General features: G+C 42.8%; 66 protein-coding genes, 1 other RNA gene and 1 riboswitch (1 of these 68 cut by a window edge). Of the genes, 18 read left to right on the top strand and 49 right to left on the bottom strand.

Annotated features, from left to right (window positions below; all coding sequences use genetic code 11):
* On the top strand, window positions 1-86 hold the 3' portion of the coding sequence (locus tag M3180_RS19155) for a hypothetical protein (RefSeq protein ID WP_251670496.1). Its footprint begins 55 nt before the window's first position; the window shows 86 of its 141 coding nt (coding positions 56-141); the start codon falls outside the window, past its left edge; the stop codon is at window positions 84-86.
* Between the two features lie 66 nt (window positions 87-152).
* On the opposite strand, the gene M3180_RS19150 is transcribed toward M3180_RS19155, so the two are convergent.
* From M3180_RS19150 to M3180_RS19140, 3 genes are all read right to left on the bottom strand, one after another.
* Window positions 153-344, bottom strand: coding sequence for a hypothetical protein (locus tag M3180_RS19150; protein WP_251670494.1), 192 nt, complete (start codon window positions 342-344; stop codon window positions 153-155).
* A 115-nt stretch (window positions 345-459) separates the two neighbouring features.
* A complete protein-coding gene (locus M3180_RS19145; protein WP_251670492.1) occupies window positions 460-699 on the bottom strand; it encodes a ferredoxin in 240 nt (79 codons plus the stop codon).
* Between the two features lie 113 nt (window positions 700-812).
* Window positions 813-2093, bottom strand: coding sequence for a DNA polymerase IV (locus M3180_RS19140; protein ID WP_251670491.1), 1281 nt, complete (start codon window positions 2091-2093; stop codon window positions 813-815).
* Window positions 2094-2339: 246 nt separating this feature from the next.
* Between M3180_RS19140 and cimA the strand changes: the two genes are divergently transcribed.
* Window positions 2340-3959 (top strand): citramalate synthase, encoded by a 1620-nt coding sequence (gene cimA / locus M3180_RS19135; RefSeq protein ID WP_251670489.1) that lies wholly within the window; start codon window positions 2340-2342, stop codon window positions 3957-3959.
* Between the two features lie 111 nt (window positions 3960-4070).
* Here cimA and M3180_RS19130 read toward each other — a convergent pair whose 3' ends face one another.
* Window positions 4071-4628: a TlpA family protein disulfide reductase gene (locus M3180_RS19130; protein WP_251670487.1), complete on the bottom strand. Its 558-nt coding sequence runs from the start codon at window positions 4626-4628 to the stop codon at window positions 4071-4073.
* Window positions 4629-4807: 179 nt separating this feature from the next.
* On the opposite strand from M3180_RS19130, the gene M3180_RS19125 reads away from it, so the two are divergent.
* Window positions 4808-5245, top strand: a complete 438-nt coding sequence (locus tag M3180_RS19125; RefSeq protein ID WP_349774497.1) for a M67 family metallopeptidase — start codon at window positions 4808-4810, stop codon at window positions 5243-5245.
* Here the strand turns inward: M3180_RS19125 and M3180_RS19120 are convergent.
* The 3 genes from M3180_RS19120 to M3180_RS19110 all read right to left on the bottom strand — a co-directional run bounded on the left by M3180_RS19120 (window position 5231) and on the right by M3180_RS19110 (window position 8519).
* Entirely contained in the window at window positions 5231-5971 is a 741-nt protein-coding gene (locus M3180_RS19120) for an exonuclease domain-containing protein (protein ID WP_251670483.1), read from the bottom strand. The two genes, M3180_RS19125 and M3180_RS19120, sit on opposite strands and share 15 nt — an antisense overlap.
* A gap of 13 nt (window positions 5972-5984) precedes the next feature.
* The gene (locus tag M3180_RS19115) at window positions 5985-7091 is read right to left on the bottom strand and encodes a DUF294 nucleotidyltransferase-like domain-containing protein (protein ID WP_251670481.1); all 1107 of its coding nucleotides are present in this window, start codon (window positions 7089-7091) and stop codon (window positions 5985-5987) included.
* 75 nt (window positions 7092-7166) lie between these two features.
* On the bottom strand, window positions 7167-8519 hold the full coding sequence (locus M3180_RS19110) for an ammonium transporter (RefSeq protein WP_251670479.1): 1353 nt from the start codon (window positions 8517-8519) through the stop codon (window positions 7167-7169).
* A gap of 271 nt (window positions 8520-8790) precedes the next feature.
* Between M3180_RS19110 and M3180_RS19105 the strand changes: the two genes are divergently transcribed.
* Entirely contained in the window at window positions 8791-9231 is a 441-nt protein-coding gene (locus M3180_RS19105) for a MerR family transcriptional regulator (RefSeq protein ID WP_251670477.1), read from the top strand.
* Between the two features lie 75 nt (window positions 9232-9306).
* A complete protein-coding gene (locus M3180_RS19100) occupies window positions 9307-9975 on the top strand; it encodes a zinc metallopeptidase (RefSeq protein ID WP_251670469.1) in 669 nt (222 codons plus the stop codon).
* Between the two features lie 48 nt (window positions 9976-10023).
* Here the strand turns inward: M3180_RS19100 and gltC are convergent, their stop codons facing one another.
* Both gltC and M3180_RS19090 read right to left on the bottom strand, forming a co-directional pair.
* The gene (gene gltC / locus M3180_RS19095) at window positions 10024-10923 is read right to left on the bottom strand and encodes a glutamate biosynthesis transcriptional regulator GltC (protein WP_251670467.1); all 900 of its coding nucleotides are present in this window, start codon (window positions 10921-10923) and stop codon (window positions 10024-10026) included.
* Between the two features lie 28 nt (window positions 10924-10951).
* Window positions 10952-11584 carry a rhomboid family intramembrane serine protease gene (locus M3180_RS19090; protein WP_251670465.1) on the bottom strand — a complete coding sequence of 211 codons (633 nt, stop codon included), beginning with the start codon at window positions 11582-11584 and terminating at the stop codon, window positions 10952-10954.
* Between the two features lie 87 nt (window positions 11585-11671).
* Here M3180_RS19090 and tpx point away from each other — a divergent pair, with 87 nt between their 5' ends.
* Window positions 11672-12190 carry a thiol peroxidase gene (tpx, locus tag M3180_RS19085; protein ID WP_251670464.1) on the top strand — a complete coding sequence of 173 codons (519 nt, stop codon included), beginning with the start codon at window positions 11672-11674 and terminating at the stop codon, window positions 12188-12190.
* Between the two features lie 44 nt (window positions 12191-12234).
* On the opposite strand, the gene M3180_RS19080 is transcribed toward tpx, so the two are convergent.
* The 3 genes from M3180_RS19080 to M3180_RS19070 form a co-directional block, all read right to left on the bottom strand.
* Entirely contained in the window at window positions 12235-12627 is a 393-nt protein-coding gene (locus M3180_RS19080) for a DUF1499 domain-containing protein (protein ID WP_251670455.1), read from the bottom strand.
* 107 nt (window positions 12628-12734) lie between these two features.
* Window positions 12735-12916, bottom strand: a non-coding RNA gene (gene ssrS, locus M3180_RS19075) — 6S RNA.
* Between the two features lie 51 nt (window positions 12917-12967).
* Window positions 12968-13777, bottom strand: coding sequence for a YesL family protein (locus M3180_RS19070; RefSeq protein ID WP_251670453.1), 810 nt, complete (start codon window positions 13775-13777; stop codon window positions 12968-12970).
* Between the two features lie 144 nt (window positions 13778-13921).
* Here M3180_RS19070 and M3180_RS19065 point away from each other — a divergent pair, with 144 nt between their 5' ends.
* A complete protein-coding gene (locus M3180_RS19065; RefSeq protein ID WP_251670451.1) occupies window positions 13922-14047 on the top strand; it encodes a sporulation protein YjcZ in 126 nt (41 codons plus the stop codon).
* A gap of 78 nt (window positions 14048-14125) precedes the next feature.
* Here the strand turns inward: M3180_RS19065 and cshA are convergent, their stop codons facing one another.
* A complete protein-coding gene (cshA, locus tag M3180_RS19060; RefSeq protein WP_251670449.1) occupies window positions 14126-15679 on the bottom strand; it encodes a degradosome RNA helicase CshA in 1554 nt (517 codons plus the stop codon).
* Between the two features lie 150 nt (window positions 15680-15829).
* On the opposite strand from cshA, the gene M3180_RS19055 reads away from it, so the two are divergent.
* Together M3180_RS19055 and M3180_RS19050 are read left to right on the top strand one after the other, a co-directional pair.
* Complete coding sequence (locus tag M3180_RS19055; RefSeq protein ID WP_432806960.1) at window positions 15830-16675, top strand: YitT family protein; 846 nt, start codon at window positions 15830-15832, stop codon at window positions 16673-16675.
* A gap of 132 nt (window positions 16676-16807) precedes the next feature.
* Entirely contained in the window at window positions 16808-16996 is a 189-nt protein-coding gene (locus M3180_RS19050) for a hypothetical protein (protein WP_432806959.1), read from the top strand.
* 134 nt (window positions 16997-17130) lie between these two features.
* Here the strand turns inward: M3180_RS19050 and pfkA are convergent, their stop codons facing one another.
* The 3 genes from pfkA to M3180_RS19035 form a co-directional block, all read right to left on the bottom strand.
* Window positions 17131-18099, bottom strand: a complete 969-nt coding sequence (gene pfkA, locus M3180_RS19045) for a 6-phosphofructokinase (RefSeq protein WP_251670445.1) — start codon at window positions 18097-18099, stop codon at window positions 17131-17133.
* A gap of 36 nt (window positions 18100-18135) precedes the next feature.
* Window positions 18136-19215, bottom strand: coding sequence for a tetraprenyl-beta-curcumene synthase family protein (locus tag M3180_RS19040; protein WP_251670443.1), 1080 nt, complete (start codon window positions 19213-19215; stop codon window positions 18136-18138).
* A 258-nt stretch (window positions 19216-19473) separates the two neighbouring features.
* Entirely contained in the window at window positions 19474-19671 is a 198-nt protein-coding gene (locus M3180_RS19035; RefSeq protein ID WP_251670441.1) for a cold shock domain-containing protein, read from the bottom strand.
* A 389-nt stretch (window positions 19672-20060) separates the two neighbouring features.
* On the opposite strand from M3180_RS19035, the gene M3180_RS19030 reads away from it, so the two are divergent.
* The 3 genes from M3180_RS19030 to pepF all read left to right on the top strand — a co-directional run bounded on the left by M3180_RS19030 (window position 20061) and on the right by pepF (window position 22514).
* Window positions 20061-20294, top strand: coding sequence for a hypothetical protein (locus M3180_RS19030; protein WP_251670439.1), 234 nt, complete (start codon window positions 20061-20063; stop codon window positions 20292-20294).
* 43 nt (window positions 20295-20337) lie between these two features.
* Entirely contained in the window at window positions 20338-20517 is a 180-nt protein-coding gene (locus M3180_RS19025; protein ID WP_251670438.1) for a hypothetical protein, read from the top strand.
* 206 nt (window positions 20518-20723) lie between these two features.
* On the top strand, window positions 20724-22514 hold the full coding sequence (pepF, locus tag M3180_RS19020; RefSeq protein ID WP_251670436.1) for an oligoendopeptidase F: 1791 nt from the start codon (window positions 20724-20726) through the stop codon (window positions 22512-22514).
* 263 nt (window positions 22515-22777) lie between these two features.
* Here pepF and M3180_RS19015 read toward each other — a convergent pair whose 3' ends face one another.
* The 5 genes from M3180_RS19015 to hemE form a co-directional block, all read right to left on the bottom strand.
* Window positions 22778-23599, bottom strand: a complete 822-nt coding sequence (locus tag M3180_RS19015; RefSeq protein ID WP_251670434.1) for a DUF92 domain-containing protein — start codon at window positions 23597-23599, stop codon at window positions 22778-22780.
* Between the two features lie 49 nt (window positions 23600-23648).
* On the bottom strand, window positions 23649-25034 hold the full coding sequence (locus tag M3180_RS19010; RefSeq protein ID WP_251670432.1) for a CapA family protein: 1386 nt from the start codon (window positions 25032-25034) through the stop codon (window positions 23649-23651).
* A 227-nt stretch (window positions 25035-25261) separates the two neighbouring features.
* Window positions 25262-26689 carry a protoporphyrinogen oxidase gene (gene hemY, locus M3180_RS19005; RefSeq protein ID WP_251670430.1) on the bottom strand — a complete coding sequence of 476 codons (1428 nt, stop codon included), beginning with the start codon at window positions 26687-26689 and terminating at the stop codon, window positions 25262-25264.
* A gap of 4 nt (window positions 26690-26693) precedes the next feature.
* Window positions 26694-27638, bottom strand: a complete 945-nt coding sequence (gene hemH / locus M3180_RS19000) for a ferrochelatase (protein ID WP_251670428.1) — start codon at window positions 27636-27638, stop codon at window positions 26694-26696.
* The gene (hemE, locus tag M3180_RS18995; protein WP_251670426.1) at window positions 27638-28702 is read right to left on the bottom strand and encodes a uroporphyrinogen decarboxylase; all 1065 of its coding nucleotides are present in this window, start codon (window positions 28700-28702) and stop codon (window positions 27638-27640) included. Before hemE ends, hemH begins: the two co-directional genes overlap by 1 nt.
* A gap of 159 nt (window positions 28703-28861) precedes the next feature.
* Between hemE and M3180_RS18990 the strand changes: the two genes are divergently transcribed.
* A complete protein-coding gene (locus M3180_RS18990) occupies window positions 28862-30088 on the top strand; it encodes an MFS transporter (protein WP_251670424.1) in 1227 nt (408 codons plus the stop codon).
* Window positions 30089-30207: 119 nt separating this feature from the next.
* On the opposite strand, the gene M3180_RS18985 is transcribed toward M3180_RS18990, so the two are convergent.
* A complete protein-coding gene (locus M3180_RS18985; protein ID WP_251670422.1) occupies window positions 30208-30837 on the bottom strand; it encodes an O-methyltransferase in 630 nt (209 codons plus the stop codon).
* Between the two features lie 194 nt (window positions 30838-31031).
* On the opposite strand from M3180_RS18985, the gene M3180_RS18980 reads away from it, so the two are divergent.
* Window positions 31032-32171 (top strand): THUMP domain-containing class I SAM-dependent RNA methyltransferase, encoded by a 1140-nt coding sequence (locus M3180_RS18980; RefSeq protein ID WP_251670421.1) that lies wholly within the window; start codon window positions 31032-31034, stop codon window positions 32169-32171.
* 121 nt (window positions 32172-32292) lie between these two features.
* Here M3180_RS18980 and M3180_RS18975 read toward each other — a convergent pair whose 3' ends face one another.
* From M3180_RS18975 to M3180_RS18895, 18 genes are all read right to left on the bottom strand, one after another.
* Entirely contained in the window at window positions 32293-33672 is a 1380-nt protein-coding gene (locus tag M3180_RS18975) for a PDZ domain-containing protein (protein ID WP_251670419.1), read from the bottom strand.
* A 57-nt stretch (window positions 33673-33729) separates the two neighbouring features.
* Window positions 33730-33957 carry a YuzB family protein gene (locus M3180_RS18970; protein WP_251670417.1) on the bottom strand — a complete coding sequence of 76 codons (228 nt, stop codon included), beginning with the start codon at window positions 33955-33957 and terminating at the stop codon, window positions 33730-33732.
* Window positions 33958-33992: 35 nt separating this feature from the next.
* The gene (locus tag M3180_RS18965; protein WP_251670415.1) at window positions 33993-34295 is read right to left on the bottom strand and encodes an iron-sulfur cluster assembly accessory protein; all 303 of its coding nucleotides are present in this window, start codon (window positions 34293-34295) and stop codon (window positions 33993-33995) included.
* 31 nt (window positions 34296-34326) lie between these two features.
* Window positions 34327-34566 (bottom strand): hypothetical protein, encoded by a 240-nt coding sequence (locus M3180_RS18960; protein WP_251670413.1) that lies wholly within the window; start codon window positions 34564-34566, stop codon window positions 34327-34329.
* A 172-nt stretch (window positions 34567-34738) separates the two neighbouring features.
* Entirely contained in the window at window positions 34739-35569 is an 831-nt protein-coding gene (gene racE, locus M3180_RS18955; RefSeq protein WP_251670411.1) for a glutamate racemase, read from the bottom strand.
* A gap of 88 nt (window positions 35570-35657) precedes the next feature.
* Window positions 35658-36146: a YtxH domain-containing protein gene (locus M3180_RS18950; RefSeq protein WP_251670409.1), complete on the bottom strand. Its 489-nt coding sequence runs from the start codon at window positions 36144-36146 to the stop codon at window positions 35658-35660.
* A gap of 16 nt (window positions 36147-36162) precedes the next feature.
* Window positions 36163-36594, bottom strand: coding sequence for a DUF948 domain-containing protein (locus M3180_RS18945; RefSeq protein WP_251670407.1), 432 nt, complete (start codon window positions 36592-36594; stop codon window positions 36163-36165).
* Window positions 36595-36740: 146 nt separating this feature from the next.
* The gene (locus M3180_RS18940; protein WP_251670405.1) at window positions 36741-37373 is read right to left on the bottom strand and encodes a helix-turn-helix transcriptional regulator; all 633 of its coding nucleotides are present in this window, start codon (window positions 37371-37373) and stop codon (window positions 36741-36743) included.
* A 17-nt stretch (window positions 37374-37390) separates the two neighbouring features.
* Window positions 37391-37813, bottom strand: a complete 423-nt coding sequence (locus tag M3180_RS18935) for a DUF86 domain-containing protein (protein ID WP_251670403.1) — start codon at window positions 37811-37813, stop codon at window positions 37391-37393.
* Between the two features lie 25 nt (window positions 37814-37838).
* Window positions 37839-37973: a hypothetical protein gene (locus M3180_RS22805; protein WP_285855803.1), complete on the bottom strand. Its 135-nt coding sequence runs from the start codon at window positions 37971-37973 to the stop codon at window positions 37839-37841.
* 14 nt (window positions 37974-37987) lie between these two features.
* Window positions 37988-38275 carry a Dabb family protein gene (locus tag M3180_RS18930; RefSeq protein WP_251670401.1) on the bottom strand — a complete coding sequence of 96 codons (288 nt, stop codon included), beginning with the start codon at window positions 38273-38275 and terminating at the stop codon, window positions 37988-37990.
* Between the two features lie 174 nt (window positions 38276-38449).
* Window positions 38450-38839, bottom strand: coding sequence for a cupredoxin domain-containing protein (locus tag M3180_RS18925; protein WP_251670399.1), 390 nt, complete (start codon window positions 38837-38839; stop codon window positions 38450-38452).
* Between the two features lie 134 nt (window positions 38840-38973).
* Window positions 38974-39393 carry a YhjD family protein gene (locus M3180_RS18920; RefSeq protein WP_251670397.1) on the bottom strand — a complete coding sequence of 140 codons (420 nt, stop codon included), beginning with the start codon at window positions 39391-39393 and terminating at the stop codon, window positions 38974-38976.
* 701 nt (window positions 39394-40094) lie between these two features.
* On the bottom strand, window positions 40095-40592 hold the full coding sequence (gene queF, locus M3180_RS18915; RefSeq protein ID WP_251670395.1) for a preQ(1) synthase: 498 nt from the start codon (window positions 40590-40592) through the stop codon (window positions 40095-40097).
* A 38-nt stretch (window positions 40593-40630) separates the two neighbouring features.
* On the bottom strand, window positions 40631-41392 hold the full coding sequence (queE, locus tag M3180_RS18910) for a 7-carboxy-7-deazaguanine synthase QueE (protein ID WP_251670394.1): 762 nt from the start codon (window positions 41390-41392) through the stop codon (window positions 40631-40633).
* Window positions 41392-41850: a 6-carboxytetrahydropterin synthase QueD gene (queD, locus tag M3180_RS18905; protein ID WP_251670570.1), complete on the bottom strand. Its 459-nt coding sequence runs from the start codon at window positions 41848-41850 to the stop codon at window positions 41392-41394. Before queD ends, queE begins: the two co-directional genes overlap by 1 nt.
* Before the next feature lie 2 nt (window positions 41851-41852).
* The gene (gene queC / locus M3180_RS18900; RefSeq protein ID WP_251670568.1) at window positions 41853-42506 is read right to left on the bottom strand and encodes a 7-cyano-7-deazaguanine synthase QueC; all 654 of its coding nucleotides are present in this window, start codon (window positions 42504-42506) and stop codon (window positions 41853-41855) included.
* Window positions 42507-42661: 155 nt separating this feature from the next.
* A riboswitch (PreQ1 riboswitch) is annotated at window positions 42662-42705 on the bottom strand.
* Between the two features lie 48 nt (window positions 42706-42753).
* Window positions 42754-43320 (bottom strand): hypothetical protein, encoded by a 567-nt coding sequence (locus M3180_RS18895; protein WP_251670392.1) that lies wholly within the window; start codon window positions 43318-43320, stop codon window positions 42754-42756.
* A 241-nt stretch (window positions 43321-43561) separates the two neighbouring features.
* On the opposite strand from M3180_RS18895, the gene M3180_RS18890 reads away from it, so the two are divergent.
* On the top strand, window positions 43562-44488 hold the full coding sequence (locus M3180_RS18890; RefSeq protein WP_251670390.1) for a hypothetical protein: 927 nt from the start codon (window positions 43562-43564) through the stop codon (window positions 44486-44488).
* A 125-nt stretch (window positions 44489-44613) separates the two neighbouring features.
* Here M3180_RS18890 and M3180_RS18885 read toward each other — a convergent pair whose 3' ends face one another.
* Window positions 44614-47904: an OmpL47-type beta-barrel domain-containing protein gene (locus tag M3180_RS18885; RefSeq protein ID WP_432806958.1), complete on the bottom strand. Its 3291-nt coding sequence runs from the start codon at window positions 47902-47904 to the stop codon at window positions 44614-44616.
* A 286-nt stretch (window positions 47905-48190) separates the two neighbouring features.
* The gene (locus M3180_RS18880; protein WP_251670388.1) at window positions 48191-48598 is read right to left on the bottom strand and encodes a VOC family protein; all 408 of its coding nucleotides are present in this window, start codon (window positions 48596-48598) and stop codon (window positions 48191-48193) included.
* 243 nt (window positions 48599-48841) lie between these two features.
* On the opposite strand from M3180_RS18880, the gene M3180_RS18875 reads away from it, so the two are divergent.
* The 3 genes from M3180_RS18875 to M3180_RS18865 all read left to right on the top strand — a co-directional run bounded on the left by M3180_RS18875 (window position 48842) and on the right by M3180_RS18865 (window position 52439).
* Window positions 48842-49414 (top strand): TetR/AcrR family transcriptional regulator, encoded by a 573-nt coding sequence (locus tag M3180_RS18875; RefSeq protein WP_251670385.1) that lies wholly within the window; start codon window positions 48842-48844, stop codon window positions 49412-49414.
* A 2-nt stretch (window positions 49415-49416) separates the two neighbouring features.
* Window positions 49417-50460: a serine hydrolase domain-containing protein gene (locus M3180_RS18870; protein ID WP_251670384.1), complete on the top strand. Its 1044-nt coding sequence runs from the start codon at window positions 49417-49419 to the stop codon at window positions 50458-50460.
* 236 nt (window positions 50461-50696) lie between these two features.
* Window positions 50697-52439 (top strand): ABC transporter ATP-binding protein, encoded by a 1743-nt coding sequence (locus M3180_RS18865; protein WP_251670382.1) that lies wholly within the window; start codon window positions 50697-50699, stop codon window positions 52437-52439.
* 126 nt (window positions 52440-52565) lie between these two features.
* On the opposite strand, the gene M3180_RS18860 is transcribed toward M3180_RS18865, so the two are convergent.
* From M3180_RS18860 to M3180_RS18830, 7 genes are all read right to left on the bottom strand, one after another.
* Window positions 52566-52916, bottom strand: coding sequence for a DUF1048 domain-containing protein (locus M3180_RS18860; protein ID WP_251670373.1), 351 nt, complete (start codon window positions 52914-52916; stop codon window positions 52566-52568).
* A gap of 11 nt (window positions 52917-52927) precedes the next feature.
* Window positions 52928-53275 (bottom strand): DUF1048 domain-containing protein, encoded by a 348-nt coding sequence (locus tag M3180_RS18855; protein WP_251670371.1) that lies wholly within the window; start codon window positions 53273-53275, stop codon window positions 52928-52930.
* 2 nt (window positions 53276-53277) lie between these two features.
* Entirely contained in the window at window positions 53278-53604 is a 327-nt protein-coding gene (locus M3180_RS18850; protein WP_285855802.1) for a PadR family transcriptional regulator, read from the bottom strand.
* 228 nt (window positions 53605-53832) lie between these two features.
* Window positions 53833-54597 carry an ABC transporter permease gene (locus M3180_RS18845; RefSeq protein ID WP_251670369.1) on the bottom strand — a complete coding sequence of 255 codons (765 nt, stop codon included), beginning with the start codon at window positions 54595-54597 and terminating at the stop codon, window positions 53833-53835.
* Window positions 54590-55516 (bottom strand): ABC transporter ATP-binding protein, encoded by a 927-nt coding sequence (locus tag M3180_RS18840; protein WP_251670367.1) that lies wholly within the window; start codon window positions 55514-55516, stop codon window positions 54590-54592. The genes M3180_RS18845 and M3180_RS18840 overlap by 8 nt, the downstream gene beginning before the upstream one ends.
* 80 nt (window positions 55517-55596) lie before the next feature.
* Window positions 55597-56295, bottom strand: coding sequence for a response regulator transcription factor (locus tag M3180_RS18835; protein WP_251670365.1), 699 nt, complete (start codon window positions 56293-56295; stop codon window positions 55597-55599).
* Complete coding sequence (locus M3180_RS18830; RefSeq protein WP_251670363.1) at window positions 56288-57211, bottom strand: sensor histidine kinase; 924 nt, start codon at window positions 57209-57211, stop codon at window positions 56288-56290. Before M3180_RS18830 ends, M3180_RS18835 begins: the two co-directional genes overlap by 8 nt.
* Window positions 57212-57466: the final 255 nt, after the last annotated feature.

Below are 57466 nucleotides of genomic sequence, written 5' to 3'. Positions count from 1 at the left end.
TGAATAAAAAAGCGATATATTGGACAGCGGGCGTAGCTGGAGCTGTCATCGTCATCCTTGCTGCTCTCATTATTATCTTCTCATAATATTAAGCATAAGAAAGCTGCGTGATCAGCCCCTAACAAGAGACAGGTCATGCAGCTTTTTATAACTTATTCCTTTTTGTCATACCTGAATATAAAATTCGTTAACGTCCCGACAATAAAGCTTATAAACAAGGAAGCAACAATACTTAGAACAACAGGTCCAACTATACTTCCTACTCCACCAATGATGTTAAACAAACTAAGCCCAAGCATTATAATAAACGAAATGATGTAGTCTCGCTTGCGAAAATTGCTCAACGTACCACCTCCGATAATCAGGCATACTTCAGCTTACAATAATATCCAATATTTGTAAACAAAAAAACAGCATAGACGTAACATACGCAACATCTACACTGCCTCTTAAGCTTTATTATTCTTCGTTAAACGGTTCGTCCGAAATGTGGATAGAGTCTGTTGGACATCCGTCACAAGCATCCTGCATATCTTCGTACATATCTTCAGGGATTTCTGTAATCCCTCTATTGTTATCTCCATTAAAAATCACTTCGGCTAGCCCTTCATCATCATAGTCATAGATGTCTGGTGCAGTAGCCCCACATGCACCACATGCGATGCAAGTGTCTTTTTCTACCCATGTAAATTTAGCCAACGCTATTCCCTCCTAGTTCTATCACAACAAAAAAACATGTAACCATGAATTCTGTATATATACCAAAAGTTATTATATCACAAAATACAGGCGATTGTGTACTACGTACCAACTTATTCTAAATAATCCCGATCTAATTTTTCCAATGATGTTCCTCGTATTTTTTTATTACGAATCAGACTGGAAGGGTCATCGCTTAACATTCCAGCCGTTAGAACGGCATGTTCACCAAATTTATCTCTTAGCTGATCCATTACTTTAGTTAGTGCTTCCTTCTTAGGCTCTTCCTCATAATTAAATAAATCAAGCTGAATCGCTGCTTCATACTCAGCCTTTAGGTTCTGAAGCGTAACGCCTAACAATCTGACGGGCTCGCCGATCACCCAATGCTTTTCAAACAGCTGCTGAGCATGCTTATACACTTGTTCTAAATTATGCGTGGGGACAGGCATCGTATAAGAACGGGTAATTGTCGACATATCTGGCCTACGAATCGTAATTTGTACGGTCGAAGCAACTAATCGCTGACGCCTTAATCTGCGAGTTGTTTGATCGGACAGGTTTAGTAATACGCGATTTATATCGTCGATATTCGTTAGATCAACTGGTAAAGTTGTTGTATGTCCGATTGATTTACTTGCTTCTTGTTCAGATTTCACTTCGCTATCGTCGATTCCATTGGCAGCTGCCTTCATCCACCCACCTATCACCCCAAAGGACTTCAAAAGCAGCTGATCATCAGCGGCAGCAAGCTCTCCAATTGTGTTGATATGAAGCTTTTTAAGCTTCTCAGCCGTTTTCGCACCGATCCCGAAAAGCTCCTGACAAGGCTTATTCCACAGTAGCTTAGGAACATCTCTTTTTCGCAGAACCGTTATACCGTTAGGTTTTTTCATATCAGATGCCATTTTTGCCAGCAGCTTATTCGGTGCAATTCCAATAGAGCATGGCAATGAAAGCTCCTGAGCAATTCTCTGCTGAATTGTATGAGCAATATCTAATGGCGTGCCGAATATCTTAGACCCAGTTATATCGAGATAGCACTCATCAATGGAAACCTGCTCGATAACTGGTGTATATTGATAAGCAATTTTCATAAATTGCTTCGAGTATTGACGATATAGATCAAAATTAGGTGAGATAAAGATTAAATCAGGCGCAATTCTTTGAGCCTCTCTTACATTCATCCCCGTACGAATACCAAGCTTTCTCGCCTCGTAAGAGCATGTAACGATAATTCCTTTTCTTTTCTCCACGCTACCGGAAACAGCCGTTGCCTTTCCTTTATACTGCTGAGGATCATCAGCACTATGCACGGAACAGTAAAAGGCATTCATATCTATATGCAATATTACCCTTCCGTTCGAAGGATAGTAATCTTGAACGTTTGCCAAGCCGCTCACCTCGTCACCATTTGCAACAATTTATGTCTATACTTTGATGTCTCTTCATATAATTATAGCACAAATGTTCGTATGAACCTATCTCGTGCTATACTTGCATAATTCTCCTATGCATAATTCGTACATTGCTACGTATATTTTTACACGATGCTATCACTTTACAGTTATATAGTGATATAATAAACCAATAATGTTTGTTGTGTACTTGCTATCAGAGAAGGAGGCGTCATTTTTTTTATGTCATCGAACATCTTTATTTTTGACACTACGCTGCGTGACGGCACTCAAGGAGAAGGGATCAGCCTGTCCGCAGATGATAAATTAAAAATCGCCAAAAAGCTAGATCAATTAGGCGTTCACTATATTGAAGGCGGCAATCCAGGCAGTAACGGTAAAGATATCGAATTTTTCCAACGTGTAAAATCATTGAATCTAAACGCTAAGCTAACTGCATTCGGAAGCACACGTCGGAAAAATAGTGTTGCTGAGCACGATACGAGCCTCTTAAAAATTGTTGAATCAGGCGTTCCAGCAGCTACCCTTGTAGGTAAGGCATGGGATTTCCATGTACATATCGCTCTCCAAACGACGCTGGAAGAAAATTTAGCGATGATTCAAGATTCATTTGCATTTTTGAAGCGTAACGGAATTGAAGCGATGTACGATGCTGAGCATTTTTTTGACGGCTACAAAAACAATCCCCAGTACGCTCTTGCAGCCTTACATGCAGCCAAGCAAGGCGGTGCGGACTGGCTTGTATTATGTGATACGAATGGCGGTACTATGCCTAATGAAATTGCGGATATTGTACATCGCGTCAAGGAAGAACTGGACATGCCTATCGGCATTCATACACATAACGACTGTGAGCTTGCGGTTGCCAATACGCTAGCTGCTGTAAATGCGGGTGCAACACAAGTACAAGGAACGATTAACGGGTATGGCGAGCGTTGTGGTAACGCAAATCTATGCTCGATCATTCCTAACCTTCAATTAAAAATGAACCATTATGTTCTGCCACCAGAAAAACTAGCTATGCTGACGAATACCGCTCGCTACATTAGTGAGGTGGCTAACGTTCATATGCCAGTAGGGCAGCCTTATGTTGGAAATGCGGCATTTGCTCATAAAGGCGGCATCCATGTATCTGCCATCATGAAGGATTCTTCGACGTATGAGCATATTGTTCCTGAGCTGGTCGGTAATAAGCAGCGCGTGCTTGTATCTGAGCTTGCAGGACAAAGCAACATTATTTCAAAAGCTAGTGCACTTGGACTTAACGTGAATACGAATAACGAAAAAACGAAAAAAATTATGGATCATATTAAACAGCTAGAGCATGAAGGCTATCAGTTTGAAGCTGCAGACGCTTCACTAGAGCTTCTGCTTCGCAAAGCTTTCGGGGATTGGAAGCCGGCATTCCAGGTGGAATCCTATAAAGTCCATACGGAAAGCAAGCAGGATCAGATTATCTCTGAGGCTGTAGTAAAGATCAATATTGATGGCAAGCAAATTTATACGGTTGCTGAAGGAAATGGGCCAGTTAACGCACTTGACACTGCATTACGCAAGGCTTTAGCTCAGCATTATCCAGATATCGAGCATGTTTATCTTACTGACTATAAAGTACGTGTTATCGATGAAACAGATGCCACGGCCGCGAAGGTACGTGTGCTCGTTGAATCAACCGGTAAACAGCATAGCTGGAATACTGTCGGTCTGTCAGGCAACGTGATTGACGCAAGCTGGGATGCTATTGTGGACAGCCTACATTACGCTCTCCTCAGTTTGCAGAAGGTCAATATTGATGCACCTGCACAAGTTTCACAAGATTTTGTTGGATTAACGAACATTTAACTTTGTCGAGCAATACTTGCTTTTCTGCAAAATAATAAGGCGTGTATTACAGATTGCTGTTACCGACCATAGAGTCCGTACAGCTTCCGTGATACACGCCTTTAAACATATTTATAAATTTATTAGATGTGAGTCTATGATCTTTTCCCACTGCTCAAGCGTAATGACTCCATTGATTCTTTCTTTTATTACGCCCTCATCATCGATGATGAAGCTTGTAGGAAATGTATTCACGCGGTACAGCTTCGTAATATCGCCATCGCGATCAAACAGTACCTCGAAGGTGAAGCCAAAATCGTCTACAAATTTTCTCGCTTGTCTTTCATTATCTGTATCCGTCGCATTCACACCGAACATCGCAAGCTTATCCCCATACTTCTGATGCAGCTTCTGTAAATCCGGCGCCTCAAGTTCACAAGGACCACACCAGGAAGCCCAGAAATTGATGAGCTGAAGTTTGCCCTCTTGCTCTCCGCCAAAGCTAATTGGAACATCATTAAGATTAGGCAGCTCATTAGCAAATGAAAGCTCCCCTGCCTTCGGCTTAAACGTCTGCATGGCTATCGATTGTGCACTAGTTGAGGATTGCTTGCCTGATTGAACAAACTCGTAAATTGCAAATCCGCCAAGTAGTAATGCAATAACAAGAATAGAAGAAATCTTTTTCATAGTCTGCCCTTTCCTCTGTCTATACTATAGTTAATACTATCATGGAAGCGATAAGCGCTTCAAGCTTCGCTTCGAATCCGTATAGTATTAGTGTATGCAATCGTTAATTTTGCTATACTTGGCTAATAGAGGCCCCCTCTACTGTTCATCAATTCAGTTCTATATGAAGGGAGAGGACTATCATCAGTACGAGCAATAACAGAGTTTCATCCATTACGAAAAGCTGTACAAAGCGAATCATTGACTATTGTGCACAGCAGCTACCATACGAGGCCTGCGGCTTGCTGCTCGCTGCGACTGATAGCGACACGATTATAGATTTCCAGCCGATTGTCAATCGTCACGAAGCCGCTGAACAGGCCTTTCTGTTCGATGCTGAGCAGTGGGTGCATCATTATTTTTCGGCGATACAGTCCGGTCACCATGTCGTTGGCATCTTCCATTCCCATCCAGCGGAAGAAGCTAGTCCATCTCAAGCAGATATCGAAGGCTTTATCGATCACCAATTAATTTATGCGATTGTTAGTTTAAAACAAATAGACAGACCACAGCTTCAATTCTACCGCTTTGATCATGCGGCAAATCGATTCTGGGACTGTCCACTAATGCTGGCTTAAATATGCATACAAATCTCCTAGCGTATTGATGTTTGGTTTCTTCTCTTTAATTGCTTGGATATAGTTTAGCCACAGATGGGCAGTCATCCAAGCATCGGAGTACGCATGATGACGATTGTGAATAGGAATTTGGTGCCTTTGTAGTAAGGAATCCAGATCATATTGGGGCAAAGACGGCTCTAACCATTTAGCAAGCATCATCGTATCAATTACGCGGTGATTGAGGCTTGTTTTTGACGTTTTCCACAGCGCTTGATTAAGGAATTTTTTATCATGACCTGATGCATGAGCAACAAGCACCCGTTTGCCAACAAACTGCATAAATGCGCTGAGTACATCTATCAGCTCCTCTGCCTGTTGAGCCATTTCGTTCGTTATCCCTGTCAGCTCCGTTATCGTTGAAGGAATGGATCGTTTAGGGTTCACTAATGAATAAAAGCTCTCCTCTTCCCTAATACAACCATCTCTCACTGCAACTGCACCGAACGATATGATGGCATCGCCATTCGTTACACTAAAGCCTGTCGTTTCTAAATCAAAAACAACGATGTCAAGCTCAGTCAGCTTTTTATCCCAAGCGTTTGTCTTCTGCTGCAAACGGTTCAAGCTTCTTATTTGTGCCATCTGCTGAGCATGGTTAGCGCCTAGAACGGAAGCAATGGCGGGTGTAATTCCACCTAGCTTATACAAATTCCACATTTTCCCTATCCCGCTTGGTTCCTTCATCTATAGCACCATCCTACTTATATGCTGCAAATTTCATCAATACGAGCCTCTGCATCTTCTTCCCCAGCTTTAAATTATGCTTCAGTTTTCTTTTTTCTCTTTTATCTATTTTGCTCAGATATAGCTTGCTATTCCCTTTATATTGATTATTCTCGGTGTGAAAGCCCGCCATTAGCCTAAGTGCGAGTATTTGCAGAAAAGCATCACGATACGAGACGTAATCATTCTCTGTTATAATGCCTTGCTGATACAATTGCTCCAATCTGGATAGCGTTGACGTTTCTCGTATGTTTGCTCTCAATGCTAACCACCGGATTGAATTTACCATTGGAATATAGGCGCCATACTTTACATCAATGCTGCCGGCTGCCTCTCCGTATCGATCGGTAATAAATTGTCCTAGCATCCCTAGAAGCACTTTATGATGTAGTGTATTATCGATCATACGCTCAAGTATAGGAGGATGCTGAATAATCCCTTGTTCATAGCTCGCTCTAACACGTTCTTGCAGCAAGCTACTTCCAGCAATACAACGGCCATCTGCTACGATCAATAAATAGCGCACTGATTCCCAGCTGGCATCAGTAAACCAATGATTAAGCTGGTCGATCCATTCTGTCTCTGATTGGCACCATAAACGTTGATCACTTTGGACCTTACCTTCACAAGGTGGATAACCAAGCTCAGTCAGCATCGTTACGATTTTTTGAGCGAAAGCTAAAAAATACATCTTCACTTCATCAGCTGATTCATGATCTGCATAGATGAGTGCACTGTCTTGATCACTTGCGAGCGTTTGCTCACTTCGCCCAGCACTGCCAAGCAATAAGTAGCAATAAGAGACAGGAGGAGGACCGAGTCCTTCTCCTGTCATGCTGCGTTCTGCAATCTTAATGGTTCTAGAGATCAGCGCGTCGTGAAGTTCATTAATACAAGCGTTATATTGTGCAACGCTGCTGCTCTCACTCCATGTTTGCTCCGCTGGCTGTATTGCGTGCTGGAATCGATCTCTTATGCGCCGCAGCTGAAGGAGCTGATCAGCCTGTATAATATTATCTTTAAGCTCTGCATAGTAACCAGCATCCAACGCGATCGACTCCCAGCATATTTTAATGAACAACCTATATCTCTCTACTAACCGCAATACAATAACATAAGCTAAACATAATTAGAGGCAGAGATGACCACCGACAGCCTATACTTTTTCAGTCTTACTCATTTGTTCAGGGTATCCATAGACACCATGCTCTGATAGGTCAAGCCCGATAATTTCTTGCTCTTCAGTAACACGGAAGCCCATAATCGCCTTCATTACACCTAGTACGATAAAGGATGCAACGGCAACAAATACTCCTGCAAATACGACTGACTCGATTTGTACCCACAGTTGTTTGAAGCTTCCTGTGTCGATTAAGCCGCCTTGACCAACTCCAACTTTTTCTGCAAGCTCTTGTGTTGCGAAAATACCGTTAGCAAGCGTACCCCAAATCCCTGCCATACCATGAACGGAAAGCGCGTAAATTGGATCGTCAATTTTAAGCTTCTCGAACAGCTTCACACTGTAAAACACTAGCACGCCAGCAATTAGACCGATAACGACTGCAGCCCACGGATCAACAAATGCACAGGAAGCTGTAATAGCTACCAAACCAGCAAGCACACCATTCAACATTGTCGTAATATCTGCTTTACCTCCAACAATCCAAGAGATAAGCATTGCAGCAACCCCACCAGCACCAGCCGCAAGCATCGTAGTAAAGCCTACGTAAGCAAAAAATCCATCATCAATCGCAACCGTCGAGCCTGCGTTAAATCCAAACCAACCAACCCATAGCAGTAGCACGGATAAAGCAGTATATACTTGGTTATGTCCTAAAATTTCATTAGGTGATCCATCTTTGTTAAATTTACCGATACGAGGCTTAAGAAGGATCGTAGCAACGAGCGCTGCTACTGCACCTGATAAATGTACAACGGTAGAGCCTGCAAAATCTTGCGCACCATGATCAGCTAACCAGCCGCCACCCCAAATCCAATGTGCAACGATCGGGTAAATAAAGGAAACATAAAACAATGTAAATACGATATAAGAGCCGAGCTTAGCTCTTTCAGCAAAACCTCCCCAAGCAATGGATAATGAGATTGCTGCAAACGCTAATTGAAATAAGAAAAATACTGCAGCTGGGAAGCTCTCCCCTTCTAAAGCTGCCTTAGCCGGGTTAAAGAAAAACTCTCCCCATCCTATAAATGCATTTAGATCACTTGTACCAAATGCAATGCCATAGCCAATTGCCCAATATACTAACGCTGCTAATCCAACCGTCAGTAAAGTTTTACCAGCTACGTGACCTGCATTTTTCATACGTGTTGAACCAGCCTCTAATAAGATGAAGCCGCCTTGCATAAGTAGAACTAGAATAAATGCGAGCATAACCCATAATGAATCGAGACCCATCGTTAGCTTCGCCAGTTCTGCCTCTGACGCATAAGCTGCAAAAGGAAAAACCATTGAAAGCAGACCCAAAGCTAGTAATGTTTTCTTAACCATAATCACCACTCCAATTTTGTAAGGTATACTGACATCAAAAGAAAGATTTAATGTCATTATATCCGTGATGGCGACGGTATTGAATTGATTATTTGTATTTTAATTTGCATTCCAATGCATATCTTCCTATTCAATTGATAGCTTTCACTAAGCTGACATATAGTTCAATTGGCTAGTAACAAGGCGCTGAAATACCTATATACATATTTGACGAGCAACACTCTTTCCTATTAAAATAATAAAGATACGTTAGAAAGGACGGTGAACAATATTGACAGAGGCAACGCTTCTACGCATCGGAGAATTGGCCGAACGCGCGAATATAAGCTCACGGACGATTGATTATTATACCTCGATTGGACTGATCATGCCTGCAAAACGGTCAAAAGTTAATTATCGTCTATATAATGTTGAAACCTTAGAGCGATTAGAACGTATTGAATCATTAAAAAAAGACAAATATACGTTAGACGAGATTAAGAACATTTTGGAGCAATGGGATCATATCTCTCCGAAGAAAGAGATCAAGCAAAAGCTTTCTGAGCTGGAGAAACAGTTGCATGCCTTGCAACGTGAAGTGAAGGAGCTAGAACCTGTATTGGATCAGCTAAAGCCGAAGCAAGCGAAGCATCTTTATTCCCGTCTTCTCCCACAAACAGCCGCTTGTATGGAGGCATTAATGATCCTCATTAACAAAGGGTCAATTATATAGTTAACGTTCCCACTTACATGATCCTTGTACGATTTCTCGACTGCGTCTATTAACATCTTATGGAGGAATGTAAATATGATCTACATATTGTTAATTTTGGCTTTCGGATTGACAATTTGGGCACAGTTCAAAGTTAAAGGAACATTTAAGAAATGGTCCGACGTAGAGGCATCAAGCGGCTTAACGGGATATCAAGCTGCAAGAAGAATGCTGGACAACAATGGTCTACAGCATATCCCGATCGAACCAGTAGCAGGCGCTCTTACTGACCACTACGATCCAATCAATCGTGTTGTACGCTTATCAGAGCCTGTATATTATGAGCGTTCAATTAGCGCGATATCGGTTGCATGTCATGAAATCGGGCATGCGATTCAGCACAAGGAATCCTATCCATTCCTAGTAGCTCGTCATAAAATTTTCCCAATTGTAAATTTTGCATCGGGGATTGCACCGTTTCTTCTACTTGCCGGTTTCTTATTTAATATGTTTGGTCTTGCACAAATCGGTGTTATCTTCTTCGCTATCACCGTTCTATTCCAGCTCATTACACTGCCAGTTGAGTTCAATGCAAGTAATCGAGCAAGAGATTTAATGGTAGCTGAAGGCTTTATCCGCAGTGATGAAGAGCGCGGTGTTGCAAAAGTGCTTAACTCCGCAGCGTTGACTTATGTAGCTGCTGCACTGTTGTCTTTAATCGAGCTTATTCGATTCGTATTAATCCTTACACAAAATCGTGAATAATGAAAAGGCGAGTGTGAACATCAACATAGATGTTCACACTCGCCTTTATTATTGCTTTGTATACTTTGCAAAGTAATCTAATAAAAAATTGTAAAATACCTTTGCTACTAGCGGCAGCTTTTCATTCGTTCGATGGATGAGCCCGATATTTCTTGTAACGACAGGATCAACAACCTTAACAATCGAGATAGGAAGCGGCGATATATATTCAACAGCAAGCTTAGGAAGCAAGCTTACCCCCATTCCAGCCGCTACAAGCCCCCGAATCGTCTCGGTCTCTTCCCCCTCGAATGCAATATTCGGTTTAAACCCAGCCTGCTCACAAGCGTTAATAACAAGCGAACGCAGAGAGTACCCTTCACTAAACATAATGAACGGATCAGTCTTCAGCTCCTCTAGTCGAACCTGTTCCCTGCGGGCCAACGGATGATTACTAGGAAGAATTGCAAATAACTCCTCTGTAATAAGTACCTTACCTGTTACTTGCTCGATATCGTTCGGCACTGGTGAAATAAATGCAAGATCAATTTCTCCTTTAACCAGGTCACGAATTAATGAAGGGTACATCCCTTGTTTAAACCTAAAGCGAACATCAGGATTATGACTACGGAAGGCAGCCACAACCTGAGGAACGAGTGATATTCCGAGACTATGCGGAAACCCTAGGCGGATCTCGCCTTTTTCCGGGTCAAGAAATTCATGAATTTCCTGCACTGCACGCTCAAGATCCTTTAATATTTCATCGGCTCTGCGTAGAAATAGCTGACCAACTGGTGTTAACTGCAGGTTTCTTCCCTTTTGCACGAAAAGCTTTACTCCTAGCTCCTCTTCCAGCTGATGTATCTGCCTACTTACCGCTGATTGCGCGACATGAAGCTCTTCAGCAGCTTGCGTAACATGCTCTTTCTTCGCCACCTTTACAAAATAATAAAGCTGTCGCAGTTCCATATCATCAATTCTCTCCTACTCCTACTATTTATCTATTTTTTAGCTTGTTCATTTGCAGCTGATCAAAAAAACGGTACAGCATAAAGCCGGTAATAAATCCGCCAATATGACCCCATACATCAATCATCGGTGTGACGAAGGTTGTAATTAAGCTTATTACTAAAATAATATAGATCGTTCTAATCGATGCTGTATCTAATAGCTGCTTACGAAACATTGCAAGGAAGAAATATGCACCAAACACTCCGAAAATAGCTCCTGAAGCGCCCAGAGATAGATGATAGCCATCTCCTTGTATATTACTCATTACGGCTGAGAGAGCATTTCCCCCAATTCCGCACAGCAAGTAGAACCATACATAACGCCGACTTTTCATCACAAACTCGAGAGGTGGAGCAAATATAATCAGCATCATCATATTTTTAAATAAGTGACCGAAATCCGCATGCAGGAACACAGATGTGACGTAGCGCCACGGCTCTGTTAGTCCCATTGGATCAATGCCAGTGATAGCTACGAACATCCCAAAGCTGTAAGCTTTATTTCCCCAAGCAGGAATTAACGTAATTATAAAACAAACAATGCATAAAAATGCAATGGCAGCCGTAATCGGATAACTCCGTAAATACCCTTTAAAGCTTTCGTAACGTATGAAAATCATAGCATTACCTCCTCTTGTGATTGGACATCCCTAAATCGTAACGTTATAATATGTACGTAATGCATCTTATTTAAGGAGGTTTTTTTCATGACTCAAGAACGCACTGGTGTTGCTACTTTAAAGGGCAATCCGATTACATTAGTTGGTCCAGAATTAAACGTAGGAGATAAAGCTCCGGACTTCACCCTATGCAAATCATTGGGTGAATATGTATCGTTACAGGATTATGCAGGTAAAGTTAAGCTTATTAGTGTTATCCCTTCCATTGACACGGGTGTATGTGAAGCTCAAACCCGTAAATTCAATGAAGCTGCATCCAGCCTAGGAGACAATGTCGTCGTACTAACAGTTAGCGTCGACACACCTTTCGCTCAAGCTCGCTGGTGCGGTGCAGCCGGTGTAGATCGCGTCGTGATGCTGTCTGATTATAAGGACAACAACTTCGGCCTTTCCTACGGCGTATACATAAAGGAATTTGCACTGGATATGCGCTCTATTTTCATCCTAGATGAAAACAACGAAATAAAATACGTTGAGTACTTGTCAGAAATGTCTAACCATCCTAATTATGACGCTGCGATCGCAGCTGTTAAAGAGCTGGTATAACTGGAAACAAAGCGAGTGAAGGATAGCCCTTCCTCGCTTTTTCTTTAAACATTATTCAGCTTGTATGCAGAAAGCTTTTTGTCTAGCACGCGATAAATGTCTAATATAACTCGATAATTAGAGCCTAGATCTCCTAGAGAGCCTCTCGATGCCGAATAAATATCTACGGCGGATCTCAATGGATCCACACCAATGACAGAGACCGTAATATCCATCGTTCTTCCGAATATCGTCCGCTTTTCTAGAACGATCTCGCCAACGCTTTGTACCTCATGCAGAAGCTTATATCCTTGCATCTTCTTTAAAGTAGACACGACTTCCTCCCAAGCTTTATCTTTGGATAGCTTGTAGACGTGTGATTTTAATGCAGGATCCTTTGCCTTGTCCCCTGTTCCCTCAAAGCTTCGTATTAACCCAACTAAGGTGCGTTTTAACAACAGTGATCTCCCCCTCTGTGTCCTAACTCTCTACATGATAACATGATTCTATGTATGAAAAAAGAGCTTTCACCAGCTTGCACCGGTAATCGCTCTCGATCTACGTATGACAACCCGCATATGCCGTTCAGCTCAAAATGTTTCTGAACCCGCTCTCGCAGGTGGGTGTCCGCATTTATGCATTTGAAGTCCCTGTAGAAGGGCAGGTCAGCTGCATAAAGATTTGAACTCCCGTGAAACAGCCATTGGTTCAAAACAACGCTGAGCGTTACGTACATCGCAGGATGTAATGTCATTATAGACCGATTTAGGGCAAATGTAAACGAATTTGCCTCTGTAATTATTTGGTATCTTTATAATCTGACTTTACGAGATCCTCACGATCCATCTCCGCAGCAATTTCGACCTCTTCTTCTTCATTCTTCTTCATATCCTCGAGCTGCTGCTGCAGTTTAGTATAAATTAGATTAAAATTCCAGTAAGCAACAGCCGCGATCACGCTCCCAGTAAAGAAAGGAAGTAGCCATGTAAATTGAGTGAAGCTTAAAAACAATACAAACCCAACTAATATTGCTGTCGTAATCGAGCGTAACGGCTTACCAATGGTAATAAGCACTGAGTTTTTAATTAATTGGAACGTTTTCATATGATAATGTACGAGCATAGAGAAGAAATTAAGTAATGAAACTAAAGCAAGTACGATTAATCCAATGAAAATACCTGAAACAATTTGTCCGCTGCCGCTGTTTGCGAAGAAGTAATAATCGACAACAAGAACAATAATAAGAATCGTATAGATAATGCCACCGAGCATACTTTGCTTAAAGTTATCCTTATATCCCTTAAAGAAGGTTTTGAACATCGGTACATCACCTTCACCAGTAACCCACTTACGAGCAACAGAGAACATCGCAGCCGTTGAAGGGAAGAATGTGAATGGTGCTAAGACTCCTAAGGTTAAGCAAGCGGTCTGGATGAAGCTCAACATTTGATCTTCAGGCACTTGTCCATTTACAAGAGATATAAAGCTCATAAAGAAGAACACAAAGAACGGCGCGCCGCACAATATCCATAATAGATTAATGACCGATAGCCTCATTATCCACTCTGTAAGTCGGTAAATCCCACCCATAACACCTCTAGGTTCCATTGAATACGCCTCCATTTTCAAAAAAGTACAGAAGAGAAAATAGCCCAAAATCACATTATCTGGGTATTGGTCTAAACCAACGATAAGCTACAGCATAGTATATGGTATGTTCCCCAACAAGAAAACTTAAAGGAGGTTGCTAATATGGGCAACGCATCATACAACAACTGTGGATACGGTGGTAATTACGCTGCATGGGTTTTAGTACTATTCATTCTTCTAGTTATCATTGTTGCAACATTTGGCTTCGGTAACGGTTACGGTTACTAATACGTTAATCGATTGAACAAATAAGTAAATATGTAGAAAAAGTCCGTGTTGCCCGCAGGCAACACGGACTTTTCATGTTTACTCGCTTTTGGAGTAGGAGTTGGAACGAGGGCGTCTATCAGAGCGGCCTTCGTAGCTGCGTCCTTCACTTTTTTTCGAGTAGCTTCGACCGTTACCATCCCCACTTCCGCTGCGGTTGTTGCCGTAGCGACGATCACGCGAGCTATTGTTACCGCCGCGATAATTGCTGCCACCACCACCACGCTGGAATGGGCGTCCACTGGAACGTACATCAGGTCTGCGTTTTTTTGCACGAAGCGGCTCTTCAGGAGTAAGCTCAATTTCAACTTCCTTCTTATCACCTGTTAGCAGCTTCAATGATGCTGCAAGCAACTGAACTGAATCATATTGCTCAAGCATTTGAATAGCAAGTCCTTTATATTCAGCAAATTCACCATGTTCCACAATATCAATGATACGCTCAGCAGTAATGCGTTGTTTACCCTCGATAGCTTCAGTTAAGCTAGGCAACGGCTTACGCACCATGCGTTGACGTGTAATACGCTCGATAAAATGTAAATGGTCAATTTCACGAGGTGTAACAAATGACCATGCCTTACCTTCTTTACCTGCACGGCCAGTACGACCGATACGGTGTACGTAGCTTTCAGGATCCTGTGGAAGGTCAAAGTTGATAACATGTGTAACACCTGATACATCTAGTCCACGTGCAGCTACATCTGTAGCTACAAGAACATCGATGCTTCCGTCGCGGAATTTACGCATAACGGTATCTCGTTGATTCTGAGACAAATCACCATGCAAACCATCTGCACTATAGCCACGTTTTTGCAACGCTTCGCTCAGTTCATCAACACGACGCTTCGTGCGTCCAAAAATAATTGCAAGCTCTGGAGACTCCATATCAAGCAAACGGCTAAGTGCTTCGAACTTTTGACGTTCATGCACTTCGATGTAAGATTGCTCAATAGATGGTGCAGTAACCTGTTTAGGGATAACAGATACATGCGCAGGCTCTTTCAAGAACTGCTGTGCTAGGCGTTGAATGTTAGCTGGCATTGTTGCAGAGAACAACATCGTTTGGCGCTCTTCTGGAACCTGCTTCAAAATATTTTGAATATCTTCCATAAAGCCCATATCCAGCATTTCATCCGCTTCATCAAGTACAACAGTTTGTACATCTTCAAGACGAATCGTTTTACGATTAATGTGGTCTAGAAGACGTCCAGGTGTTCCAATAATAATTTGCGGCTTCTTTTTCAGTGCACGAATTTGACGGCCAATCTCTTGTCCACCATAAATTGGCAATGAACGAAGTCCTTTGTATCTCGTAAGCTTACCGATTTCTTCTGAAACTTGAATAGCCAGCTCACGTGTTGGAGTCATAATAAGCGCTACAATGCGCTCCTCGCTAACCGGGATTTTATTAATTAGCGGTATCCCGAACGCCGCAGTCTTACCCGTACCAGTTTGAGCTTGGCCAATCAAGTCTTGTCCAGTTAATGCAATCGGAATCGCTTTATCTTGTATCGGTGTAGATTCCTCAAAACCAAGCTCTGTAATTGCTTGCAACACCTTAGGTTCCAAGCCAAATTCAGCAAATGTTTTCAAACTTTTCTCATACTCCTTCTATTTTAAAGCCTCTAAAAAAACGTCTTACCTATTATACCACAGTTTTACATGTGAATACTAGCTAACGTTTATCATAATACTATAGTAATAATAAGCCGTCTTAATTATACATAGGAGTGATTAGTAAAAATGCGTAATCTTTTGCTCAGCAAAAAACAGATTGTTTTTCGCTTTATTATGATGACTGTCAGCTCCTTACTGCTAGCTTTTGGATTTAATATGCTGCTTGTACCGCTGCAGCTGTTAAGTGGTGGTATATCTGGTGTTGCGATGGTCATTGGTTACATTACAAAAAGCAATATTGGCTGGCTGTTCCTATTATTAAATTTACCAGTACTGATCTGGGGCTGGTTCGTATTAGGTAAGCAGATTGTCATTTGGAGTATATTTTCAGTAGCAACTTCAACACTGTTTATGCAATTAATACCGGTGTATCAGCTAGCACACGATGAGCTTCTAGGAGCAGTTTACGGTGGCATCGCGGTTGGCTTAGCTAGTGGTATTGCCCTTCGCTGCGGAGGATCGACTGGTGGATTCGATATTATTGCGTCGATCGTAACGTTAAAAAAAGATTTGCCGCTCGGTGTTATCCTTTCAACATTAAACGGTCTCGTTATTACACTACATATTTTATTCACTTGGGATTTTGAGCTTGCGATGTACTCCCTTGTATCCATCTTTGTCGCTGGGAAAATTATCGATGTCATTCACATTAAGCACTTAAAGGTAACCGTGTTTATTATTACGACGGAAACTGATGCCATGCTCAAACAGCTGTTGAACCACCCAAGAGGAATTACCATCATTAAAACCCGCGGAGCCTTTACGTCCAATGATCGAGATATGCTTATGACCGTTCGGACAAGATACGAGCTTGCAGGGCTAAAAAAAGAAATACAGAGCATTGACCAACACGCTTTTGTTAATATTGTTGAGACGGTCAGCGTCATCGGGCAATTTAGAAAACTTACATGAAAACTAAATGCGAAAATGTGTTATCTTTGTTCTTTTGTGGTATAATAAAAATGTTCCATAGCAACGTTGTAACGATGTTTTTTTCCTCTCTTTAACACTTTAAACTTTGGGATTGGGGTGTTGTTGATGGATATGGAAACAGTTAAACTTGCAACAATTGTTGAACGTCTAGCGCCTGAAATGTTTCATTTTTTAACGTCAGAGGAACTCGACACCAAAATTGTGCTTCGAGATGGAATAGAGCTTCTCGAGCCTTCTGATGCACTGGAAATCGTTCAATTCAGCATCTGTCGGGGACAGCTAGGAACAATACTGCATTAACAGGTAATCGGGTAATATCGCCTCACTTTAATATTTTTAAAGCCTTTGCCACGTGGCAAAGGCTTTTTATTATCCATCTATAAAAAAGAGATCGTGAAGCCGTTTATTGCCTCACCATCCCTCATTTTTATACTTTATTGAGATAAACGCAATGCCAGATTGTACATATCCATGTTGAATGGACGTTTCGTTGTCGTAACGACTTCAATATCTGTTGTCGTTAGCTCACCGTTCACAACACCGCAGCCTTTACCAGAATTACCTTCCATTAGCTGACGAACAGCGAAGTCGCCTAGTCTGCTTGCTAACACTCGATCCTGAGCTGTCGGCGTTCCACCACGTTGAATATGTCCAAGTACGGTAACACGCGCTTCGATACCGCTAAGCTCAGTAAGTTTATTAGCAACATCCTCGCCCTTACCTGCCCCTTCAGCAACGATAATAATACTATGACGCTTTCCTTTTTCGAAATTATGCTTCATACGGTCTGCAACTTCATTAATATCGTACGGTACTTCAGGCACGATAATCGTTTCTGCACCACTAGCTAGACCTGCATACAACGCTATATCTCCGCAGTGACGACCCATAACTTCGACGACTGACGTACGCTCATGGGAAGACATCGTATCACGAATTTTATTGATCGCATCAACTACGATGCCAACAGCTGTATCAAAGCCTATTGTAAAGTCAGTGTAAGGAATATCGTTATCAATCGTTCCTGGAATTCCCATCGTCTTGATGCCAAGCTTGCTCAGCTTGTTCGCTCCTTGATAAGAGCCATCTCCACCGATGACAACTAGACCGTCAATACCTCTCGCACGCAAGATGTTTGCACCCTTCTCTTGTCCTTCTGGCGTCGTAAACTCTTTACAACGAGCAGTTTGTAGAATTGTACCTCCGCGTTGAATAATATCACCAACACTGCGCAGATCCATTGGACGCAAGTCGTCATTCAATAAGCCTTGATATCCTCGTTGTACCCCATAAACCTCAATTCCATGGAAAATCGCACTACGTACTACCGCGCGAACAGCAGCATTCATCCCTTGAGAATCCCCACCGCTAGTTAATACTGCAATTTTTTTCACTGATGACATTGTTAGTTCCTCGCTTTCAAAATTTCAATATATATATTAAGCCTGCTGCTTTCGTATCCACATGCTATTCATTAAAAAAAACAAACGAGTTATCGGGCTTCTTTTCATCAATTGCTTAGAGACCTTACGTACATCAGACTGCTGCTGTACTTTAGGGTCAGATAAATATAAAGCTAATAATCCTTCAATGATTAAACGATGAAAACCAGATTCGGGAAGATGCTGTACATCCTCTCTTGCCCGATTCACAATCATAGCGATACGTTCTACAAGACTTGCTTCATCCTTGTAGTAGCTGCAGAAATTCAAATCACCACCAGCCTTATCTTCCGCCTGGTCAATTAAGTAATCAAGCAAAATATGTAAGGCACATACATGAGGGAAATAAATATTTTTAAATGCTTGCCCCTCTTGCTCAGTCAACTCAGGGTCAGTTGCGTTGAGAAACAACATAAACATACCAAGCGTTGATCCTGTTGCAGCAGCAAACTCATTCCATTGTAACTGAGGATACTTATTCTGGTGAAGCCTCCACCATGAAAGCAGTTTTTCCTCACGTTGATCCTTCGCAATATGCTTGTACACCTGCAAATCACAATATAATGATACAAGCTCATGAACATGAGGCTGCACCTTATCATATGCAGGAAGCTTTCTAATTTGTGTCTGACATTGCTGTACTAGACCGTGCAAATACCCGTTGTCATCTTTCTCCGTACGGTAAGCGTAATAATCCTGCAGCTTAGCTGTCGGATTAATGGCATCGAGCATAGACTGATGAAGCATACGAAAATCATCTGCATCAAGAGACGTACTTCGATCACACAAATTATCTAAATAATCACTAATCGTTTGCAGAGCGACAATTAGTGAAATTAACACTTCATGATATTGTAAATTAGCAGCAGCGTATACTCCACCGCCTTGGCAATGAAACTTCTTATCCCTAATACTGTTCAAAGCTTGCTGCCTTAATTCGGGATCCGGAATATGTTGTGCTTTTTCCTTCAACTTTGCCAACTCAGCATCTACACTTGGCAATACATACTTGTACACCCGATGCATTAGTCGGATAGCACCCGTCGGAGCCTGTTTGCTCCTTTTGGCTATGATCATATGAATGTACCTCCTGGATCGCAGTGACCATCCGTGCAGATGAATAGTGCAAATCTGATCTCAAATCATCTACAACCTAATGTAACATAATTTGCCCATAATAATCTAGCATTTAACTATTACAGTTTCATGATTTGTGTAAATCACCTTACTCTTCACTTCATAATATGTATAAAATTATACAAAAATCATTCACAAAAAAGAGGGCTTGTCTGCAACATCAGTGCAAACAAACCCTCTTTGGCTTAGCTCATTTATTTATAGCTTCTGAACATTCGCAGCTTGTGAACCACGATTACCTTCAGTAATGTCAAATTCAACTGACTGTCCTTCATCTAAAGACTTAAAGCCATCGCCAAGAATTGCAGAGAAATGTACGAAAACATCTTCACCATTTTCTGCTTGAATAAAACCATAACCTTTTTCTGCATTAAACCATTTTACTGTACCTTTCAAATTACACTACCTCCTAAAATTGACCACCGCCTAAGCAGTGAATACAAACATTATAAATTTAATTCAATTAAATTGCAATTTTTACAATTATTGAATATGTTTTATTATATGGGGCATTATTAATAATTATGCCTTTTAATTTAAATAATATTTTGCCAATCTTAGTTAATGTCACGATAGCCGCACAATTTCAGTTATATTCAACAACTGTTATGTTTATGCGCGCATTACATGCCAACTTTTCACATATAGGAAACAAATACGAGCCTACTTATTAATACTAATGAAATTATTACGAATGAAAAAATCTACTTGCTCGGTTGATTAGCGAATTAATTATAGCTATGATGGTACTATTAACCATAAACAATATAGAAAGTGTGATGAGTTTGTTCAAAAAACATGTGATTTATAAGCAGGATAAATACAATATGCTTACGGTGGAGGAGCAAGGAAAAACACTTGTTGTTCGACACATTTCAGATCAATGGGGAGAAGAAGGCTTCCAGTTTATAAGTCGTGCTGAGCTGCTTCATTGGGCTGACAACTTCTTTCGTAAAGAGGACTTCATTGGCCGTGAGGACGAGCTCGAGCAGATCATGAGTAATCTACGCAGCATTTAAAGGAAGTTTTGATTAGCTCGGTCTTAGTCTGGAGGTGATTCGTATGGACAGCACAATTAGCATTGTTTTTATTATCGTTGCATTTTGTTTAGGTGTAGTTCTTATTATGAAGAAGGATACGATACCTCCTCCGTTGAAGAAGTGGATGGCTATCTCTTCGATTGTGATGATTTTGTTCGCATTTTTCATAATCGTATATTCTTTATTCAGCCTAGGAACATAATCTAACGTATACAGACCAGCTTAAGAATGAACGAAGCACGCTTGGGGAAAGATAAATTGAAAACTTTCTCAAGAGGTGCAATGATGAACACGGCTGTAAAGAAATGGCTATGTCTTTTCCTGATAACCGCTCTCTCTAGCTCAGCTAACCTACATGCTGCAGCTGAGAAGCCGTATATCAAACAAAATGAAATAAGGAGGAATACGATGACTACTGTAAAAAAACGCGAGGAAATGGATACTCAATATCAATGGAAGCTGGAAGATATTTTTGCTACAGAAAAACAATGGGATGAAGAATTCGAAAAAGCTAAAGGCTTGATTCCTAAATTCGAGGCCTACAGAGGCAAGCTGAATTCAGCCCAAGAAGTGCTAAGCTGCTTCGAGCTGGAAGATGAGCTGTCTAAGCATTTAGAGCGACTTTATGTTTATGCCAACATGCGTTTGCATCAAAATATGGCTAATACCAAATATCAAGCTTTATCGGATAAAGCGCGCAAACTAAACGTTGATGCAAATGAGGCATTATCCTTTATTACTCCAGAAATTCTGTCCTTGTCTAATGAAGAACTGGACCGCTTAATTGCAGATCCATCCCTTAGCGACTATAAGCATGCTTTGACGGAAATGAAACGCTCCAAGGCGCATATTCTAACTCAAGCAGAAGAGGCTCTACTTGCTCAGGTTGGCAATATTAGCTCTGCACCGAGCAATGTGTTCAGCATGTTGAACAATGCTGATATGAAATTCCCGAAAGTAAAAAATGAGAACGGTGAGGAAGTCGAGCTTACGCACGGCACTTATATTCAATTCCTTGAAAGCAAAAACCGTGATGTACGTCGTGAAGCATTTCAAGCCGTTTATGCTACATACAAGAAGTTCAGCAACACACTTGGGGCTACATTTACAGCGAATATTAATAAGAACCTATTCTATACGAAGACTCGCAAGTACAATTCAGTGCTAGAAAATGCCCTTTACGGCGACAATGTGCCAACTGATGTTTACAATAACCTAATCGATACGATTCACGAGCATTTGCCGTTGATGTACCGTTACATGGAGCTTCGTAAAAAGCTGCTTGGCGTAGATGAGCTGCATATGTACGATTTATTTGCTCCACTTGTTGAAGAGTTCGACATGAATATTACATATGATCAGGCAAAGGACATCGTAACGGAAAGCTTGCAGCCACTAGGCGATGATTACCTAACCGTTTTAAAGCAAGGCTTTAATGATGGCTGGATTGACGTTTACGAGAACGAAGGCAAGCGCAGCGGTGCGTATAGCTGGGGAGCCTATGGAACGCATCCATATGTACTGCTCAACCATAAGGATAATCTGAATAGCATGTTCACATTGACGCATGAGATGGGTCATGCGCTGCATTCCTATTATTCTGACGAGGCTCAAAACTACCGCAATGCTCAGTACCCGATCTTCCTTGCTGAAGTTGCATCGACTCTGAACGAAGCATTGCTGATGGATTACTTGCTGAAAAAATCAACTGATCCGAAAGAAAAGCTTTATCTGTTGACGTATTATGCGGACCAATTCCGTACAACGGTGTTCCGTCAGACGATGTTCGCGGAGTTTGAGAAAATTGTTCATGAGCGTTCTGAGAAAGGTGAATCGTTAACACCTGAAGATTACAGTGAAATTTACTATAATCTGAATAAACTATATTACGGCGATGGTGTCGTTGTAGATGAGGATATTGCGATGGAATGGGCACGCATCCCTCATTTCTACACTAGCTTCTATGTGTACAAATACGCAACAGGCTTCTCTGCTGCAACTAGCTTCTCGAAGCAAATACTGGATGAAGGCGCTCCGGCTGTAGAACGCTATCTCAGCTTCTTAAAAAGCGGGGGCAGCGACTATCCAATAGATATTTTGAAGCGCGCAGGTGTGGATATGTCATCCCCTGAGCCAATTAAGCAAGCGATGAGCGTATTTGGAGAGCTTATTGAGCAGATGGAGCAATTAGTGAAGTAGCGAGCGCAGTTTTTAGCACATTCACGGTCGCTTCGATCATGGCGTGGCTTCAATTGCTGTTGATTCCACGCCGTGTATGCTGCAAGCCTTATCGTCATCAAAGTCGAAACTACAAAAACCGTCTCTTAGTAAATGGAAGGATGACCTAACCATTTACAAGGAGACGGTTTTTCTGTACATGGACCAATATATTTCACTTGAATATAAGCATTGCTCCATTTTCCTATAAGACATGTAGAGGTTCGCTCTACACCATAACCATACTAAGTCATGATCAGTATCGATAGTATGAAAGCAATCAGTCCGGCGATGATGCTCGATAGCATGTTCACTCGATCATTGTTTAACCAAGCAGCGCCCCGTATCGAGGTCGTTCTCTGCTTACAATGCGAGGTTCGTTCTGTTTCCTTGCCGCACACGACGCAGCGATACATCGCCTGCCACTTTGCACCAAGCCATGAATCTGCAATAGAGCCTAGTAATCCTGTCAGCGCTCCAATCCAAATGGCATGCAGTAAGGACGAATCCATAATATAAGCAGTTATACCAATCAGCAATCCACCTGCTGTAGATGCCGCTAATCCAAGAGCTGTCACTCCACCACTTGTTCCAGGTTGAACAGGTTTAAGCGTTATGACCGAGCGTGGCTGACGTTTGCTTAATGCACCAATCTCGGTTGCCCACGTATCTGCTGTGACAGCTGCCATTACACCAACATAGGCTAGCAGCAGACCTTGCAGCTCCGTCGCAGCATAGACTACGCATAGCAAGAGACCGACTCCACCGTTCGCCCATACCTGACCTGCATCACGCTGACTTCCCTTCTCGTACAATTGTTCCGCATTCTGCTTCGCTTTAGAAGACTTTCGCCATTTGGACCAAAAGCTTGAGCTTATGAAAAATACGATGAGTAATGTAAACCAGATTGGCTCTCCGAAAAGTATGAAGCTCGTTCCCATGACGATAGCTGACATCATCCCTGACTGTGACAATGACCTTGCGCGGTATGCTGCATATCCCATCAGGCCGCTTCCTACTAAACCTATTAGCAGCCGCAGCCACCATTCTGATACAATTGCAACCATTCTTTACTGCCTCTTTTCTATATTGGCCACTGCAATACTACATGATTGGCTATTGCGAAGCCGATAAATTACCTCTCTCGTCAATTCTAACATCGAACGAAACCTCTTCTAAGAAATCAAACAGCTGCTGGGATGCCTCGCCTTCAATCGGTGTCGGCTGAGCGTTAACAATTTTCATCGGTGCGAATTGCGCCTCACACTCTGCTTGTGCATTGCAGGTTGCCGTCAACACTCCTGTTTCAGCTTGCCTGCCTTTAGGATGTGCTGCAAATACAAAGTTACCTAATGAATAAGCAATCCACTTTCCGTTATACTGCTCAAAGCCTTGCAGTACGTGCGGGTGACTGCCAATCACTAGATCTGCCCCTGCATCAATATATCTTCTTGCCAAATCCAACTGATATGGCTCAGGAGAATCAGAGCGTTCAATCCCCCAATGTACGAGCACAACAGTAATATGCGCTTCATCCTCTATCTCTTCTATTGCTTGCAGCGTTTGTTCTGGTGCATAGGACTCTGCTAAGCCTGCCTGATAAGGCGTTGCCTTCCAAGTCGTGACGGGAAGCACCCTACTCGTTCCAACAAACGCAACCTTTATACCATTAGACTCCTTGATGACGGGGGCATAGGCTTCTTCTGCATTATTGCCCGCTCCTACATGCGCAATACCGTATTCATCTAGATACTTTCTCGTATCCAGCATACCGTCAATCCCATGATCCAGCGTATGATTGTTGGCAAGTGACACGACATCGATGCCAGCATGAACGAGTCCAGTTAATGCTTCTGGCTTTCCTCTAAATATATACGTCTTGTCCTCAGCTGGCTGATCTCTTGTTGTAATAGGCATCTCCAAATTACCTGCAGTTAAGTCAGCGGACGTTAAATGGAATAACGCCTGCTCATAAGGGTAATTGTAGCCTTCCTGCTGCAAATAGCCATCAATATATTCTCCCTGTAATATATCACCAACAAATGCAAGTTGAACGGTCGCATCTATATTAGGCTCAGACGGAGGTGTTACAGGCTCCTGTACACCATCTTCTCCTGTGCCTGGATGTCCGGTTATCCCACCGCCTTGGCTCCCGTCACCGGAAGCTTCTGTACCGTCTTGCTCAGACGAAGCAGGCTCCTCAATATCAATAGCGCCATCCGTTGTCCCGGTCACAGCATCTTGATTGGTTTCTGTTACATTCTCGCTCCAACCTGGCTCAATATCCACAACATTATGTATTATGCGTTCCTCTTTACTAAAGCTATCACTTATCGAGCTTAGCATATCCTTTATACGGTCATATTGAAATACAAACGCGAGCCCAATAAATAATAATGCGACCAAACTGACCGATATTAATGCTGATCTTTTTCTTTTTTTCCTGTTACCCTGCGTTTGCAATTGCTGCTGTTTTCGAGACTCCACTCTTGATAACGACATGACCGCACCCCTTTGTTAACAGTGTTCATTCTCGTGGCAAGATTTTCTATTCATTATAACTTGTTCTTGAAGTCTTGAGTATCCTATATTTGCATCCTTCAGAAAAATAAAAGGCTGATTCACTACCACTAGATAGTGAAATCAGCCTTTATAATAGAGATTGTTCAAAAGTCCCTCTTTAATCACGACGCAGCATTGAATGTTATACGACATCGAATCTTGTAGCGTTATGATTTATGTGCGATATAGTCCAACATCAATCGCGCAGCTTCTTTCCCTTGACGAATACAATCCGGTAATCCAACGCCGTCAAAGGCTGCTCCAGTTACCCACACGCCAGGCAGCTTTTCATTCAGCTCTGTTCTCAGCTCACGAATTGCTTGCACATGACCGACTGGGTATTGTGGCATCGAACGATTTAAGCGCGTAATCTCCGTGAAAATCGGTGTTGCCTTTAATCCAATGGCCTTCTCAATATCTTCACGAACAGCTGCAACTAACGCTTCATCATCTAGCTTGATCGACTCTTGATCCTCTGAATGCCCTACGTAGCATCGCACTAGCACTTTATCATCAGGAGTGGAATGGAGCCATTTATTAGAAGTCCAGGTACATGCGGTAATACGCAAGCCTTCTGAACGAGGGACTAAAAAGCCAGACCCGTCAAATTGCACATCGATGGTCGATTTATCGAAGGCTAGCACAACATTTGCTACTGAAACATAACGTATCGCTTCTAGCATGCGATTTTCGATATGTTCTTTAAGCAGATCATGGGCAGCATATGCAGGTGTCGTCACGATGACAGCATCTGCTTGCAGCTTTTGACCGTTAGATAGTGACAGCTCATAGCCTCGAGCCTGCGGGTTCAACGCATCTACCTTTATACCTGTATGTATCGTGATTGACTCCAGCTCTTTTATTAGTGCCTCAACCATCGTTGTTAGGCCTTTTCTAAATGTCATAAAGGTTGCCGGAGGCTTCCCTTTATTCTTCTCTGCCATAAGCGCTCGCTGATGACGCGAGCCTAATATGATGCTGCCATGCTCCTTCTCATACTGTGCAAACTGTGGGAATGTTGCCTGAAGACTTAGCTTGTACAAATCTCCCGCATAGATGCCTGCCAATAGCGGTTCTGCTATATGCTTTACGATCTCATCGCCTATTCTTCTAGCTAAAAATCCGCCCAGCGATTCATCATCATCCTGTGGCTGAGGTCGCTTCCACACATCCGCAAGCGCAGTTAGCTTGCCTTGCCCGCTCACGAGGTCAGACTCTAGAAAGGGCAATATACTCGTAGGGATGCCTAGCACGAGCCCCTTTGGCATTGAATGAAGTCTACCATCCTTCATGATATAGGTTTTTGCAGCTTTCGTATTTGTCGGAACCAACTCTTCCTCAATCCCAAGATCATGTGCCAGCTCGATGATCGGTAGCTTTCGTGATAGAAACGAATCCGGTCCCTTTTCTATAACAAAGCCATCTCTATGCAGCGTATTAATTTTACCTCCGAGCTGTGGTCCTGCTTCTACTAGCTCGATTTGGATTGATCTTCCTTGCTCCTCCGCCATTTTACGCAAGTAAAAAGCGGAGCTCAGTCCACTGATCCCCCCGCCAATTACGACAATCGTATCAATTGATTCTGCACTCCGCATATACTCAATCCTTTCCTAGCTGTTCACGGACAGTTACAACCGATTCGGCCAACGTTTCCATGTACAGTGGATCTGTGTTTAACATTTCAATTCGATCAAATGCAATGCCAAGCTCTGCTGCCTTTGCCTTTGCTTCAATATCGAGATCATATAGTACTTCCAGATGATCGGACACGAAGCCGATAGGTGCAGACAGAACCGCCTTGTATCCTTCTTGTGCGACCCGTTCCATCGTATCTAGAATATCTGGACCAAGCCATGGCTCGTTGGTACGACCAGCGCTCTGCCATGTAAATTCCCAGTCTTCGATTTCTGTAGCTTCTGCGATTGCCTCGGACGTATTTAACAGCTGCTGCTCGTACGGATCGCCAAGCTCTCTAATTTTTTCTGGTAGGCTATGTGCACTAAATAACACCTTTACCGGCTTTTCTCCACTTAATGGAAGCAGCTGCTCATGCACCTTGTTAACACGATCGGATAGCGCACTTACGAGCTTCGGATGCAGATGGTAGGAATGAACGAAGCACATTTTAATACCTAGCTCCGTAGCCTTCACCTGTGCTCGCTTAATATAACCACCGACACTCATCACAGAATAATGCGGTGCAAGTACAATACCAACCGCTTGTGTGATGCCTGCTTTTGCGATTTCCTCTACACCATCTTCAATAAACGGTTCTGCATGCTTCAAGCCCTGAAAGCATTGATAGCGGCCAGGTGCAATCTCATCCAACTTGGCCTGCAGCCCTGCAACCTGAGCATTCGTATTTTCACGTAAAGGGAATACACCACCTACAATCGCTTCATAGCGATCCTTCAGCTCTTGGAGCTGCTCCTCTGTTGGAGGATGACCGCGGCGAATATGTGTGTAGTATGCTTCAACGTTATCTAGCGATGTGGGTGTGCCATATGACATGACGAGCACACCTATTTTTGATGCTTGCACCATTATGATTTAGCCTCCTGTTTCTGCTTTGCATATGCTTGATCTGAATAGTCATGGATGAATTCGGTTAATGCTTTTAGCTTATCCAGTGATGCCTCAGGGTACAGTCCATGTCCCAAATTAAAGATATAGCCGGGCTCTTGTATACCTTGATCTATGATCTCTGCTGCTCGCTTTTCAATCACATGCTGCGGTGCCTGTAAAATCGTTGGATCTAAATTCCCCTGAACCGCTACACGATGTTCAAGTCTGCGTCTACCTTCCTCAATGGAGATTCTCCAATCCAGGCCGATCACATTTGCTTGAACGTTCTTCAGCTCAGGGAGCAGCTCTCCGGATGCAACTCCTGGGAAATAAATTTTTGGTTGTGGCAGATCACTCAGCTCTGAAAAGATTCGTTCAATCGTAGGCAGCACAAACGTCTTGAAATCCGCTGGTGTTAGTGCACCTACCCAGCTATCAAACAGCTGAAATGCTTTTCCGCCCGCTGCGATATGTGCTCGCAAATATGTAATAACCATGTCACCAAGCTTATCCATTAATTGAAACCAAACGTCAGGAGCACTATACATGAGCTCCTTCGTGCGGAGATAATTTTTCGATGGCTTGCCTTCTATTAAATAACTAGCAATCGTAAATGGCGCACCCGCAAATGTAATCAGTGGTACCTTGAGCTCGCCTGCTAATATTTTAATCGTCTCGATCACATGCGAAAGATCGCCCTCCACATCAATTGGCTTCAATCTTGCTACATCTTCAGCCGTACGTATCGGATTGTAGATCACCGGTCCAACATTCGCTACAATATCAAAATCAATACCTAGCGATGCGACAGGGTTCATAATATCTGAATATAGAATTGCAGCATCGACTCCGAGTTTTTTTACTGGCATCATCGTTACTTCTGCCGCTAGCTCAGGCTGCTTGCAAATTTCCAGCAAACTATATTTCTCTTTAATCTTGCGATATTCAGGATCATATCTCCCAGCCTGACGCATATACCATACCGGCACACGTTCAACCTTTTCTTTCATACAAGCGCGTAAAAACAAATCATTGTATGTCATGAAGACCCTCTTCTCACTTTATATTCATTTCTTACTCATTATGCCCCATTTCACTTGGTACTAACAACTCATCGTTGTAGATTCCTTTGACAATCCAATGACATTTGAGTTAAATGCAGCGTATAAAATATTGTTTTGCAAACATGCTATAATAATAGTATGGAACAATGGAAAAAGAATCTTATCGTCTTATGGTTTGGTCAGTTTCTAGTAATGTCTGGCATGACTATGATTATGCCATTTTTGACCCTATATTTGCAAACTGATCTAGGCCTGAGTGATCCCCATGCAATCGGGATATGGGCTGGAGCGATTTTTGCCAGTAACTTTGTTACCGCCTTTTTATTCCAGCCGTTATGGGGTAAACTGTCCGAACGCTATGGCCGTAAGCTTATGCTACTGCGTTCAGGCTTCGGTATGGCGATTGTCATGTGCTTGATGGGCTTTGCCGCAACACCGCTCCATTTACTGCTGCTGCGATTGCTCAACGGTGTCATCTCAGGCTTTAACCCTGCTTCAGTAGCTCTTGTCTCTGCCACAACACCTAAAGAAAAGCTTGGATTCGCTATGGGAACGCTGCAATCTGGAGGAATTGCTGGTACGATTCTTGGTCCGCTTATAGGTGGAATTCTTGCAGATGCGATAGGCTATCGTTTTATATTTTATATTACAGGTGCCTCGATCTTTATTGCGACAATGATCGTTTTATTCGTCGTAAAGGAGCGCTTTAATCGCAAGGAAGCGTCTAACACTGAGCAAATGTCCGTGCTAGCCGGATTCAAGCAAATCATCGCAGTGCCTCAGATTATGGCATTGTTTATGATTACGGTTTTGATTCAATTTGCTAATATGAGCCCTATGTCGTTAATACCGCTCTACATACAGGAGCTTAATCCTGAATTAGTCAATATCGCTTTCTTCGCAGGGCTTGTAAGCTCGGCCACCGGGCTTTCTAATATGCTCGCCTCACCCGTGCTTGGCAAAATTGGTGATCGCATTGGTGCAGAAAAAATATTGCTCATCAGTCTAGTTGGAGCAGCAGTCAGCTTTATTCCCCAAGCCGTCGCTTCAGATGTTTGGCATTTGTTAATTGCCCGCTTCTGTCTCGGTTTTTTCCTAGGAGGTCTCGTGCCGACAGTCAACGCTTTGCTTGGCCAATACTCTCCTAGAGGTATGGAGACGCGGACCTACAGCTTCAATAGCAGCTTTATTAGTCTAGGCAATGTGATTGCCCCCGTTGCTGGCGGTGTTGTATCTGGCTGGATTGGTATCGATGGACTATTTATTATTTCAGCTGTATTAATGCTGGTCAATGGAATTTGGGCTTGGTACTCCTTGATAAACCAGCGAGCTAAGCTAAAACTAAAAAGGCAGGAAAAGCACTAGCTCGAAGCTGCCACTACCCTTAACCCTTTAACAGCTAAGCCTGCTGTGCCGATAAGCGCACAACTTGCTTAGCTGTTTCACGTTTATAAGTTAGAATAATCTATCCTCGCTAGTCTGTACTAAAGCACACGCGCGATTGCCAATCCGTCATAGCCTGGCAATATCGTGCTCTGCAAGCGAGCGTCCCTTACAATCGTTTCGTTGAACGAACGTACAGCTTGAACAGCAGGTCCTTGCTTGTTCTCATTAATGGTACGACCGCGGAGCAATATATTGTCTGCTACGATGATCGCACCTGGATCCGCCAATCGAATGGCATATTCTAAGTAAGCTGGATACCCTTCCTTATCCGCATCGATAAAGAAAAATTGAAAGCGTTCATTCCTCTCGACAAGCTGCTCTAGGCTAAGCTTAGCGTCACCAATCATATAATCAATCTGCTCTCCAAAGCCTGCCTTTGTTACATTGGTTTTTGCCACCTCAGCAAACTGTGGCAGCAGCTCTAGGCACGTTAATCGTCCTCCCTGCTGCAAGCCACGCGCGATGCATACTCCGCTGTATCCGCCTAGGGCACCGATTTCTAGCGCATTCGTTACGTTGTTCATACTGACTAGCATCGTAAGCAAGCGTCCATAGCCTTGAGCCACTGCTATATCAGGCATTCCTGCTGCGCTCGTTGCTACACGAATGTTCTCTAGGATTTCATCTTGTTCAAATAAACTGTCGATATATTGTTCTTCATTCGTCACGTTAGCGATTCCTCTCATTCTGCACTTTGTCGATTTTCCACAAATATCTATCATTAGTCTAACGTTTATTGTATGATTTTATAGTCGCTGTGACAACATTACTGAATCAAGCTTTGTTATTTGAGCAAGATACAGTAAAATAGCATTTAGCATAGAAGTTCGATCTACTTTATAAAGAAATGAGTGTTGCATATATGGCTGAATTGAATTTAATTGCTACAGCTCCAATGGGACTTGAATCGATTGTTGCTCGTGAGCTGAAGGAGCTTGGATATACGGATACCGTTACCGAAAACGGTCGAGTGAACTTTAAAGGTGATTTCATCGATATTGCACGTGCTAACCTATGGCTGCGTACCGCTGGACGTGTACTCATTAATATGGGCCGGTTCAAAGCGACAACCTTTGATGATTTGTTTGAAGGTGTAAAGGCGCTAAACTGGGAGGACTGGATTCCCGCTGATGCAGAATTTCCGGTAAATGGTCGCTCTCATAAATCCCAGCTTACAAGTGTGCCTGCTGTGCAAGGTGTCGTAAAAAAAGCGATCGTTGAAAAGCTTAAGGAGAAGCACGGCGTTGAATGGTTTTCTGAGGATGGTCCTCTCTATGTTATTGAGATAACCCTTCTTAACGATGAAGCGTTGCTGACGATTGATACTTCTGGCTCAGGATTACATAAGCGCGGCTATCGTAAAGCCGCAACAGAAGCTCCGCTTCGTGAAACGATGGCTTCTGCTATTGTTCAGTTATCTCGCTGGAAGCCAGATCGACCGCTTTATGATCCTTTCTGCGGCTCAGGCACAATTCTCATTGAAGCAGCTATGCTGGGATGGAACATCGCTCCTGGACTGCGCCGCAGCTTCGATTCCGAAAATTGGCAGCTTGTTCCTGCCGAGCTATGGGACCGAGCACGTGATGAAGCCTATGATTCAGTAAAGGATGATATCCCACTAAACATCATGGGCTCGGATATCGATCCTAATGCAATCGAAATCGCGCAGCAAGCGATTCGTCGTGCTGGCTTTGGCAAGGAAATTAAGCTGCAGGTGCTGCCTGTTTCTAAGATCAGACCTCAAGGAGATTACGGCGTAGTCATTACGAATCCACCATACGGTGAGCGCTTAGGTGATGAGACAGAAGCTGAGCTAGCGATGCGTCAGCTCGGTAAAGTGACGCTATACTATCCAACATGGTCTTACTTTATCTTTAGTCCATCAACAGATGTCGAGCATTATATGGGCAAGGTTGCGGATAAGAAACGCAAGCTGTACAACGGACGAATTCAATGTAATCTCAACATGTTCTTTGGACCGCTTCCTCCGCGTACCCCATAGGCTTGTGTCGTACCCGATAAGCTTGTGTTAATGGTACTCTAACACTAATAAAGGATGCTTCCGTCAACGGCTGTGACGGGAGCATCCTTTTCTATTTGCACACTTTTTGGTAATAATCTAGCTAATGCTGTTCAATCCAGCTCAGTACATCTTCAAAGTGCTCTACGCCAACGATATTGAGATGCGGAGCTGCGGCTTTAGCTGCTTCCATTCCAGCCAGCGGGACAAAAAATACATCTGCATCCGTACGTCCTACAGCATAGGCCTTTTGCGGAATACCACCAACCATTCCTATACTTCCATCTACCTCAATTGTACCTGTTCCCGCTATATGTAACCCCTTCGTCACATCAGCAGCAGTCAATTGATCATACAACGCCAAAGTTAGCATTGCACCATGAGAGGGCCCGCCAGCGTGCGCAATATACGCTGCAAGACTAACATCAAGCTCCAAATCGATATGATAAGCATCCTGTACTGCTATGCCTAATACCGGGCGCTGCTCATCTTCACTTGCCGGCATCGTACCAACGACAACCTTTTTACGCTCGTTCTGTCTTAGCAGCTGCAGCTCGACTTCCTCACCAGGCCTTACATATCCAGACATATACTCCAGCAGTTCATCGCGGTGCACAATTTCTACCTGATTCACTGCCGTAATAATATCACCAGCCTCTAATACTCCATCTGCAGGTGACTGTGTCATAATGGCTGCAACCTGTACTCCATCATAGTAGATGGCTTGGCCTTTGCCTGCTTGCTGCCAAGCAACAGCTGCAGCCAATTCGTTGGCGTTGTTTTTCATTTGTACGACTTGACGATAGGTTTCGTTAATGCTCGGTTCATTCTCAGCAGCTTTTTCCACCACGATCTGCTGCAAAAGCTTCTCATACAGCCAATCAATCGGAAAAGCTGGACGTTCAAATACAAGAACACCATCGATCCACCCATTCGTACGCTCATCCTGAGCTAGCTGCAGCTGTGCATAGCTATTCATATTCATCGTCATGCCAGGATAGGTTACGTTATACCCTGTCGGGCACAGCAATACAAGCAGGGCTAGAGCGTAAGCTAATCCGCGCCATAATAATCTTTTTACGCCTAGCCTGTAATAAAGCGTTAAGCCTATGGCCAGTATAACGATCGCGAGCAATATAGCAGCAGCTGCTAAATATTGCAGTGGCTGTGACAGCAGTACAATCAATGCTGCAGATCCTGCCATAATTATGATCTGCAAGAAGCTGTTTACTTCCCTTTTTGCCGTTTGCTCACTTTTCGTCTGGCGCCACGATAGCCAAGCGCCGATAAGCCAGCACAGTGGAATGAGCAGCAGCACATAATATAGCCAGTTAATAACCTCAATCCATTCCAGCTGTGCGGACATAACATATGGAGCTGGAAGCCATATCAATTGAAAGGCAATTACAGCGACCAATAGTCCAATCAAGCCGCTGTAATACCAACGATTGCTTTGTTTACTCATCATTACCTGCACTTTCATTTGAAAAAAGCCCTTCAGCTTATGGCATGCCGTAAGTGAAGGACTTTTCTCGAGCTATTATTTTTTTACGTACGTCATTGCTTTTTCAATGGCTTCATCTTCCGTTGCGCCTTTCACATATCGACCGTTTACAAATACAAACGCAGTACGCTTACAAGGACCGCAATACGATTTACAGCCTATCTTAATTTCAGTGCCAGGAACTAGCTTTTCAAGCTTGGCTACTGTTCTCTTCATCTGCATATGTCTGCATTTATCGCAAACTCGTATATCATTTGTCGCCATGTTTCCTCTTCCCATTCTGTCCATCTTTTTGCTAATTAATGATCCCCGTGGTTTCCTTTTGAAGGGTTTGTAATAACAAAGCCTTCTTCTGGTAAGTAAAAGTAATCGACGCGTACGCCATCTAAAAATTCATTGCCTTTTTCAAGAATAACATCAATTCCACTATCCGTCGATACGACAACATCAGCTTCCGTAGGATTGTCTACTCCTAGACCATAGTGTGCATGGTCACCGTGCGCATGGGTAACAAATACACGCAGCAGCTTGCCTTCACTTTCTGGCTTGTCCAGCTCAGTTTTTATCACTTTCGCTGCATTTCTTGAGATTTTGCATTTCATAGCTTGTCCGCTCCTTATTCTTCTGTCTCTGTTACGTTCTAGTTATATTATACTTCTTAGCCATTCTGCTAGCAAACGCTTCTGCAATAATCATTGTGAAAGCAATATCGTCCACTGGTATAAACGGCATAATATCCGGACTAATCCAATAAACAGCAACAGGAATGAGAAACAACAGCTTTTCCCATAAAGCTACGCGACGTGAAGTAATTAGCTTATAAATTAATGAGAATGTTGATCTCCAATGTCTTAGAGAAAATAGCTTTTTCATTGTCTTTCACTCCTTAGCGTCGTTGTTGTATATATTTGTTGCCATTATATATCAACCACAACTTCACATACACTAGACTTACAGCTAGGATTTCCCTAGACTTCGATCCTCTATACAACAACGGTCAGCCTCTGCATTTGAAACTGACCGTTGGTTGGGTAATATACATTCATTAAGCAGAATGATCGACTCTACTGTACGTTCTTTTTCTCGCGCCTAGCTCTGCTGCCAGCCATTCCTCTACAATAGCTTGAAATGAGTCCACATTACCACTACATAAAAAATGATGAATGATCTTCGTAGATCCATGTATTATTGCTTTTGCTTGATCCTCAGCCTCATTTTCGGCTACGAGCTTTTGTGCTTGACGCGCAGTTTCCTCTGCAGAATGAATAAGCCTTACGTTTTCGCCCATCACTTCAGCAATAGTATCTGCAAGAAATGGGTAGTGTGTACATCCTAAGATTAAACAATCTATTGGGTATGAGCGCATATGTCCAATTGCTTCATATACAACGTGATATGCCTTTGTACTATGATACTCTCGTTTCTCAACTAATGGCACAAATGCCGGACATGCTTGCGTAACAATTTGAATATCCTTCGTATAGGCAAGCAATGCCTGATCATACGCCTTACTCTTTATGGTGCCCTCCGTACCTATTACACCGATGTAACCGGTTTGGGTAGCTTGCAGTGCAGCTTTAGCTCCTGGCTCGATTACACCAATAATTGGAACGTTTAGTGAGCGTTTTAGTTTATCCAATGCGGCGGCAGTTGCTGTATTACATGCGATAATGATTAATTTCGGGTCATATCGAAGCAGCTTATTTACTATTTCTTCTGTAAAGCTAACAACCTCTTCCGTTGGTCTAGGTCCATACGGAGCTCTTGCTGTATCACCATAATATACAATCGTTTCCTGCGGCAGCTGCTTAAGCAGCTCCTTCACTACTGTCAATCCACCTACGCCAGAATCCAACACCGCTATCGGACGTTGCACAACCCCACCACTTTCTTCTTAACTCTGCCCTGTAAGTAGTATTCAACATTCCGAGTTGCATTGCAAGCCCAATTATAGAAGACTTGTTTTACTGGACAACAGCTAGTTTCTGCTTCGGTTCGTCGGATTGTTCTGAAGCTGTTGTCGCTTCCAGCTCTGCTTCTTTTACATCAGTCGTTTGCGTCTCTGCATGCACTTCAGCAGCTGTTTCATTTAGCTCATTATTATCCGTTTCTGCTTCTGTCGTACTAGCTTCATTAGCTACCACATCTTCTGTATTGATTTCATTTGTTTTACCGCCTTTAACATAGGCTACAGCCTGCTGAACGCCTTGCTTCGTATTCTCAACTAATTTCACAGCGCGGTCTTCAACCTTTTTACTTACCTCGTAAACTGTTTCGGAAACATGATCAATCGCTTCAGAGCCTGCTTCCACCACTTTTGCTGTACCAGCCTTAATATCACCGCGAAGCTCTTTCCCGCTTTTAGGTGCTAACAGCAATGCTGTCACACTACCTACAACAGTACCTGCTACCGCACCGACAATAAATGCAACACCTTTGTTTTTGAAAGCCATATTTATTTCTCCCTTCTCACTTTTCACTTTTTGTACGACCATCCTGCCAAAGCTGCCATGCCGACATCGCAAGCTCTGCCCATTGCATCATATCGTCCAATTGTTTATTTTCTTTCTCTACATACATGGTAGCTCGCTTTGCAAACTTATCACTTACTTTTCTAACTGAAACGGCCGTTTGCTCCATGCTCTGTCCTATCGTTTTAGCTGCCTCTGCTACATGATTTACCGCTGAAACGGTCTTTCCAATCTCTTTGACGGTATAATCTGTCGTTTCGATCAACGTGCTGCATTCCGTAGCTAATCGATTCAAATCACGCTGCATCTCGGTGGTTCTTCTCATGATGACACTTAACCTTAACACAAGCATACGCAGCGTAATGATGACCGCACAAACAGCGATGACAACAGCTGCTGCTATAATTAGCAAGCTATGCTCTATCGGCATGACTACTCCTCCCTTGCAGAAACTTTACTAGACATCTGCCCAGTCGCGTACCACATTATAATCAGATTGGGCTTGTCCTGACACAATATTCCACAAAAAAAACGCATGGCGGTTACCGCCATGCGTTCTTAATGATTACTGCTCTATTATGCTTTTGTAGATATCGGTATACGATAATTGCATTTAGTACCGCCCTTGGACAAGCACTCCACCCGCTCCACCGGAGCATCCAACAGCTCTTGGAACAATTCCAGCTCACATTGACATGCTTGGTAGTATTGGTCAGCCACACCTTTTATCGGGCAATTATATTCTTCGATATAATAGTAAAGCTCATCCTGCTTCATTTCTGCCATATAGCCGCCTGCCTGCTGAATCACTGTTAATGCTTCAACCTTACTAGCCAGGTCCTTGCGCTTCATGCTTGCGGCATAGCGCTGCTTAAGCTTTTGCTTTCTGCCCTGGAACATGCGATCGATATAAGGCTTCGTATCTGGATCATCCTCCAGCTCACGAAGCAAATCAACAGCAAGCAGCTGATAATTTCTAGGAAACAGCTCCTCTGCCTTTGCGGTTAGCTCATAAGCATGAAGCGGTCTTCCCATTGCTTGCTTGATCGAAATAATGTCTACATAGCCTTGTTTCGAGAGCTCATGCATATGTCTGCGAATAGCCATTTCAGTTAATCCGAGCTGGTGAGCTATTGCGCTGATCTGCATTCTTCCTTGACTACGCAGCTTGTAAATAATGGCGTCTCGAGTCGAACCAGTTTGCTTCATGATAGCTCACCCTCATCCTATACTAACTCTGATGCTACATATTGCTCGACCGCTGCTTTAAAATCATTGAGCAGCTGTGGGAGCTGTTTGACTAACGGATGCAGCTCATCAGACTGCCATTCATAATACTCTTGGACTAGCGGACGACGTAAGCGAACAAGTTCAAGTAATACTTCCTTCATACCGTCTGGATATACACCTTCACCAGCTGTAATCTCTACAATATCCTCATAGCTGGAAGCATCACGCATAAGAAATCCATCAATAAGATAGCTGCCTACATCCGTAACAACCTCGATCGCGATATGCAATGCACGTTCCTGAGCCAGACGCTCAATCGCAGAGCCTGTCCAATTTTGCTGCAGCATATTCATCGTATCCGTTAAAGCGGGTATTACAGCTAAACGTATCGATATCTGCTCTTGATTTACGTAATACACGAATTTATCGCCACCTTTTCCGCTGCTATTGCTTTTCAGACCGTTCTTTCTGTTCTTGCTGTTCTTTCTTCTTTCCTTTGCGCTTTAACCATACTCCCATCACTATGCAGCTTACAATGATGAGTACAAGATAGGTCGCCATTTCATAAACTTCACGCATCGTTCTGCTTCCTCTTAGCTTTCGTAGTCTACTGCAACAGAGGATTCACGTACTACAGACATATGCTCGATCACTTTTTGATGTACAGGATGCACTTGATACGCATCAAGATCAGCCATCGAATCGAATTTCGTAATTAACGCTATATCATAAGAGCGCTCAGAATGCAGAATATCTACACCAACCTCGATATATTTTAATTGCTCGATTTTACCTTCCATATTACGCAGCACTTGTGCTGTTTCTTCAACTTTTGCTGGACTGTTGTCCTTTAATTTGAAAAATACAATATGTGTGATCAATGAGATTTCCTCCTACTATTCACTTAAAATGCACTGCTTCAATCTTTCTTAATGATACCCTAGTCGCCATTTTACGACAACTATAATCTCATTTTCGCTAACTCATTGCCACATGAGCTAGCAGGTGAGCTGTACAAAAGAAAAAAGAGCCCCGAAAGGCTCTTTTATAATCTACTATGCTGCTGTTACAATGAGCTTCGCAGTCATTGTAGCGTGTCCAGGTCCACATGGGATGTTACAAACAATCAAATATTCGCCTGGCTCTGTAAACGTATGCTCTGTTTCCGCGTTATCCTTGTCCAAACTAATTCCTAATTCTTCAATATCAATTCCATGAATTCCGCTTTTGTTAGAGAAACGCATAATGACAGTATCGCCAACGTTAGCAGTAAACTCCTCTTCATTAAAGGTAAAGTCATTTGATGCGATGATCTTCATCAAAGATACACCTTCAGGTAATGAAGCGGATTCATCTACAGGCTTATCCGGTAATCCGAAAGCCAATAGACATACAGCCATTACAGACGCAATCGATACTAAAGTAAACATAATCCATTTCTGCATTACAATGTGCTCCCCTTCTATATCATAATGTCTATTTCCTATATTACCTAACAAAGCCCAATTTTCTCAACCATTAACTAATTAAATTAGATAAGTTTTTCATCTTTATGACAAAATGATGAACATTTCTTGAATTATGCAGACATATATTGCTTCAGTACGCGTTCACATTCTACTTTTATAAAGCCCCACAGCATAAACAGCTGGTGGTGGTAGCCCCTGCACACGTATTTGGCAAGCAGCCCTTCCTTTTCCTGCAGCTCTTCATAAATTTTAATGCCATTCTTTCGGAACATGCGCCTTAGATCAGCCATATCAAGCAGAACACGATCCTGAACTCCACGAAGAATGGATTCGTACAAACGCGGCAGCTTAATTTTCGAATTGCCTATTGCCTTTACATCATGATCGATAATGCGCAGCACCATCTCAAGCAGTACATACTGTTTTATCGCATCTGACTCATATTGCTCCTGAAGCGGTATAGCTGGTGCAGAACTTGTCTTGCCCTCTGCTGCTAGTCTATGCTCACTTTTCGTATTAATGATACTCATTTTCGTACCTCCCTACAAGCTCCCGTTACCAACAGCGTTCCCCTCGTTTTCATTTACTATAACACGAACATATGTTCTTATTATATGCAGGAAGTGTGTAAAGATGCAACCATTTTTCAGCACTACGCAATGCTGCTCGTTCCACGGGCTTTTGCATAGCTCCGTAACGCTGCTCGTTTCACGGGCTTTTGCACGCTACGCAGACCGTACTCGGTTACACGGGCTTTTGTGACCCGTTTTGTGGAATGATAACTTTAGTGGTACAAAACGGGTCACAAGGCCCGGCGCTGGCGCTTTCCACCGAGCAGGTTGCTCCGCTTGGAGCTCTTTGTGGGTATTCAGGGAGGCAATACATATGAAGCTTCCCTATGTACAAAGCGGGGCACAAGCCCGACGCTGGCGCTTTCCACCGAGTAGGTTGCTCCGCTTGGAGCTCTTTGTGGGTGGTTCAGGGAGGCAATACATATGAAGCTTCCCTATGTACAAAGCGGGGTACAAGCCCAGCGCTGACGCTTTCCACTAAGCAGGTTGCCGCTTGGAGCTCTTTGTGGGTGGCTCAGGGAGGCAGTGCCTTGAGGGCGTTATACGATGTAAAAAAAACCAGCATCGGTGGTGCACGCTTTAACAGGCGCGATTACCGATGCTGGCTTAGATATTTTAAGTCACGTATTTACAATAATAATAATAAATAATTGCTATGCTTATCGATTATCGATTTTTTCTGGGTACAAATCATGATTCATGAGGCGGTAATCAGCCATTTGCTCATATTTTGTACCAGGACGTCCCCAGTTTGTGTACGGGTCGATAGAGATTCCACCGCGAGGGGTGAATTTGCCCCATACTTCAATATAACGTGGATTCATAAGCTTAATTAAATCGTTCATAATAATGTTCATGCAGTCCTCGTGAAAATCTCCATGGTTACGGAAGCTGAATAAATATAGCTTCAACGACTTGCTTTCCACCATTTTCACATCAGGAATATAAGAAATATAGATCGTCGCAAAATCTGGCTGGCCTGTAATCGGACATAGACTAGTGAATTCTGGACAGTTAAATTTAACAAAGTAATCACGATTTGGATGCTTGTTGTCAAATGTCTCAAGCAGCTCTGGCGCATAGTCGAACGGGTACTTAGTCCCTTGGTTGCCAAGCAATGTAATTCCTGTAAGTTCTTCTTGTTTTCTACCTTCCATCTGATACTCTTCCTTCCTACTCAACATATTAAGGGCTACTATACCCCTTTTTTATTGCCCCACACCCACGTATGAAGCTGCGGCAGCACATAAACCGAATTCAGTTCCGCATCTGCCATCGTACGGTCAATTAGCCATTCATAGCGTTCAAGCAAATAAGGCAGCAATCGTGCAGCTTCCTGCTCCGCCAGCTCATCATTACCGGCTTGTACATAAAAAGGCACTTTCGGATACCGCTGATGCACCCGCTTCGCATAGGCTAAATCCTCTTCATTGAAGACGACAACCTTGAGGCAAAATTGAGACTGATGCTTTACTAATTTTTCGACAATATCATCCAGCTTCTCCCAGTTTGTATCCATCTTAGAGCTCGGAGGTTTAGGCGAGATCGTCAGATCATCAATTAACAGGAACCAATCCTGCCAACGGCTGCCTTGGGTTTCCAGTGCAACCTGCTTGCCTCTAGCATGAAGCTGCTCGATGAGCTCTCCAAGCTGCGACAGCAGCGCAGGATTCCCCCCAGAAAGCGTCACGTGATCATAGCAATCCTGACCAAGCGCATCGAGCTGAGCAATAATTTGAGCGGACGTAAGCATTCTAATATCATCCTTCGCACTTCCGTCCCAAGTGAATGCAGAGTCGCACCAAGCACAGCGATAATCACAGCCTGCCGTACGGACAAACATCGTTTTTCGTCCGATGACCATCCCTTCTCCTTGCACTGTTGGTCCAAAAACCTCTAGCACTGGAATCGCGCGAGCTGTTGTAGCTTCACTCGGCTTCACTTCAACAGCTTCCATTAGCGGCTCCCTCCTTGCAGCTCGCGAAGCAGCTCAACTGGACGATATAAGCAATAGCTTGTTGGTGTTTCACGCAAAAACACTTGAAGGCACATCGGCTTATTGTCAGTCGTTGCCAAGTAATTCGCAATAATCTCGTAAATCGTCCGAGCTACAACCTCAGTAGTTGGAAAAAAATCAGGCTGCTCATCATTAAAGGTATCGTTATGCTCATTAAGTAGCGTATGATCGAAACGATCATGTATCAGCTGCTTAATCGTTGCAAAGTTCACTAAAAATCCAGTATCATCCAGCTCATTGCCGGCTACAGTAACGTTAGCGAAATACGTATGTCCATGCACTCGCTGGCATTTTCCAGCTTTTGAAGAGGGAACATAGTGTGCAGCTGCAAACTGAAAATCCTTGTTAAGCTCATAGGCAAAAGGATGCTGAACCTGCGGATAGAGCTGTTGTAGCATCATTAGCCCTCCCGTCTTTCCAAGTATTGTTCAAGTCCTCGGCGACGTAGCTGACAAGCAGGACACTCCCCGCAGCCATCCGCAACGATGCCGTTATAGCACGTTAGTGTTCGCTCACGAACGAAATCAAATGCCCCCAAATCATCTGCTAGACGCCATGTTTCTGCTTTATCTAGCCACATAAGTGGTGTATCTATAACGAACGAATAGTCCATCGCCAAATTTAATGTTACATTTAATGACTTTACAAAAATGTCACGGCAATCTGGATAACCGCTAAAATCAGTCTCGCAAACACCGGTTACAATATGCTTTGCTCCGATTCCTTTAGCAAGCACGGCTGCAAAGGAAAGAAACAACAAATTACGTCCTTCCACGAAGGTTGTAGGAACTTCGCCATCCTTCGCTTCAATTTCAATATCAGAGCGCGTGAGTGCATTAGGGGCAAGCTGATTAAGCAATCCCATATCGAGCACATGGTGCTTTACACCAAGCTCCTTCGCGATACTAGCAGCACAATCAAGCTCTTGGGCATGGCGCTGTCCATAATGAAACGTTACCGTTTCTACCTCGGCAAAGTTTTTTAACGCCCAAAATAAACAAGTGGTGCTATCCTGACCACCACTAAAAACTACGACTGCTTTTTCTTGCTGCAGCATAGATACTCCTCCTGACCAATAATGATCAATCGATAACAAATCCAAGCAACGTACGCCCCAGCTATCCAACAAAAAACGGTGAGCATTGCTAGAAGCAATACTCACCGAACACAAAACAACGATACCGTACTATACATTGATAGCGGCTATCGTTCCGTTTAGTTTTTTATAGAGGGAGTTCGCGAACCTCTCCTGAGACTACATGAGTAGCTGCTCAGAACTTTTGTTCAATTGTCAACTGTTACTATAGCATAATCTTGTCTAAAGCTTCAAGCGTTCGAATCGTATGCTCGATCAATGACTCTAAATCCTCCATCTGATCCTCATTAATTCGGCGATTGAACGGTAGAAGAATTTCATTTTCATAGTAGCGTGGGACCCACAGCTCAGCCCCTTCAATAGGATAGGCATGATCGCCAAAGGTTGCTGTTAACCGCTGAACGGGGATTAAATCTCGATTCCAGGCTTCCTCAATCACTCGCTCGATTTGCGGACAATCGACCGTCGGCTGCTCAACACTGCCTGTAAATTTCAATAGCAGGCTGCAGGCTGGATTTGTACCTGAACGTTCAAGTAGTTCATCGGATAATTCCTCGATCGAGGTGGATAATATAATTTCAGCCTTAACCGCACAGCTTTGCTCGCGATCAGGCAGCATAAAGCCAAGAGACCACCGCCTTGACATAACAGCCATATCCAAAATATCTGTACGACTTGTTATGACAATTCTTTGGTCCAAATTATCAAGATCATACAGCTGATTTTCTAAGGCTACCTTTAAATTTTCAAATACGACAGGATCGTACAACAACGACAACCATTCCTTTCACTAATAAAACCACTTACCATCGGTGTAATGATAATAATGCAACCAACATTATTTTGCACCGTACAATAATAGCATAAACTATATAAAACGATTACATTTTCAGACATCCGACAAACATTCTTCAAATAATGCATCCATCGGACTACAAAATATCGTATACTAATCTAGAAACCTTAAACCAATTATAAAATTTGGAAATGAAAATCAATGCAGGGGTGACAGAATGGAAGACATAAAAAAAGCCTATGAAGAGCTAGGTCTTGAACCATTTGCAAGTAAAGGACTCGTTGAACAACGCTATGATCAGGCTTTGCGGAAGCACAGAGCAAGAACAAAGCAAGCTGCCCTAGGTCAAACACTACCTGATGATGGTTTTGATTTTGATAAGATTACGGCAGCGTATCGAGCGATCTTAGATTATGAAACGAAACAATATACAGAAGCTTTTGAGCAAGAGGAATACGGCAAATACAAAAAAATGGCTGGACAAGCAAAGAAGCTTGATCATTTTTGGCGCTATTATAAAATTCATACCTTCGTAGCAATCGGGCTCGTTATAGCGCTCATTTACGGTATCGTTGCTTTTATCGATCGTCAAGAGGAAAAGCGCTATCTTGCAAGCTTGCCACCCATTGACTTATCTATTTCATTTATCGGTAATTACTTTGATACGACTGATGATAAAAACTTTGAAACAACGAATGAGAAATTTTTAACTGATTTCCCAGAGTTTCAGCGTGTCGTAACGGAAATGATTTATGTCCCTGATGATCCTTCGATGCAATATGCATATTTGCAAAAGGCGATGGTCATGCTGATGACAGAAACACCTGATCTTTATATCGCAGACGAGGCCATGAAGGATTGGACTTTCCAGCAGGCAGGAATGTATATTGAGCTAGATAACGTAGAGTCATTATCACATCTTGTAGATAGCAAGTACGCTGTCAAGGGAGCCGTACAGGAGGATAATGTACCGATTGGGCCAGAGCACGTCTATATGATTGATCTCACCGAAAGTGATCTAGCGAAGGATCTGCCAATTGCTCACACCAAACTGCTTGTAGGCATTCGTGCGAATGCGCCAAATGCCGAGAAAGCACTGCAATTTATTGAGCACTACGCAGCTACACTTCCATCTGAACAATAAAACAAAGCGACTCAGGTGACTATGCGTCATAGCCACCTGAGTCGCATTATTTTGAATAACTTACAGCTAAGAAGCAAGGAGCGCGTGGAATGTCCACGTGCTCCTTGCTTCTTTATTAGCCTTTATTATGCTGCTTGTTTAGCTTTGTTAACGGTAACGGTCATCGTCTTGCTGAACGTAGAACCAGCCGAATTAACGAGCTCGCAGCGATACTCATATACTCCTGGCGCGCGACCGGACACCACTGTAACAGCATTTTGCGCTGTCGGCGTCGCTTCTGCCAAGCTTTGAGTGTCGATTAGCTCGCCATTTTCATATAAGCGATACTCACTAGCGTTCGTCCCCCACCACATGTTCATTGAGATGTTGTAGCTGCCATCGCCATCCCAGTTATTGTGAGATAACACCGCATGACCAGGAGCAGCATCCTTAACTGTTACGGTAATCGGAGCACTCACTGTCGTACCGTGGCTGTTAGACAACTCTGCTACATAGGTATAGCTGCCATTCCCCTTGCCTGATACGTCCACCTTCACTGTTTGTGCTGAAGGAGACGCATCGGTCAGCTTCGTTGTATAGATCAGCTCGCCATCCTCATACAGCTTATAGACGGAGCCGTTATTGCCCCACCACATATTCATCGTCACGGTGTAGCTGCCAGCTAGCAGCCCATTAGCATGACCATTGTTATGACTTAATACTGGCTTACTCGGTACTCCTGTGGAAAGCTCCTCTACTACCTTAAACACTGCACTGCCCTCTGCTTGATGACCAGCAATATCAGTTACGACGTAACTGACCGTATGCTCACCGACACCTAGATCAGCTGCTGAAAGCTCCGTACCGGTTGCGATCACCTTCCCGTCCAGCAGCAGCTCAGCAGAAGCAATACCAGATTGACTATCTGAGGCAGTAAGCTCGAAGCTGACTGTCTCCTTGACTGAGACGTCTTCAAGCTGTCCACCAGCTTGCGTCAGCACGGCAGTTGGCGCTGTTAGATCAAGCTTAATAAGAAGACTGCTTGCTTCTTCTTCGTTCCCTGCTTGGTCGATAGAATAATAGGATAGATGATTAATTCCTTCATTACTTAATTGAATTGGAGCAGTATACGTAAGCGTTTCGCTCCCATTCAACACGTAGTAAGTCGTTATAGGCCCCTCTGAATTATCAGTAGCCGATAAGGTAACAGTTACAGCTTCTTTATGCCAGCCTTCTGCAGCAGGAGCTGGTTGCTCTGACAATACTGCGCTAGTCACTGGTGCGAGCACGTCTAAGGAGGCTGCAGCCTCCGCAAAATCCTCCAAGCCTCTCGGCTTAAGCTGATACACATCTCTAAAAATGGCTGATATGCCCGTAATATCTACAATATCTCCTTCCTCGAAAGGAAAGTTTGTCAATGATAAGCCGGTACGCCCATCAACACGCACATGGCTGGTGTGGCTACCGCTAACGGCATCAAATTCAAAGGATCCAGCTGGAGCTGCCTCAATTATGTTCTCAATCGTCACATTACGCAGCACAACCAGCTGAGCTTGATTCGCGTCATCAATAGACTCAGCTTCGGCTGCTGTCGGTAGCTCCGCGGTGCCAGTCTTTTCAATCGCAACGATATCCGTCAATTCCAGCTCTGTGTTAAAGAGCGTCAGTGGAGCTGTAATCTTCACCTTATCCCCTTGATGAAATCCGCTCTGCGTCTGAAACACGTATATACCAGCTGTCTCATCCTGTACGTAGAACCCCTGAGCACCGAACAAGCCAGGCTCCGTCGTAATAACACCCTCAACGGTAACCGTTGCGCCTACTGACTTGGTACGTGCTTCTTCAATAGAAATCAGTGCAGGGATTGGTCCCTCCTCGCCAGGGAGCTCCTCTGCTGGAACATTAGCCAGCTGAACACTTTGTGTCAATAAATTCGTTCCGTTCTGACGCAAACGAAGATTGGCCGTCGTTGCAGTAGTATTAGGATTAAGGCGAACCGTCAAATCCTTAAACGCACGACCATTACTGTCAGAGGTTACGCTGTATGCCGTACTATAGCCATAGCTAGTCGGCCACGTTCCATCCTCTCGCTGAAACTGAGCAATTTGAGTGCCTCCCGTTAAGTAAATGCCTGTGCTAAAGCCTGAAACCGTCGTGTTCGGCGGCAAATTCGTTACAACAACTCGAATTTGAAAGATTTGTTGCGTAGGCAGCTGCGACTGATGCAAGAAGCTATACTCCGCTTGTGCAGCAGCTGCAGGTCCACCATAGGAGCCCGGCTTAAATGTCGAGCTGTCATACCATTTATAGCCCGCAGCTGGAGCAGACCAAGGCTCGGATTGAGGCTCCGTTGAAGCAGAAGGTTCCTCCATTGGCAGCAGAACGGTCGGCTGATCAAGCTGCAATCCAGTGACTTGTGCAAGACTCGTATAGTCCTCCTGCTCAGCAAGCCAATCAATAAGATTAAGCAGTAGAACGGCATCATCCTGCTCCTTAAAGCCGTCATAGGTCGTTTTTCTAGCGCCAGTCTCCTCACGCAAATATTTCGGTGATGCGTCCTCAACCGGAGAAGAATCCCCGATAAATGCCGCTTTGCCTTTGCCTTTTTTCGCTACTGCTACATAGGGGCCTTCGGCAATGCCACCGCCGTTGTATACACCTTGGTCAACTGCATTCCCCCATGCTGCATTTGTTTCTGGCACATAGACGATACCTTTCGCCTTTGTCGGATCTGTAATCGCAAGCGTCGATCCAGCATGCATCGCTACAGCCTCTACGCCATCTGTAATGCCAAATGCCTGCTCTGGTTCAACAATAACATTCGCCGTTACATCGCCTAGTGCATTATAACGAAAACGAACGCCAAAATTATCACTTAGCCAGTCAGAGCTAACGACGCCCTGCATCGCTGCAATTTCTTCTGCATTCATCCCTTTCGTAGGATTGTCCCACGCTCCACGTCGGTAACCGTTAATCGATTCAGAGCCATCCCAGCGGTTTTTATTTCGATCAGCATTGTAATGGTCGCCGATAAAGAAGATGCTTCCGCCATCCTCTACATATTGCTCCATCGCCTCTTGTTCAGATTGCTTGAACGGAATGTTCGGCTCCGCAACGACAAATACGTCATAATCCTTCAGATCATCATAGGTGAACGGGCTTGACTTACGAAGCTCCTTAACGTAGTAGCCATCCGCCGCAATCGCTTGTCCAAATTCAGAAAATCCTCCGTCAATGACCCAATCCGCTGCACCCGCCGTCTGAGCGTGCGTATTGTCGAATAGCACCTTCTTACCGGCATTCTCGTTCACAACCTTCGCGTTAATGAACGGCGCTGGATCAGCAGGTCCTTCTGCCAGTACAACCTGCGCGCTCATCGTCAACGTTAGTGCTGCAAGAGCTGCAGCCAGTAAGCGCTTGTACGGTTTCCAATTCATCACTTGTCCCTCCAACATGATATTTTTATCAGTCATGATGTCGTAGTCTAAGAATGCAGTTTCATTCTATCATCGTAATGAACAAGCTTGGGTTTAGTTTTTGTAAATATAGGGATTTATTGCATTAATTTTCAAAATCTTAACTTAATAAATGTTACGGAGATTATATAGAATTTGTATTTAAAACATGAGAGTCCCGAATCTCTTACTTCACGTAAGTGTTCAGGACTCTCATCTATTAGGCGGGAGTTACCCAGCCTATTTCATATAAAATACGTTCAAATTTTCAGGCTTCATGACTGAATTGCCATTCGATGTTGAATTTATCAGTTAGGCTGCCGTAGCATTTGCTCCATGGTGTCTCCTGCAGCTCCATCATTACACTCACGCTGTCCACCTTTAACTTTTCGAATGCATCTCTTATTGCCTTCTCATCGTTACTTACATAAGCAATTGTAAAGTTAGTCCCCTGCTGAAAAGAAGTTCCTGGTATATTGTCGGAGATCATTAATTTACCACCAGCAATATCTAGGTTCGTGTGCATGATCAAATTCTCGGTTCCCGGGGGTAAGTGCTCTGAATGTACCGATCCGAAGGTCATAAGCTGTGGTTCGGGAAGACCAAATACTTCTGCATAATACAATGCAGCCTCTCGTGCATTTCCGTCGAAAATTAAATATGGATTCAAAGCCAATGTAATCTCTCCTTAAATGGTTGTTTACTAGCCATTTCATTATAGCAAAAGGACTCGTGGATTCAAAAAAAGCTACTTGGATGACGATTATAACCTCTTGCATAAGCTCTCCATTCATCAGACAACCCTTCTATCATGATCGTCGTCTAAAACCCCTTTACACAATCGGAAAATATTGTATAATCATCAATATAGATCACATGTTATATATCAAACGATTCACAATAAAAGGAGCAGCTCATTATGGCACCAAAAAACAAATTTACGAAGGAACAAATTATCGATGCTGCTTTTGAGATCGCATGCGTTGAAGGCTTGCAGGGCATAACGATCCGTAAGGTAGCAGACCAATTGGGAAGCTCTATTGCTCCCATCTATGTCAATTTCACAGATATTAATGAGTTAATAAAGGAGGTTGTGAAGAAGGTTTCGGAGATCAGCAAGCAATATTTATCGGAAATTAACAGTGGGAACCCTTTCCACGATATTGGAGTAGCTAGCGTTCGATTTGCCAAGGATTACAGTGTACTATTCAGAGATCTCGTAATGAGACCTAACGACCATCTTCAAGATTATGATGAAAATATGGGTAACGACCTTGTAGAGATGATGAAGGAAGATGCGGATCTTGAGGGACTTTCTAGCGAGGAACTCAAGCTAATTCTGTTAAAAATGAGAATATTTCAGACAGGTCTATCTGTTATGGTCGCAAACGGACTATTGCCGCACAGTGTTAGTGAAGAACAAATCATAGAATTACTGGACAGCACAGCATCAGATATCATTGTTGCTGCTCGCTATAGGAGGCAATCATGAATATGGAAATTCCAAGACAAAAATTCCAAAACATTTTCGAAAAGGTTACAAAGAAAAAGCAAATACATGAATCAGTTCTTCTCGTAGAAAACTCCAATGGAGATGTTTCATACAGTATTGGATACGGGGGTAAGAATGTAGATACGCCATTCCTTATTGCAAGTATTACAAAGCTGCTCACAACCACTTGTATTTTTATTTTGAGAGAGCAAGGAAAACTTTCACTGAACGATGCATTAACAAAATATTTAAAAGAAGATACATTAAAGAACCTTCACGTCTACAAAGGTCAAGATTATTCTAATAGACTTACCCTCTCGAACTTATTGTTCCATACAAGTGGGTTGAGGGATGCCATTGAAGAGGGTAGCAATAAGTCGAAGCTACGTGCTCTTTCTAATGATGTGTACATTGAATTTGATGAAACGATAACTAAGACGAAGGAAATAAAACCACACTTTGCACCAGATATGGGGAAAAGAGCTCATTACGCCAATATAAACTTTGACATCCTCGGAGAAATCATTGAAATTGTTACTAATTCACCATTGGAAGATGTATATAGACAATTAATTTTTGACCCTTTAGAGCTTAAGAATACTTATCTCCCCACGAATGAGGATGATTTTATCCCGAAAGTTTATTATAAGGACACTGCCTATTCCCGTCCCCAATTAATTAGGAGCATTCGGGCAAGTGGCGGTTGTGTTTCTACGGCTCGTGAATTAATGGTATTTATCAAGGCTTTCTTCAAAGGAAAGTTATTTAATAGTACTGTTTTTCATGAACTAAAAGTAAATAACAGGCTGCAGGCTTCTATGTTTCCCATACATTACGGTGCTGGATATATGAGAATTCCACTAAATGGACTTGCTACTCTTTTTGCGGGGAAAGGCGAGTTAATTGGTCATTCTGGTTCAACAGGTTCCCTAGCATTTTACTATCCCGAAAAGGATATGTTTTTTGTTGGAGATGTCAATCAAATGGAAAACCCAGCAACTCCTATACAGCAGGTGATACGACTTGCTATGTCTATGAAATCATAATTGATTTACGCGTTTGACCCCGCTCTTGGAATTTACTATAAAGTGTTCAATTGTTGGATTATTTTTCTATACACGCTGTACACAATTGCCTATAATGGTGGTATTAACCTATAAGGAGGAATTGACATGAAAAAAATGATGGTATCCGCACAAGCATATAAGGGTGGAACGATCTCTTAACTTGTGAACGGCCCCCCTTATATGTGTCTAAAAACACAAAAAGGGGTTAACGATCCATGCAATTTCCTGTAAAAAGATTTCTTTCTTATTATAAGCCTTATTTATCATTATTTATTGGAATCATGGCTTGCGTTTTATTAGTATCCGCTCTTAGTCTGGTGTTCCCGCTGCTCGTCAGGCATGTTACGAAGAACATCCTGGAAAGCGATCTTTCGACCGCATTGAGTCAAGTGTACTGGATTGGCGGTCTCATGGTATTGCTGATCGTCATCGAGAAAGTAGGCAACCACTTCATCGACTATAAAGGCCATGAACTCGGCGCTCGCATGGAACGGGATTTGCGCAGTGAGCTGTTTGCTCATATGCAGAAGCTCTCCTTCAGCTTCTACGATAAACAACGTGTAGGCCAGCTCATGTCTCGCATCACAAACGATTTACTGCTGCTTTCTGAACTGTATCATCACGGTCCCGAAGACTATATGAGATATTTCATTCGCTCGGTTGGCGCATTCGTCATCCTTTTCTCGATCAACGCACCATTAGCCGTCGTTGTTCTATGCTTTATGCCTATCCTAGCTGTCTTCACTCTGGTATTTAACAAGAGACTGAACAGAACACTGCGACATAACAAAGAACGAATTTCAGATGTTAACGCGCAAGTGGAGAATAGTCTGTCAGGTATTCGAGTCGTACAATCATTCAGTAATGAGCAGATAGAGATCGACAAGTTTAACGCAGAGAATGAACGTTTCCTAGAGAGTCGCAAGAAGACATACTGGGCTGAAGCTCTATTCTACAATGGCTTTCAAATTTTGATCCACCTCATCACCGTTGCGGTGATCATTTACGGAAGTACACACATCATTAATCAGACACTAGATTTATCCGATCTGATTACGTTTTTGCTTTATATAACATTTATGACTGAGCCTCTACGCGCATTGGCTCACATGAGTAGTCAGCTACAAGAAGGCGTAACAGGCTTCCAGCGTTTTATGGAAATAATGAACCTAAAGCCCGCAATCGAGAATAAGCCTAGTACAGTAAACATGACTGAAGTACGCGGGGAGATAGAGTTCAAGAATGTCTTCTTCCGCTACGAGGAGCATTTAGACGATGTTCTAGTAAACCTGTCGCTGCATATACAGCCCGGTGAGTATGTAGCGCTAGTTGGTCCGTCTGGCATCGGGAAAACAACGCTGTGCTCACTTGTCCCCCGCTTCTATGATGTAACCGACGGTGAAGTACTGCTGGACGGGATCAATGTTCGTGACCTTGAATTGTCTTCGTTAAGACAATCTATTGGGGTTGTACAGCAGGACGTCTACTTATTTGCAGGAACCGTAATAGATAATATCCGTTACGGCAACCCCTCCGCCACCGAAGAAGAGATTATGGCCGCAGCAAAACAAGCGAACGCTCATGATTTTATCATGAGTCTGCCTAATGGCTACCATTCAGAGGTCGGACAACGAGGCGTGAAGCTCTCTGGGGGCCAGAAGCAGCGGCTGAGCATCGCTCGTGTATTTTTGAAGAATCCGCCTTGCCTCATTCTCGATGAAGCGACCAGTTCGCTAGATAATGAAAGTGAGAGCATCGTTAAGGAATCGCTAGAGATACTGGCCAAAGGGCGGACAACGATCGTTGTTGCTCATCGCCTATCTACGATTCGCAATGCTGGGCGAATTATCGTACTAACGAAAGACGGGATCGCAGAACAGGGTACGCACCAATCACTGCTAGCACGCGGCGGTGTATACGCACAGCTGTATGCGAAGCAATTCGAGCACCAAGTATAGAGTGAAACATAACCATCGGCCCTTCCTACGAGGGCCGATTTTGTTTGTGGCTTAGCTTAAGCAGATTGATCGCTCGTTATATCAGCTATTCAACAAATATAGAGATTATAAAAAAAATTGGTCGATTTACTTACTTTTCCCCTTAACCTTGTTCATGGCCTTATTCACTTCCTGATCAACGTATTCTTGATAGATATCAGTGTAGGTCTTCGAATCTTTGATTAAATCGTCACAGAAAGCTGCTACATCATTGCCCGTCACTTCAAGCACACCTTTCCCTAATGCAGCCCCTTCTTCAAATAAATCGACAATCCCCGAGAGCAAACCAATTCCGTTGTTTAATTCAACTGGTCCCACCTTAAAGAAATATTTTTGAATCTCTTTATATACAAACCGATAATCTTCAGGAAGTGCTTTGACACGCGCCATATGCGCGCGCCACTCTTTTTTACCTTGTATCATATCTTGTATGCTCATATTAACCCCTCCTATTTACCTAGTTTTTTTGCGATATTATTGTTCAACTGCTCACGCCACTTATCGCGATAAGACTTTACACCATCCACGCCTAGTAACGCTGAACAGAAGCCCTTAATATCGTCACCCAGAGCATCATGCACACGCTGACCATCCGCCGCCGTTTCTTCGAGCAGGCCAAGCACACCGTCAAGGATCGGCATAAGCTTACGACCAGTGAAATCAGAGTGCTGCCATAGATGAGTATTGATTTGTTCCCATGCCGCTTGATATTCCGCTGGCAGCTTTTTGACACGTGTTTCAAATGCCTTCATTTCTTTAGTTATGTCACTTCCTGTGACTTTTTCCCAAAAGCTCATTATTATTCCCGCTCCTTTAGCTCATTTATTTTGGATGACACAAACTCCCATTTACTCCAGAACCTTTGCAGTTCTTCACGCCCCGCTTCGTTGAGCGAAAAAAACTTTCTAGGCGGTCCCATTTCCGATGGCTTCTTGCTAATCTCTACTAGCTTATTTTTTTCAAGACGAACTAGAATCGTGTACACCGTTCCCTCCACGACATCTTGAAATCCAAGAGCGTTAAGCTGCCGCGTAATTTCATAGCCATAGGTTTCTTCGCGGCTTATAATTTCAAGTACGCAGCCCTCAAGTACGCCTTTGAGCATTTCTGTTAAGTTATCCAGCATCTACACCTCACTATTCTGTATGACAGGTATTCAGTATTACTTACTACCACTATATAGTATTACTAAGTAGCAGTCAAGTCAATAGGCATACAGTAAAAATTAAGTAAAAAATGTAATCCTTAACAAGTTTCGTATGTGCATATCAACAAGCAAACCACACCTCTATTTGGCGTGGTTTGCTTGTTGCATGTAGAGTTGGATTGTTGTTCGATTGCTACTCCTCCTGTTTTACCTCAGATCCTCTTTTATTTTTAACCGAATAGCAATAAAAGCGAACAGCAGGAGTGTCACAGTCGCTACGCTAGCGATATGAATTAAATCCCTTCCATGATTATAATCAAATGTGCTGTAGATTGTACTAACTAGCAAGTATTGAGACAAGTAGACGTTGTCCAGCAATGATTCTAAAACAGCGAATATCATACCAACCACATTCAGTACTAAGACCAGCGCGATACCAAAGCTTACAAGCATGCTTCTAGTGAATATGGAGGTACATAGGATTAAGATGGAAAAAGCCCACAGGAGTAAAAACAAGCCGATCAATAATTTTGCAAAATACCCCAGATCACCTATCGAAGTATTATCAAAAAAGATTCCCCTGCCGATCAAATCAGATACAACCATAGCAACCATCATAAAGACCGTAAAAATAGCTTGAACCAAAATTTTTGAAACGACCGAGTAAACTCGAGCCTTCTTCATCGTAATATAATTTTTATAAAAACCAGAATTATATTCACTGAAATAGAAATATACACAGAATACAAAGATATAGATCAATATCCAAGAGGGTGGCTGCGAGAATAAGTGTTGAATAAACTCACTCTCATTCATTTTACTAATATCTATTCCACCAGCTTGAATTGGCTGTGCATATTGCTTAAACATAAATATTCCGAAAATCTGAAACGCGCAAAAAACCAAGAGCAGTATATACATGATTTTGTTCGTAATAAAACGATGCAAGTCCATCCTAAATATATTAAGCATGCAATTCACCTGCACTCTTTGTCAATTCTAAAAAATATTGCTCCAAGCTCATCTTATACTTAACAATGGAATGCACCAGCTTTTGATTTCTAGCAAGTAGATGAACGATTTGATGATTTTCAATATGGGAGTCGTAGATATGCACATTCTGTTGATCAATGACTCTATAATTGCTTATGTTCAGCTGCTGTTCCAAAACTGGCAACACCTCTTCAACATGATCAACTTCAAGCTCGATCCGTTCCTCACACTTAAGCAGTAAATCATCTTTAGAGATAACTTCTATGATCTTACCTTTATGGATGATGGCGTATGTTGTCGCGATCTTCGATAATTCCTCTAAGATATGGCTAGAAATAATAATGGTAAGCCCCGTCTTATTCAACTCTAGGATTAACTTTCTCATCTCAACGATACCTTGCGGGTCTAAACCATTAATCGGTTCATCTAATATTAAAACGTCTGGACTTCCAAGCAACGCAATGGCAATACCTAGCTTCTGCTTCATCCCCATGGAATAGTTTTTTACCTTTGTCTTATCAGAAGCATCAAGGCCTACTAGTCGTAACAAGTGAATAATATATTGGTTTGGGCTCTTGAGCCCATAAGCGATAGCTAATAGCTGCAGCGTTTTATATGCGGTGTACTGAGGATATAATCCCGGATTTTCAATTAGCAGCCCCATTCTCTCAAAAAAAGACTGGTCCTTTGATTCTGAGCGGTCAAAGAAATAAATCTCACCCGAGGTGGAATGAATTAGCCCTCCAATCATTTTGAGCAAAGTGGATTTACCCGCTCCATTTTGACCAATCAATCCGAAAATTTCACCTCTCGCTATTTTGAAATCTGCGTTATATACCGCTGTTTTCGCCTTAAACTTTTTTGTAAGCTGTCTAACTTCTATGATTGTGCTCGTCATATTTGACACCTCCCGTTAGACATAGTCTACAAACTAAATGCCAATATATCTCTCAGAAAAGGTAAAGAAAGTTCAAAGTTTTATGGACTTAATCTAAAACCAATTCCCCAGACGGTATCAATATAAGTTTGATCATCATACATTTTAATTTTTTTGCGAATATTGCTGATGTGAACAGTAATAGTCTTGTCCTCTCCCATATACATATCGTCCCAGCCGAGCTCGTACAAATCCTGCTTCGTAAATATGCGAGAAGGGTTTTTCAGCAATAGCTCAATAATTCGATATTCCTGCCTTGTTACATTAAGCTCGGTTTGATTAACGACGACACTTCGAGTGGTACAATTTAGGATAAGATTTTTGTGACGATAATGATCAGAGCTTTCCGTTTTTGTGTTTCTATGTAAATGTACATTGATTCTTGCAAGCAGCTCCTTCACTTCAAACGGCTTTGTAACATAATCTACTGCACCTAACTCGAATAAATTCAGCTTTTGATCTAATTGATCTTTGGCCGATAACACGATGACCGGCGTATCGCACTTCAGTTCATCCCTCAAATACTGCATAAAGCCTTCCCCAGACAGTCCAGGAAGCATAAGATCCAAAATAATCAGCTGAAATTGATCGCGTGCTGCAATGAGCTTGGCTTCGGTACCGGAGTATGCCTGTGTGCATCGTAAATTCTCTTTTTGAAGAACATCCTTAATAATATTGTTGATATGCTCGTCATCTTCAACAATTAGAATTTGGTGCTGCTGCACCTTGAACTCATACATATTCCTTCTCCTTCTCAGCCTTCACAAAAGTTATACTTAAACAAAATTGCTTCCCTTCCAAGCTTACCTGAACACTGCCACCCATTTTCTCCATTAATGTTTTCACGATGAAAAGTCCTAACCCAGAAGAATGTATGCTCCGTGAAAGATCTTCTTTATAAAAACGAGTAAAAATTTTATCCGCTTGAATGGACTGGTCATGCTTCAATTGATTAGTAAAGTGAATAACAACCTTATCCGACTCGTTTTCACACCGAATGGAAAGTGAACGATCACGGTCACCGTGCAAGAAATAATTTTTAATAATATTTTCAAATATTCTTTCCAACGCATTGCTATTACTAAGTATGTAAATTGGCGATTCAGGCAACTCCAATTCAGGCTCTGACTCACCACGAGAAAACTCATCAATAAAATAAAATAGTCGCTTTTGCAAAACATCTATAACGTCCAATGAATCTAAATCTAAAACGAATTCCGGATTTTGAAGTTTTGTATAAAAGAATAATTCATCTACCAATGTGACCATTTGCTTCATTCTAGTTTGAGCTAGCCCGATGTAACGCGATTTTTCCGTTAAAGATTGTGTACTTTCAGCCATTTGAAGATAACCGCCAAGTGATGTCAATGGCGTTCTTATGTCATGAGACAAGCTTATAATGGTCGTATTGATTTCTTCATTTTTTTTAATAAATTGCTGGTTTAATTCCCTCTGACCTCTTAACAAGCTGTTGCAAATATCGACTAGTTGATAAATTTCTTTAGGTCTGACTTGTATATGGACAAATTTGAAAGAATCATGCTTAGAAATAAAAGATAACTGATTACCGATATCTTTTATCTGATTTTTATAGTAAAGAAAATATACCGTCTGAGCTAATAATGCAGTGGATAATAAGATCAGGGCTATAATCATAATCCAGCTTCCTTTCTAATCTACAATAAATATCCTCTTTTCTATTTTCCATACTGTCATAAAACTAGAGAGGTGTCTATTTCAAAACGAAACATTAAACTAAGAAAATCCTTATAGATCCTTATAGCAATCGAGTAGGAGGGGGCGGCTAGCCCCCGTCCTCTCACACCACCGTGCATACCGTTCGGTACACGGCGGTTCATGTCATATTCCGCAAAAGACTGTATCTGTCCGTTAAACTTCTCAGTCCAAGAG

Origin of the sequence: Paenibacillus camelliae (assembly GCF_023715345.1) — a bacterium.
GTDB classification, from domain to species: Bacteria; Bacillota; Bacilli; order Paenibacillales; family Paenibacillaceae; genus Pristimantibacillus; species Pristimantibacillus camelliae.
Note: the sequence above shows the minus strand (reverse complement) of the source record. Positions and strands in the feature narration are given on the sequence as shown.

Bases quoted from the DNA above. Each gene is read 5' to 3' on its own strand.
- M3180_RS18840 (WP_251670367.1), bottom strand. From the start codon at position 55,516: ATGACGAGCACAATCATAGAAGTTAGACAGCTTACAAAAAAGTTTAAG.
- M3180_RS19050 (WP_432806959.1), top strand. From the start codon at position 16,808: ATGGAAACAGTTAAACTTGCAACAATTGTTGAACGTCTAGCGCCTGAA.
- M3180_RS18860 (WP_251670373.1), bottom strand. From the start codon at position 52,916: ATGAGCATACAAGATATGATACAAGGTAAAAAAGAGTGGCGCGCGCAT.
- pepF (WP_251670436.1), top strand. From the start codon at position 20,724: ATGACTACTGTAAAAAAACGCGAGGAAATGGATACTCAATATCAATGG.
- M3180_RS19130 (WP_251670487.1), bottom strand. From the start codon at position 4,628: ATGAAAAAGATTTCTTCTATTCTTGTTATTGCATTACTACTTGGCGGA.
- M3180_RS19070 (WP_251670453.1), bottom strand. From the start codon at position 13,777: ATGGAACCTAGAGGTGTTATGGGTGGGATTTACCGACTTACAGAGTGG.
- M3180_RS18890 (WP_251670390.1), top strand. From the start codon at position 43,562: ATGGAAGACATAAAAAAAGCCTATGAAGAGCTAGGTCTTGAACCATTT.
- M3180_RS18950 (WP_251670409.1), bottom strand. From the start codon at position 36,146: ATGGCTTTCAAAAACAAAGGTGTTGCATTTATTGTCGGTGCGGTAGCA.
- M3180_RS19120 (WP_251670483.1), bottom strand. From the start codon at position 5,971: ATGAAGGAACCAAGCGGGATAGGGAAAATGTGGAATTTGTATAAGCTA.
- M3180_RS19090 (WP_251670465.1), bottom strand. From the start codon at position 11,584: ATGATTTTCATACGTTACGAAAGCTTTAAAGGGTATTTACGGAGTTAT.
- hemE (WP_251670426.1), bottom strand. From the start codon at position 28,702: ATGACATACAATGATTTGTTTTTACGCGCTTGTATGAAAGAAAAGGTT.
- M3180_RS18980 (WP_251670421.1), top strand. From the start codon at position 31,032: ATGGCTGAATTGAATTTAATTGCTACAGCTCCAATGGGACTTGAATCG.
- M3180_RS19110 (WP_251670479.1), bottom strand. From the start codon at position 8,519: ATGGTTAAGAAAACATTACTAGCTTTGGGTCTGCTTTCAATGGTTTTT.
- M3180_RS18960 (WP_251670413.1), bottom strand. From the start codon at position 34,566: ATGAAAAAGCTATTTTCTCTAAGACATTGGAGATCAACATTCTCATTA.
- M3180_RS19040 (WP_251670443.1), bottom strand. From the start codon at position 19,215: ATGATCATAGCCAAAAGGAGCAAACAGGCTCCGACGGGTGCTATCCGA.
- M3180_RS18830 (WP_251670363.1), bottom strand. From the start codon at position 57,211: ATGATTATAGCCCTGATCTTATTATCCACTGCATTATTAGCTCAGACG.
- M3180_RS18845 (WP_251670369.1), bottom strand. From the start codon at position 54,597: ATGCTTAATATATTTAGGATGGACTTGCATCGTTTTATTACGAACAAA.
- M3180_RS19100 (WP_251670469.1), top strand. From the start codon at position 9,307: ATGATCTACATATTGTTAATTTTGGCTTTCGGATTGACAATTTGGGCA.
- M3180_RS18925 (WP_251670399.1), bottom strand. From the start codon at position 38,839: ATGCAGAAATGGATTATGTTTACTTTAGTATCGATTGCGTCTGTAATG.
- M3180_RS18835 (WP_251670365.1), bottom strand. From the start codon at position 56,295: ATGTATGAGTTCAAGGTGCAGCAGCACCAAATTCTAATTGTTGAAGAT.
- M3180_RS19015 (WP_251670434.1), bottom strand. From the start codon at position 23,599: ATGGTTGCAATTGTATCAGAATGGTGGCTGCGGCTGCTAATAGGTTTA.
- M3180_RS18855 (WP_251670371.1), bottom strand. From the start codon at position 53,275: ATGAGCTTTTGGGAAAAAGTCACAGGAAGTGACATAACTAAAGAAATG.
- M3180_RS18975 (WP_251670419.1), bottom strand. From the start codon at position 33,672: ATGAAAGTGCAGGTAATGATGAGTAAACAAAGCAATCGTTGGTATTAC.
- M3180_RS19010 (WP_251670432.1), bottom strand. From the start codon at position 25,034: ATGTCGTTATCAAGAGTGGAGTCTCGAAAACAGCAGCAATTGCAAACG.
- M3180_RS19055 (WP_432806960.1), top strand. From the start codon at position 15,830: ATGCGTAATCTTTTGCTCAGCAAAAAACAGATTGTTTTTCGCTTTATT.
- cimA (WP_251670489.1), top strand. From the start codon at position 2,340: ATGTCATCGAACATCTTTATTTTTGACACTACGCTGCGTGACGGCACT.
- M3180_RS18965 (WP_251670415.1), bottom strand. From the start codon at position 34,295: ATGAAATGCAAAATCTCAAGAAATGCAGCGAAAGTGATAAAAACTGAG.
- M3180_RS19025 (WP_251670438.1), top strand. From the start codon at position 20,338: ATGGACAGCACAATTAGCATTGTTTTTATTATCGTTGCATTTTGTTTA.
- M3180_RS18865 (WP_251670382.1), top strand. From the start codon at position 50,697: ATGCAATTTCCTGTAAAAAGATTTCTTTCTTATTATAAGCCTTATTTA.
- queF (WP_251670395.1), bottom strand. From the start codon at position 40,592: ATGGAAGGTAGAAAACAAGAAGAACTTACAGGAATTACATTGCTTGGC.
- M3180_RS22805 (WP_285855803.1), bottom strand. From the start codon at position 37,973: ATGCGTGAAGTTTATGAAATGGCGACCTATCTTGTACTCATCATTGTA.
- M3180_RS18920 (WP_251670397.1), bottom strand. From the start codon at position 39,393: ATGAGTATCATTAATACGAAAAGTGAGCATAGACTAGCAGCAGAGGGC.
- gltC (WP_251670467.1), bottom strand. From the start codon at position 10,923: ATGGAACTGCGACAGCTTTATTATTTTGTAAAGGTGGCGAAGAAAGAG.
- M3180_RS18850 (WP_285855802.1), bottom strand. From the start codon at position 53,604: ATGCTGGATAACTTAACAGAAATGCTCAAAGGCGTACTTGAGGGCTGC.
- M3180_RS18885 (WP_432806958.1), bottom strand. From the start codon at position 47,904: ATGAATTGGAAACCGTACAAGCGCTTACTGGCTGCAGCTCTTGCAGCA.
- hemY (WP_251670430.1), bottom strand. From the start codon at position 26,689: ATGCGGAGTGCAGAATCAATTGATACGATTGTCGTAATTGGCGGGGGG.
- pfkA (WP_251670445.1), bottom strand. From the start codon at position 18,099: ATGTCATCAGTGAAAAAAATTGCAGTATTAACTAGCGGTGGGGATTCT.
- queE (WP_251670394.1), bottom strand. From the start codon at position 41,392: ATGGAAGCTGTTGAAGTGAAGCCGAGTGAAGCTACAACAGCTCGCGCG.
- M3180_RS18970 (WP_251670417.1), bottom strand. From the start codon at position 33,957: ATGGCGACAAATGATATACGAGTTTGCGATAAATGCAGACATATGCAG.
- M3180_RS18940 (WP_251670405.1), bottom strand. From the start codon at position 37,373: ATGAAGCAAACTGGTTCGACTCGAGACGCCATTATTTACAAGCTGCGT.
- M3180_RS18875 (WP_251670385.1), top strand. From the start codon at position 48,842: ATGGCACCAAAAAACAAATTTACGAAGGAACAAATTATCGATGCTGCT.
- hemH (WP_251670428.1), bottom strand. From the start codon at position 27,638: ATGGTGCAAGCATCAAAAATAGGTGTGCTCGTCATGTCATATGGCACA.
- M3180_RS19065 (WP_251670451.1), top strand. From the start codon at position 13,922: ATGGGCAACGCATCATACAACAACTGTGGATACGGTGGTAATTACGCT.
- tpx (WP_251670464.1), top strand. From the start codon at position 11,672: ATGACTCAAGAACGCACTGGTGTTGCTACTTTAAAGGGCAATCCGATT.
- M3180_RS18945 (WP_251670407.1), bottom strand. From the start codon at position 36,594: ATGCCGATAGAGCATAGCTTGCTAATTATAGCAGCAGCTGTTGTCATC.
- queD (WP_251670570.1), bottom strand. From the start codon at position 41,850: ATGCTACAACAGCTCTATCCGCAGGTTCAGCATCCTTTTGCCTATGAG.
- M3180_RS18990 (WP_251670424.1), top strand. From the start codon at position 28,862: ATGGAACAATGGAAAAAGAATCTTATCGTCTTATGGTTTGGTCAGTTT.
- M3180_RS18870 (WP_251670384.1), top strand. From the start codon at position 49,417: ATGGAAATTCCAAGACAAAAATTCCAAAACATTTTCGAAAAGGTTACA.